This window comes from Clostridioides sp. GD02367, from assembly GCF_045900275.1.
Taxonomy (GTDB): Bacteria; Bacillota; Clostridia; order Peptostreptococcales; family Peptostreptococcaceae; genus Clostridioides; species Clostridioides difficile_A.
Map to the genome: position 1 here is coordinate 57,672 of NZ_JBJODK010000009.1, position 57,671 is coordinate 115,342.

General features: G+C 29.2%; 53 protein-coding genes and 2 pseudogenes (2 of these 55 cut by a window edge). 45 read left to right on the forward strand and 10 right to left on the reverse strand.

Annotated features, from left to right (window positions below; all coding sequences use genetic code 11):
- From dapA to Q3223_RS13085, 12 genes are all read left to right on the forward strand, one after another.
- A protein-coding gene (gene dapA, locus Q3223_RS13030; protein ID WP_219674282.1) for a 4-hydroxy-tetrahydrodipicolinate synthase crosses the window boundary here: on the forward strand, positions 1-692 show its 3' portion. Its footprint begins 205 nt before the window's first position; 692 of the gene's 897 nt are visible here — the last part of the coding sequence; its start codon lies off the left edge, out of view; it ends in the stop codon at positions 690-692.
- Between the two features lie 125 nt (positions 693-817).
- On the forward strand, positions 818-1,450 hold the full coding sequence (locus tag Q3223_RS13035; protein ID WP_219674266.1) for a ketohydroxyglutarate aldolase: 633 nt from the start codon (positions 818-820) through the stop codon (positions 1,448-1,450).
- Positions 1,451-1,633: 183 nt separating this feature from the next.
- Positions 1,634-2,068, forward strand: a complete 435-nt coding sequence (locus Q3223_RS13040; RefSeq protein ID WP_054272053.1) for a helix-turn-helix domain-containing protein — start codon at positions 1,634-1,636, stop codon at positions 2,066-2,068.
- Between the two features lie 215 nt (positions 2,069-2,283).
- A complete protein-coding gene (locus Q3223_RS13045) occupies positions 2,284-2,628 on the forward strand; it encodes a zinc ribbon domain-containing protein YjdM (protein WP_054272094.1) in 345 nt (114 codons plus the stop codon).
- A gap of 280 nt (positions 2,629-2,908) precedes the next feature.
- On the forward strand, positions 2,909-3,775 hold the full coding sequence (locus tag Q3223_RS13050) for a pentapeptide repeat-containing protein (RefSeq protein ID WP_074179489.1): 867 nt from the start codon (positions 2,909-2,911) through the stop codon (positions 3,773-3,775).
- 111 nt (positions 3,776-3,886) lie between these two features.
- Positions 3,887-4,291, forward strand: coding sequence for a YmaF family protein (locus tag Q3223_RS13055; protein WP_021386546.1), 405 nt, complete (start codon positions 3,887-3,889; stop codon positions 4,289-4,291).
- A gap of 175 nt (positions 4,292-4,466) precedes the next feature.
- On the forward strand, positions 4,467-4,916 hold the full coding sequence (locus Q3223_RS13060; protein ID WP_054272051.1) for a GNAT family N-acetyltransferase: 450 nt from the start codon (positions 4,467-4,469) through the stop codon (positions 4,914-4,916).
- A 146-nt stretch (positions 4,917-5,062) separates the two neighbouring features.
- Entirely contained in the window at positions 5,063-6,898 is a 1,836-nt protein-coding gene (locus Q3223_RS13065; protein ID WP_074179491.1) for a glycerophosphodiester phosphodiesterase, read from the forward strand.
- A gap of 70 nt (positions 6,899-6,968) precedes the next feature.
- Entirely contained in the window at positions 6,969-7,877 is a 909-nt protein-coding gene (locus Q3223_RS13070; protein ID WP_054272049.1) for a DUF2268 domain-containing protein, read from the forward strand.
- 484 nt (positions 7,878-8,361) lie between these two features.
- Positions 8,362-9,774, forward strand: coding sequence for a potassium/proton antiporter (locus tag Q3223_RS13075; RefSeq protein ID WP_219674261.1), 1,413 nt, complete (start codon positions 8,362-8,364; stop codon positions 9,772-9,774).
- A gap of 80 nt (positions 9,775-9,854) precedes the next feature.
- Entirely contained in the window at positions 9,855-10,667 is an 813-nt protein-coding gene (locus Q3223_RS13080) for a MerR family transcriptional regulator (RefSeq protein WP_223153282.1), read from the forward strand.
- A 204-nt stretch (positions 10,668-10,871) separates the two neighbouring features.
- Positions 10,872-11,489, forward strand: coding sequence for a DUF488 family protein (locus Q3223_RS13085; RefSeq protein ID WP_074179495.1), 618 nt, complete (start codon positions 10,872-10,874; stop codon positions 11,487-11,489).
- Positions 11,490-11,646: 157 nt separating this feature from the next.
- Here Q3223_RS13085 and Q3223_RS13090 read toward each other — a convergent pair whose 3' ends face one another.
- Positions 11,647-12,099, reverse strand: a complete 453-nt coding sequence (locus Q3223_RS13090) for a staygreen family protein (protein WP_074179496.1) — start codon at positions 12,097-12,099, stop codon at positions 11,647-11,649.
- Positions 12,100-12,463: 364 nt separating this feature from the next.
- Between Q3223_RS13090 and Q3223_RS13095 the strand changes: the two genes are divergently transcribed.
- The 10 genes from Q3223_RS13095 (at position 12,464) to Q3223_RS13140 (ending at position 20,996) form a co-directional block, all read left to right on the forward strand.
- Positions 12,464-13,822, forward strand: coding sequence for an MATE family efflux transporter (locus tag Q3223_RS13095; protein ID WP_054277810.1), 1,359 nt, complete (start codon positions 12,464-12,466; stop codon positions 13,820-13,822).
- Between the two features lie 270 nt (positions 13,823-14,092).
- Positions 14,093-14,473 carry a VOC family protein gene (locus Q3223_RS13100; protein ID WP_223153283.1) on the forward strand — a complete coding sequence of 127 codons (381 nt, stop codon included), beginning with the start codon at positions 14,093-14,095 and terminating at the stop codon, positions 14,471-14,473.
- A gap of 123 nt (positions 14,474-14,596) precedes the next feature.
- The gene (locus tag Q3223_RS13105; RefSeq protein ID WP_054272042.1) at positions 14,597-14,797 is read left to right on the forward strand and encodes a hypothetical protein; all 201 of its coding nucleotides are present in this window, start codon (positions 14,597-14,599) and stop codon (positions 14,795-14,797) included.
- 195 nt (positions 14,798-14,992) lie between these two features.
- Positions 14,993-15,721 (forward strand): ABC transporter ATP-binding protein, encoded by a 729-nt coding sequence (locus tag Q3223_RS13110; protein ID WP_407812078.1) that lies wholly within the window; start codon positions 14,993-14,995, stop codon positions 15,719-15,721.
- Positions 15,722-15,742: 21 nt separating this feature from the next.
- Positions 15,743-16,660 (forward strand): SufD family Fe-S cluster assembly protein, encoded by a 918-nt coding sequence (locus Q3223_RS13115; protein WP_054272040.1) that lies wholly within the window; start codon positions 15,743-15,745, stop codon positions 16,658-16,660.
- 140 nt (positions 16,661-16,800) lie between these two features.
- Complete coding sequence (locus Q3223_RS13120) at positions 16,801-17,985, forward strand: amidohydrolase family protein (protein WP_407812079.1); 1,185 nt, start codon at positions 16,801-16,803, stop codon at positions 17,983-17,985.
- Positions 17,986-18,091: 106 nt separating this feature from the next.
- Positions 18,092-18,280: a ferredoxin gene (locus tag Q3223_RS13125; RefSeq protein WP_003422320.1), complete on the forward strand. Its 189-nt coding sequence runs from the start codon at positions 18,092-18,094 to the stop codon at positions 18,278-18,280.
- A 147-nt stretch (positions 18,281-18,427) separates the two neighbouring features.
- Positions 18,428-19,078 (forward strand): HAD family hydrolase, encoded by a 651-nt coding sequence (locus Q3223_RS13130; RefSeq protein WP_054272038.1) that lies wholly within the window; start codon positions 18,428-18,430, stop codon positions 19,076-19,078.
- 102 nt (positions 19,079-19,180) lie between these two features.
- Positions 19,181-20,119 carry an SDR family oxidoreductase gene (locus tag Q3223_RS13135; protein ID WP_054272037.1) on the forward strand — a complete coding sequence of 313 codons (939 nt, stop codon included), beginning with the start codon at positions 19,181-19,183 and terminating at the stop codon, positions 20,117-20,119.
- A gap of 25 nt (positions 20,120-20,144) precedes the next feature.
- A complete protein-coding gene (locus Q3223_RS13140; RefSeq protein WP_167640872.1) occupies positions 20,145-20,996 on the forward strand; it encodes a metallophosphoesterase in 852 nt (283 codons plus the stop codon).
- A gap of 228 nt (positions 20,997-21,224) precedes the next feature.
- Here the strand turns inward: Q3223_RS13140 and Q3223_RS13145 are convergent, their stop codons facing one another.
- Positions 21,225-21,965 carry a tRNA 2-thiocytidine biosynthesis TtcA family protein gene (locus Q3223_RS13145; protein WP_407812080.1) on the reverse strand — a complete coding sequence of 247 codons (741 nt, stop codon included), beginning with the start codon at positions 21,963-21,965 and terminating at the stop codon, positions 21,225-21,227.
- Between the two features lie 125 nt (positions 21,966-22,090).
- Between Q3223_RS13145 and Q3223_RS13150 the strand changes: the two genes are divergently transcribed.
- The 8 genes and pseudogenes from Q3223_RS13150 to Q3223_RS13185 all read left to right on the forward strand — a co-directional run bounded on the left by Q3223_RS13150 (position 22,091) and on the right by Q3223_RS13185 (position 30,520).
- Positions 22,091-22,807 (forward strand): M15 family metallopeptidase, encoded by a 717-nt coding sequence (locus tag Q3223_RS13150; RefSeq protein WP_407812081.1) that lies wholly within the window; start codon positions 22,091-22,093, stop codon positions 22,805-22,807.
- 136 nt (positions 22,808-22,943) lie between these two features.
- Positions 22,944-23,432: pseudogene (locus Q3223_RS13155) on the forward strand (response regulator transcription factor); the annotation flags it as partial.
- Positions 23,433-24,106: 674 nt separating this feature from the next.
- Positions 24,107-25,216 (forward strand): IS200/IS605 family element RNA-guided endonuclease TnpB, encoded by a 1,110-nt coding sequence (gene tnpB / locus Q3223_RS13160; RefSeq protein ID WP_407812082.1) that lies wholly within the window; start codon positions 24,107-24,109, stop codon positions 25,214-25,216.
- Between the two features lie 117 nt (positions 25,217-25,333).
- Positions 25,334-25,546 (forward strand): annotated as a pseudogene (locus Q3223_RS13165) (helix-turn-helix domain-containing protein); the annotation flags it as partial.
- Complete coding sequence (locus Q3223_RS13170; protein WP_161803389.1) at positions 25,536-26,723, forward strand: cell wall metabolism sensor histidine kinase WalK; 1,188 nt, start codon at positions 25,536-25,538, stop codon at positions 26,721-26,723. The pseudogene Q3223_RS13165 and the gene Q3223_RS13170, both read left to right, overlap by 11 nt.
- A gap of 273 nt (positions 26,724-26,996) precedes the next feature.
- Positions 26,997-27,452 carry an S-ribosylhomocysteine lyase gene (locus tag Q3223_RS13175; RefSeq protein WP_021386558.1) on the forward strand — a complete coding sequence of 152 codons (456 nt, stop codon included), beginning with the start codon at positions 26,997-26,999 and terminating at the stop codon, positions 27,450-27,452.
- The gene (locus Q3223_RS13180; RefSeq protein ID WP_407812083.1) at positions 27,442-28,161 is read left to right on the forward strand and encodes a vitamin B12 dependent-methionine synthase activation domain-containing protein; all 720 of its coding nucleotides are present in this window, start codon (positions 27,442-27,444) and stop codon (positions 28,159-28,161) included. Before Q3223_RS13175 ends, Q3223_RS13180 begins: the two co-directional genes overlap by 11 nt.
- Positions 28,139-30,520, forward strand: coding sequence for a homocysteine S-methyltransferase family protein (locus tag Q3223_RS13185; RefSeq protein WP_054272027.1), 2,382 nt, complete (start codon positions 28,139-28,141; stop codon positions 30,518-30,520). The genes Q3223_RS13180 and Q3223_RS13185 overlap by 23 nt, the downstream gene beginning before the upstream one ends.
- Before the next feature lie 204 nt (positions 30,521-30,724).
- On the opposite strand, the gene Q3223_RS13190 is transcribed toward Q3223_RS13185, so the two are convergent.
- On the reverse strand, positions 30,725-31,954 hold the full coding sequence (locus tag Q3223_RS13190; protein ID WP_223153288.1) for an aminopeptidase: 1,230 nt from the start codon (positions 31,952-31,954) through the stop codon (positions 30,725-30,727).
- Positions 31,955-32,322: 368 nt separating this feature from the next.
- Here Q3223_RS13190 and Q3223_RS13195 point away from each other — a divergent pair, with 368 nt between their 5' ends.
- The 7 genes from Q3223_RS13195 (at position 32,323) to carB (Q3223_RS13225) (ending at position 44,010) form a co-directional block, all read left to right on the forward strand.
- The gene (locus Q3223_RS13195; RefSeq protein WP_054272025.1) at positions 32,323-33,237 is read left to right on the forward strand and encodes a nitroreductase family protein; all 915 of its coding nucleotides are present in this window, start codon (positions 32,323-32,325) and stop codon (positions 33,235-33,237) included.
- A 23-nt stretch (positions 33,238-33,260) separates the two neighbouring features.
- The gene (locus Q3223_RS13200; protein WP_054277798.1) at positions 33,261-33,896 is read left to right on the forward strand and encodes a DUF1847 domain-containing protein; all 636 of its coding nucleotides are present in this window, start codon (positions 33,261-33,263) and stop codon (positions 33,894-33,896) included.
- A 375-nt stretch (positions 33,897-34,271) separates the two neighbouring features.
- Complete coding sequence (gene pyrF, locus Q3223_RS13205; protein WP_054272023.1) at positions 34,272-34,988, forward strand: orotidine-5'-phosphate decarboxylase; 717 nt, start codon at positions 34,272-34,274, stop codon at positions 34,986-34,988.
- A 25-nt stretch (positions 34,989-35,013) separates the two neighbouring features.
- A complete protein-coding gene (carA, locus tag Q3223_RS13210) occupies positions 35,014-36,057 on the forward strand; it encodes a glutamine-hydrolyzing carbamoyl-phosphate synthase small subunit (protein WP_054277796.1) in 1,044 nt (347 codons plus the stop codon).
- 52 nt (positions 36,058-36,109) lie between these two features.
- A complete protein-coding gene (carB, locus tag Q3223_RS13215) occupies positions 36,110-39,316 on the forward strand; it encodes a carbamoyl-phosphate synthase large subunit (protein WP_074178769.1) in 3,207 nt (1,068 codons plus the stop codon).
- 257 nt (positions 39,317-39,573) lie between these two features.
- Positions 39,574-40,623, forward strand: a complete 1,050-nt coding sequence (gene carA, locus Q3223_RS13220; RefSeq protein WP_054272032.1) for a glutamine-hydrolyzing carbamoyl-phosphate synthase small subunit — start codon at positions 39,574-39,576, stop codon at positions 40,621-40,623.
- Positions 40,624-40,803: 180 nt separating this feature from the next.
- Complete coding sequence (gene carB / locus Q3223_RS13225; RefSeq protein ID WP_407812084.1) at positions 40,804-44,010, forward strand: carbamoyl-phosphate synthase large subunit; 3,207 nt, start codon at positions 40,804-40,806, stop codon at positions 44,008-44,010.
- Between the two features lie 57 nt (positions 44,011-44,067).
- Here carB (Q3223_RS13225) and Q3223_RS13230 read toward each other — a convergent pair whose 3' ends face one another.
- The 3 genes from Q3223_RS13230 to Q3223_RS13240 form a co-directional block, all read right to left on the reverse strand.
- The gene (locus tag Q3223_RS13230; RefSeq protein WP_074178771.1) at positions 44,068-44,445 is read right to left on the reverse strand and encodes a DNA polymerase III subunit delta; all 378 of its coding nucleotides are present in this window, start codon (positions 44,443-44,445) and stop codon (positions 44,068-44,070) included.
- 66 nt (positions 44,446-44,511) lie between these two features.
- Complete coding sequence (locus Q3223_RS13235; RefSeq protein WP_054272019.1) at positions 44,512-44,961, reverse strand: permease prefix domain 1-containing protein; 450 nt, start codon at positions 44,959-44,961, stop codon at positions 44,512-44,514.
- Between the two features lie 4 nt (positions 44,962-44,965).
- On the reverse strand, positions 44,966-45,295 hold the full coding sequence (locus Q3223_RS13240; protein WP_054272018.1) for a PadR family transcriptional regulator: 330 nt from the start codon (positions 45,293-45,295) through the stop codon (positions 44,966-44,968).
- A gap of 360 nt (positions 45,296-45,655) precedes the next feature.
- Here Q3223_RS13240 and Q3223_RS13245 point away from each other — a divergent pair, with 360 nt between their 5' ends.
- From Q3223_RS13245 to Q3223_RS13260, 4 genes are all read left to right on the forward strand, one after another.
- Positions 45,656-46,342, forward strand: a complete 687-nt coding sequence (locus Q3223_RS13245; protein WP_407812085.1) for a response regulator transcription factor — start codon at positions 45,656-45,658, stop codon at positions 46,340-46,342.
- Positions 46,329-47,318 carry a sensor histidine kinase gene (locus Q3223_RS13250; RefSeq protein WP_407812086.1) on the forward strand — a complete coding sequence of 330 codons (990 nt, stop codon included), beginning with the start codon at positions 46,329-46,331 and terminating at the stop codon, positions 47,316-47,318. Before Q3223_RS13245 ends, Q3223_RS13250 begins: the two co-directional genes overlap by 14 nt.
- Before the next feature lie 82 nt (positions 47,319-47,400).
- On the forward strand, positions 47,401-48,090 hold the full coding sequence (locus Q3223_RS13255; RefSeq protein ID WP_054272015.1) for an ABC transporter ATP-binding protein: 690 nt from the start codon (positions 47,401-47,403) through the stop codon (positions 48,088-48,090).
- The gene (locus Q3223_RS13260) at positions 48,087-50,636 is read left to right on the forward strand and encodes an FtsX-like permease family protein (protein WP_054277788.1); all 2,550 of its coding nucleotides are present in this window, start codon (positions 48,087-48,089) and stop codon (positions 50,634-50,636) included. The genes Q3223_RS13255 and Q3223_RS13260 overlap by 4 nt, the downstream gene beginning before the upstream one ends.
- Positions 50,637-50,782: 146 nt before the next feature.
- Here Q3223_RS13260 and Q3223_RS13265 read toward each other — a convergent pair whose 3' ends face one another.
- The 3 genes from Q3223_RS13265 to Q3223_RS13275 are packed head-to-tail and all read right to left on the reverse strand — an operon-like array spanning position 50,783 to position 53,198.
- Positions 50,783-51,640, reverse strand: coding sequence for a MerR family transcriptional regulator (locus Q3223_RS13265; protein WP_054272013.1), 858 nt, complete (start codon positions 51,638-51,640; stop codon positions 50,783-50,785).
- Positions 51,641-51,660: 20 nt separating this feature from the next.
- Positions 51,661-52,326 carry an RluA family pseudouridine synthase gene (locus Q3223_RS13270; protein WP_074178775.1) on the reverse strand — a complete coding sequence of 222 codons (666 nt, stop codon included), beginning with the start codon at positions 52,324-52,326 and terminating at the stop codon, positions 51,661-51,663.
- Positions 52,326-53,198, reverse strand: a complete 873-nt coding sequence (locus Q3223_RS13275; RefSeq protein ID WP_054272011.1) for a class I SAM-dependent methyltransferase — start codon at positions 53,196-53,198, stop codon at positions 52,326-52,328. Before Q3223_RS13275 ends, Q3223_RS13270 begins: the two co-directional genes overlap by 1 nt.
- 168 nt (positions 53,199-53,366) lie before the next feature.
- Here Q3223_RS13275 and Q3223_RS13280 point away from each other — a divergent pair, with 168 nt between their 5' ends.
- Complete coding sequence (locus tag Q3223_RS13280; RefSeq protein WP_074178776.1) at positions 53,367-54,110, forward strand: DUF3298 and DUF4163 domain-containing protein; 744 nt, start codon at positions 53,367-53,369, stop codon at positions 54,108-54,110.
- A gap of 219 nt (positions 54,111-54,329) precedes the next feature.
- Here Q3223_RS13280 and Q3223_RS13285 read toward each other — a convergent pair whose 3' ends face one another.
- Positions 54,330-54,557 (reverse strand): single-stranded DNA-binding protein, encoded by a 228-nt coding sequence (locus Q3223_RS13285; RefSeq protein WP_054272009.1) that lies wholly within the window; start codon positions 54,555-54,557, stop codon positions 54,330-54,332.
- 202 nt (positions 54,558-54,759) lie between these two features.
- Here Q3223_RS13285 and Q3223_RS13290 point away from each other — a divergent pair, with 202 nt between their 5' ends.
- From Q3223_RS13290 to Q3223_RS13300, 3 genes are all read left to right on the forward strand, one after another.
- A complete protein-coding gene (locus Q3223_RS13290; protein ID WP_074178786.1) occupies positions 54,760-55,329 on the forward strand; it encodes a recombinase family protein in 570 nt (189 codons plus the stop codon).
- Positions 55,330-55,893: 564 nt separating this feature from the next.
- Entirely contained in the window at positions 55,894-57,048 is a 1,155-nt protein-coding gene (locus Q3223_RS13295) for a PLP-dependent aspartate aminotransferase family protein (protein WP_054277785.1), read from the forward strand.
- A gap of 49 nt (positions 57,049-57,097) precedes the next feature.
- Positions 57,098-57,671 carry the 5' end (the start) of a nitrate/nitrite transporter gene (locus tag Q3223_RS13300; protein WP_054272007.1) on the forward strand. It continues 680 nt past the right edge of the window, so 574 of the gene's 1,254 nt are visible here — the first part of the coding sequence; it begins with the start codon at positions 57,098-57,100; its stop codon lies off the right edge, out of view.

Consider the following 57,671-nt stretch of genomic DNA (forward strand, 5'->3'; position numbering starts at 1 on the left):
ATAATCGTGTACCTGTTTTTGTTGGGACAGGTGGTAACTCAACCCGTGAAGTTATAACTTTGTCCAAAAGAATGGAAGAAATAGGTGCAAGTGCATTATCAATTATCACTCCATATTTTGTGACACCAACACAACAGGAATTAATTTTACATTATAAGTCTATTGCTGATTCAGTTAATTTGCCTATTATGATGTATAATATGCCAGGTAAGACAGGGATTAATATTGAACCTGACTCAGTGCGTGAATTATCAAAGATAAAGAATATTGTTGGCATTAAGGATAGTAGTGGTAGACTTGACAACATGAAAGCTTATATTGAAGCAACTGAGGGTGAGGATTTTAGTATATTTTCAGGTTCAGATTCACTTATTCTTGATAGTTTGAAGGCTGGTGGGAAAGGTGCTGTTGCTGCAACAGCAAATTTCCTCACAGAGATTGATATTGCTATTTATGAAAACTTTATGAATGGGGATTTAGAAAAAGCTCAAGAAGCTCAAAATAGTATTGAAGAACTTCGCCGTATTCTAAAGCTTGGAACAATTCCATCTGTTATAAAAAAAACTGTTGTCTTGAATGGAATTAATGTTGGAACTGCACGACTTCCTGTAACTGAACCAACTGGAGAATCTCTTGAAGAAATTAAGCAAGTGGTCGAAAATTATAGAGAAATGCTTAATAAACATAGTTAGAATAGACAATATAACGAGAAGAATCAGATTTGTATGTGAATAATATATGCTTTATTAAAAGCAATTTAACTTAATGGAGGCTTAATGGAGAAGTAAAATGTTTTGATGAATATAGAGGTGATGATATGAAAAAGATGAATATAATCAAAAGAATGGCAGAATGTGGGGCTCTTGCGATTGTAAGAGAAGAAACACTTAATCGTGCATGTGAAATTGCTGAAGGGTGTATAAAAGGTGGAATAACAAATATAGAAATGAGCTATACTTTAAATAATGCTGGAGAAATAATTCAAGGGCTTAATAAAAAATATGGTGAATCTCTTTGTGTTGGGGCAGGAACCGTTTTGGATAGTGAAACAGCTCGTCATGCTATCTTACATGGAGCTCAATTTATCATTGCACCAAATTATAATGAAGATGTAGCAAAAACTTGTAATAGGTATCAGATTCCTTATGCTCCAGGATGTACATCATTGACTGAGGCAGTAGAGGCTCTGAGTTTAGGAGCAGCTTTTATCAAGGCCTTTCCAATATCAGATTTTTATGGACCTAAGCTAGTAAAGGTATTTAAGACACCAATACCTGATATGCCAGTTTTAGCGAGTGGTGGAATTAATCTGGATAATTTACATGTATGGTTGGAAAATGGTGTTGATGTATGCGGTTTTGGTAGTCTATTAACTAAAGGTAATATTGGGGATATTGCTAAAAACGCTAAAAAGATTCGTGAAATAATTAAAAATATAAGAGAAGTTTAATGTTGTGGCTGTATCATAGTAGTTTATAATTATTATGATACAGCTTATTTAGTATTTTTTATATTTTAATCCAAATTATAAATAAAATCAGTAATGCAACTATTAGTTAACAAAGTGCAACTATAGGAGGATTGTGAATTAGCCAATATATAAATATAATTAAGTTGAGATGAGGTGATAATATTGAACTTTGGAGAAAATTTAAAGAGACTAAGAAAAGAAAGAAATTTATCACAAGAACAACTTTCTGAAATGCTAAATGTATCTAGGCAAGCTATATCAAAATGGGAATCTAATAAAACATATCCAGATATAGAGAATTTAATTTTGTTAAGAAATATATTTAATATAGCTTTAGATGATTTGTTATTTGATGAAAATAAAGATAAAATTGAAGATGTTATTAAATCAAGTAAATTACCTACAAATAGTACAAATTATGATGAAGATGAGTTAGAAGATGAACTGTCAGATAATTTCATGATAGGTGGTTTTATAATAGGAATATCAATAGGATTTATTACAGATAATTTTATGTGGGGGATAGCGGGTAGTTTTATAGGTATGGGAGTTGGTTATTTATTGAGATATATAAATAAAAGGGATACGACAAACTAAATTTAGAATAAAGTGTATTATGGTGAGTGCAAGATATACATAAGTATGTATCCAATTATAATCAGTAATCAAATTAAAAATAATAGTAAGATTAAGAATTTAAATCATAAGCAAAAGAGTTGTTTGTAAATATAAGTATAATATGATATCATATAGGCTCAAAAGAAATTTTATATAGGAAAAAATTAAAAATAACAAGTGGAGGACATATGAATATGGAAAATTTACCAAATTGCCCGAAATGTAATTCAGAATATACTTATGAAGATGGAACTCTTTTAGTGTGTCCAGAATGCTCTCATGAATGGGCTTTAAAATTAGGAGAAGAAGAAGGTTCAAACATTATTAAAGATATAAATGGAAATGTATTAAATGATGGAGATTCTGTTACAGTAATCAGAGACCTTAAAGTAAAAGGGAGTTCATCATCTATAAAGATTGGAACAAAAGTAAAAAATATACGTTTAGTACACGACCCATCAGATGGGCATGATATAGAATGTAAAATAGATGGATTTGGAGCTATGAAGCTGAAGTCTTCTGTAGTTAAAAAAGCGTAAAATCATAAAAAATCACTTTATTATATAATTTTATAGTACATTATAAACCATAAGAATTTATTGAGGAATTAAAGTTTATTTATCCTTATATTTTCTTGTGGTTTTATTAATATGTAATTTTAACAAGTTTATTTAGACAAATAAGAAACCTATGTATACTATTGGAATAACTGACACATTAAATTATAATTAAGAATAAGAAATGTTACATAAGAGGCTTAAGTGTAATTTATTTACAATATTAGCTTATTAAAAAACTATACTGAGAAGGAGAAGTGATATGATAAATATACATAAAAATATATATAATAATAAATTATTTGATGAGTTAAAAATTGATTGTGAGAAGTGTTTTGGACTTTGTTGTTTAGCTCTCTATTTTTCTGCCTCAGATGGATTTCCCACTGATAAGGAATCAGGAAAGCCATGTATTAATTTGCAATCAGATTTTAAATGTTCTGTACATAATAATCTTATAAAGCGAGGTTTTAGAGGTTGTACTGCATATGATTGTTTTGGTTCAGGTCAGAAAGTAGCGCAAATAACATATAAAGGTAGAGACTGGATGCAATCATCAGAATTAGCAAATCAAATGTCTGAAGTGTTTTTAATCATGCGACAATTACATGAAATGCTATGGTATCTTAAAGAAGCATCTGTATTAGACATATCAGATAAAATAAAAACAAAAATTGATTCAATAATTGAAGAAACTGAAAAGATAACCATTATGACTCCAGAACAGCTAATTGATTTAGATATAACATCACATAGAGTAAAGGTCAATTCATTATTATCTCAAGCTGGTGAGTCTGTAATGGAAAAAGTCAAATCTTTTCTTAAAACATCTAATCTTAAAAGCAAGAAAAAATTGAGTAAAAGTATAGACTTAATAGGAGCAGACCTTAGAAAAACAAATTTAATTGGAGCAGATTTAAAAGGAAGATTAATGATAGCAGCAAACTTAAAATATACAGATTTAAGTGGAGCAAATTTAATAGGAGCAGACTTAAGAGATTGCGATATTAGAGGAGCTAATCTTAAAAATAGTGTGTTTTTAACACAATTGCAAGTTAATACTGCAAAAGGCGATTCTAATACAAAATTACCAGCTTCACTAGTACATCCTAAACACTGGAACAAATAATTAAATTAATACATGATTTTACAAAATATGAACTTTTTTGACTCTACTTCATACTATATATTAGAGATTCTTTAGAAGAATTTCTTAATATATAATAGGAGAGATATAAAAATGAGTTATCAAAATTATAAATGTGAAAGAGATTATGTATATGATGATTATAAATATAATGAATGTAATAAGTGTTATAATGATTATGAAGAAATGACACATGTTCATGAATATTCACAGAGTGTTAAGTTAGCAGAAGAGTGTGATGATAGACATAATCATCGTGCAGCAGGAGTTACTGGTGAAGTTATACCAATAAATGGTGGAACAAATCATGTTCATAAAATAAATGATAATGTAGACTTCCTTGACCATTTTCATAAAATATGTGTTACAACAGGTCCAGCTATTAAGATACCAGGAACTAATAAACACGTTCATTTAGTATGTGGAAATACTACTGTTAATGATGGTCACTGTCATAAATTTCTTTTTACTACTCAAATAGAAGCCCCTTTAGTATAACTAATGGAAATTATTGTAGTAAACTTGTTAGGTTTTAGTATATAAATGATAAAAATGTAATGGGTAATATTTAAATTTAATTAGGGCTATGATATTAATATTCATAGCTCTTTCTAAATTTATATAAATAAACTAGACAAAATTAAAAATTATATAGAATAGAAAGGAAGTATTTATGAACTCTGAAATGATTTTTGAAATGAAGAAAATAAATTCAAGTGAATATAAGGAAATATTGCAAGTCTGGGAATCGTCAGTAAGAGCAACACATGATTTTTTAAAGGAGAAAGATATTGAATCTCTAATACCATTAGTTAAAATAGGACTTAGAGAAGTAGAAAATATAGTTGTTGTGAAAGATAATGATATGATAAAAGCCTTCATGGGAATAGAAAAAGACAAAATCGAGATGCTATTTATAAAAGATGAATATAGAGGATATGGTATTGGAAAAAAGCTAATGACATATGCTATAGATAAATATAATATAAAATATGTTGATGTAAATGAGCAAAATAAAAAAGCAGTAGGATTTTATACTCATTTAGGATTTAAGGAATTTGATAGGTCTGAAATAGATGGGCAGGGTAATCCATTTCCAATATTACATATGAAATTAATTTAATATATATATGTTTAAATGAAGAATAAAACATATAGGAAATATAATTTTTCTATTATCAGCTTACATAAAATTATTAATTTTAAAAAAATAATATATATTTATAAGATTTACAGGATAAAATACAATAAAAAGACTAAGGGGACACCATGAATAAGAAGATTTTAGATACTTTTGTAAAATTAATAAAATATAACTGGAGTACATTAATTACATTTGAACTACTTCACAAAGGGCTGGCTCTGATAATTATATTACCATCAATTAAATTTGTATTGAGTAGTTCTATGAAAAGTGCAAATATAGTCTATTTAAGTACTGATAATATAGGAGAAATATTAACCAATCCTATATCAATATTACTAGCTATACTTTCAGTTGTGATATTAACATTTTACATGTTTTTTGAATTTACTTCAGTAATTATATGTTTTGAGAAATCAAGAATTTCTGAAAAAATTACGTTATATAAACTTGTTGAAATGTCTTTAAAAAAATCTATAAAAATATTGTATCCTAAAAATCTATTGTTATTTATATTTGTGCTATTAATAGTTCCACTTACAAACATAGCCTTAACTTCAGGATTTATTGGAAAGATAAAGCTCCCAGAGTATATATTAGAGTATATAAATTCTAATATAGTTCTAAATATAATTTATATGTTTTTAATATTAATATTATATATATCAGTTATTAGATGGATTTTTAGTATACATGAAATAACTTTAAACACAGATAGTTTTAAAGAAGCGAGGGATAAAAGTATTAGCCTTACAAAAGGAAAATCAATAAGACTAATTCTTTATTCATTAGGGATATCCATAATAGTCAGTATTATAGGATATATAATATACCATAGTATTGTTATATTGATAGGAATATGGACAAAAAATTATACTGAGGCAACTTTTTTGAAAGATATATTTATTAATAGGTGTATATTGTTCAATGACTATGCTACATTTATTTCATCAATAGCTATATTTATAATTAGTACAGGATTTATTTCTGCATTTTATTATGAATATAATGATATTAGAATTTATAAAAAGAAATCTGATAAACAAAAAAAATCAGTAACTCAGCTATTAAAAATAACTCTAAAAGTATCCATAATTTTATTTATCCTACATAGTGAATCTATAGCATACTCTTTAAATAATGATATTTTATTTAACTCTTCATTTTTTTATAATACAACAGCAACTGCTCATAGAGTTTCTTCATTAATTGCTCCAGAAAATACACTGGCTGCGTTTAAAGAAACTTTTGTAACTCAAGCTGAGTATGCTGAAATTGATGTGCAAGAAACTAAGGATGGAGAACTGATTTTATTTCATGATTCTAACTTTGAGAGAGTAACTGGTATAAATAAAAATGTTTGGGAAGTAAATTATGATGAAGTTAAGAACTATGATGCTGGTAGTCACTTTAGTTCAAACTTTGCAGGTGAAAAAATACCAACTCTTGATGATGCGATGAAATATTCGAAAGGAAAAATAAAACTTCTAATAGAAATAAAACTTAATGGTCATGAAAAAACCAATGTAGAAAAAAGGGTTTTGGAATTGATTAAATCAAATAGATTAGAGAATCAATGTGTTGTAGCATCTATGGATAAAGATGTATTAAAAAATATAAAAAAATTAAATCCAGATATAATAACATGTTACTTGACAGCAGTTGCATACGGAAATTTTTATAACTGGGATTATGTTGATATATATGGAATAGAATCTACATTTATAACTGAAAATGTTGTGGATAATATACACCAAAACGGAAAGCAAGTTTTTGTGTGGACTATTAATAATAGTAAACTAATGAAAAAAATGATTAATTTAAATGTAGATAGCATAATTACTGATAATCCATTTTTATTGGATGATGTAATTTATTGGCAACAAAATGGATTTGTCAATAGGGTGGCTTATTACTTGTTTGGTGATGATTCTGATGAGACTATAATTGAAGAAGGTTAGATTATAAAAAAATATATTGACATTGACGCTACGTAATTCTATATACTCTATTTTGAAGGAGATGATAAAGATGAATATCATAGAAATTCGCTCAGATAAAGTATATAAGAAGATAATGAATGCACCAGTAAACAAAAAAGAAGATATATATAGATATGAACTTATGAAGCCTTTTGAATTCAAATGGAAATGTATAGATGTTCCAATGGTTGCCAAACAAGAAGGTGGATATGATGTAATTATGGCAAGTGAAATGATGGGGGTTTTATCACCTAAGAATATTAATGAAAATCAAATAAATAATATAAATGCAATATCTGATGATAAACTTTGGAACACTTGTAAAGAAACTATAGAAAATTCTATGAACTCATTTATAAGAGAAGGATACGATTTAAATATTAAGGACTATAAATATTCAATATTGTTGGCTAATCCAAATAGTCCTTATACAATTTTAAGTGATGGATGTTGGGGTGATGGTGGGATACCTGGATATATGTTCATATCACTGGTTCCTAATGAATACACGATTGATAGATTACAAGTAGCACTAGCACATGAATGTAATCACAATATTAGATTCCAGTTTATAGACTGGAGTAATAATATAACACTAGAAGAGATGATGATAAATGAGGGTCTTGCAGAGAATTTTGCAACATGGATGTTTGGTGAGGATATGGTGGGGCCTTGGGTTAGTAAAACGGATATCCAAACATTAGACACATATATAAAACCAATAATAAAAAATGCTTTAAAAGAGACTGGATTTCAAAACATCACATCCTATCTATATGGTGATGATATAGCCAAAATGCAAGGATACTTTCCAGTTGGTTTACCTTACTGTGCAGGATATGCTTGTGGATATTATATGATTAAATATTATTTAGAGAAAACAAATAAATCAATAGTCGAAGCTACTTTGTTGCCTTATACTGAGATAATAGAAGGGATGAAAGAGTTTTGGAAATAAATATTATAGTTGCATAATTTGAAAAAAATTATGCAATTTTTCTATTTTTGAGAAAAAAATAAATTGACAATAATTTGTAACAAATATAAAATAATATATATAAAGAAATATTTCAATGTATGAAGTTTTTGAAGATTTCATATCTAAAGTACCTAACATTGTATGTTAGTTTCTTATTACTTATCTAAATATTATATATTTCATAGTATCTATAAAACTACTATAAGAGTATGAAATGTATTAAATAATCAACTGAAAAATGAAATGTTAATAAAAAATAATTCAAATTTTGAATGTTAAATGAATATAATTAAAATAAATATATAAACTTGAGTGCAATACTCATATTTTAGTGTATTATCGAATTTTAATTGTACTTTTATGCACCATAACTTATAAACTTATGTCATGTTATATTTGAACAAGTAACAAAATTGTAGATATAATTTAATCTGCAAAATTTATATGAAATGGAGTTGATGCTATGACAGAATTGATGATTATAAGTGGATTAGTGCTATTGATTTGTATAACCTCGAGTAAGGTCTTATATAAATTTGGAGTACCAATATTACTAATTTTTATCCTATTAGGGATGTTATTTGGGTCTGATGGAATGGTAGGAATTTATTTTGACAACTATGAATTAACAAAACAATTATGTTCTATTGGACTAATATTTATAATGTTCTTTGGAGGATTTGGAACAAACTGGAATATGGCTAAACCTGTTGCAGTACCATCTATACTAATGTCATCGCTGGGTGTAATAATTACAGCTGGAGTTACAGGAATATTTTGTCATATGGTAGTAGGAACTAATTTACTTGAAGGCTTATTAATTGGAGCAATTGCAGCTTCAACAGATGCTGCATCTGTGTTTGCTGTGTTGCGTTCTCGAAAACTAAATTTAAAAGGTTCCCTTGCTTCATTATTGGAAGTCGAAAGTGGGAGTAATGACCCCATAGCGTATATGTTGACACTAATTCTTTTGACACTGATGAATAATTCTGGGGTAGAACTTATTATACCAATGGTAATAAAACAAATAGTTTTTGGGCTAGCTATAGGATTTATACTAGCAAAGTTGTCTGTTTATATTTTAAGAAATTCAAACTTCGAGATAGAAGGATTCTATACTATATTTATAACAGCTATTGCAATACTTTCTTATGCACTTAGTGAGTATGTTGGAGGAAATGGATATTTAAGTGTGTATATTTCAGGTATTATTATAGGAAATAGTAAAATACCTCATAAAAAAAGTTTGGTTCATTTCTTTGATGGAATCTCATGGATTATGCAAATAATGTTATTCTTTATGTTAGGATTGTTATCTTTCCCTTCCAAGCTACCAAATATATTTGGTATAGCGATGGCCATATCTATATTCATGATAGTTATTGCAAGGCCATTAGCGACATTTATAGTTCTAGCAAAATTTAAATTTTCAAATAAGGAAAAATTGTTCATATCATGGGTAGGTCTTAGAGGTGCAGCTTCAGTAGTTTTTGCAATTTATGCAGTTACTCAAGGAGTAATTATAGAGAATGACATATTCCATATAATATTTTTTATAGCTTTACTTTCAGTAGGGGTGCAAGGTACATTGATACCAACAGTAGCTAGAAAGCTAGATTTAGTCGATGATAATACACCTGTATTAAAAACATTTAATGATTATGATGGAGAAATTAGCTCTAAACTTATAGAGGTAAATGTTGATGATAGTAGTAAATGGGCAAATAAGAGTATAATGGATTCTAATATACCAGAAGATATATTAATAGTTATGATAAAACGAAAGGAACAGGTTTTAGTGCCCAAAGGCTCAACTGTTATAAAAACAGGGGATACATTGGTACTAAGTGGAGATAGAATTGAAGAATTAATATAATTATAATTTATTTGCATTGACTTTAACCTAAGGGGAAGGTATAAACTTAAATTAATCAAATCTAATGCGCAGGTGATGAGATGTTTTCTATAGGAATGTTTTCTAAAATAAATAAAATAACTACAAAGACATTAAGGTATTATGAAGATATCGGATTGTTAAAGCCAGAATATGTAGATGAGTTTACAAAATATAGGTACTATACGACAGAGCAATTACCTAAATTACATCAGATAATAACTTTAAAACAAATGGGTTTGTCACTAGCTGAGATAAAAGAAGCTATAGAAAATCCTAAAACGGTCGAAAATATTTTAAAAAATAAAGAAAAAGAAATGCTGGATGTAATTAAAAGTGAAGAATATAAACTCATTAAACTGCGTAATTACCTTGTGAATTTGAAAGGAGAAGTCAATATGAATGATGTAATTATTAAGTCTTTACCAAAAGTTAAAATTGCTTCTATGAGAAAGGTATTAAAGGGGTATGATGAACTTTTCAGTCTATTTCCAAATGTAATGGCTGAAGAAATGAGGAAGGCTGAGTGTACATGTGCAGTTCCAGATTATTGTTTCAATATATATCATGATGGTGAATATAGAGAGACTAATATGGATGTTGAGATGTGTCAAGCTATAAATGACTTAAAAGAAGATACAGACATATTAAAATTTAAAGAACTAGATGAAGTTGAAAGTGCTGTTTGTATATTACACAATGGTTCATATTCAACATTAGGAAAAACTTACGCAGATGCATTTAAATGGATAGAGGACAATAAATATGATGTGATTGGAAATCCTAGAGAGTCTTATATAGATGGCATATGGAATAAAGAGAATGAGGAAGATTGGCTAACAGAAGTTCAGATACCAGTGAAACGAATTTTATAATAGGTTAAAACAATAAAGATAAAGTTATTAAATGAGGTCTATCTAAATAAAAGATATGCCTCATTTTTGATATTTATAGATATTATAGATTTATATATGAAAAATATATTGATGTTTTATATATAAAGTAGTATATTTTCGTTGAGGTGATAAAGTGGAAAAACATGAGACATTAATTCGTTTTTAAGAATAGGAGGTATTTATATGGAGATATTCACAATAGGACATTCAAATTATCCATATGATAAACTTATTGATATGATAAAAAAGTACAATATAAACTGTATAGTTGACATTAGAGAAACTCCATATTCTAAATATAATATTCAGTATAATAGAGAGTCCTTCAATGAATCATTGAAAAAATCTGGATTTATATATATATACATGGGCAAGGAGTTTGGAGCAAAGAGAACCAACAAAGATGTATATACAGAGGAAGGATATGCAGATTTTGAAAAGGTAATTAAGGAAGATATTTTCTTAAAAGGAATAGAAAGACTAAAAAATGGATGTCAGATGGGATATAAGATAGTTTTATTGGGAGCAATGCAAGAACCTATACGATGTCATAGAAGTATTTTATTGGGTAGGGTATTGAATAAAGAAGGTTTTGATGTAAAATATATAATGCATGAGGGTCATTTAGAGACTCAAGAAGACATAGAAGAATCATTATTAGATAAGTACTTTAGTGATAGAAAACAACTGAGTATTGATAATTTATTGGGGAATGCATTGACAAGAGAAGAGATGATACAAGAAGGTTATATATTAGCCAATAAAGAGATAGGATTTAGAACAGAGAAAATCAGTAAATAGAAATATTAATTACTAAAAATCTAAAAGTTATCTTAAATAAGAAAATATGCTAAAGTTGTAACAAATAAACATGATGTACTGATTAATAATATTACTATAATTTAATAATACTATTTAGATTATGACATTACTTTAAATAGTACATCATGTTGTAATGTTACAAAACGAAAGTTCTAATACTGCCATAATCAACAGTTCTATTAAGCGTAGGATGACTAGATATAAATCTAACTGTAATTTTTGAGTTTAATAAACAAGAGTTAGAAACTAAGAACAACCTATCACCATTTATAATGGAAGTAATCGCAATTGGAAGAACTCTAACAAAGGCATCATATCTATTTCTAGCAATTTCATAAGGATAGTTTCCAACAAAAACGAATAGATTTAAATCGTATATGTCACCAACAACCCAAGCCCATTGACCATAAACTTTATCAATACTTACTGTTCCTAAGCTAAGTGTATCGAAGTAGGTAGCTATAGTTAAATAAATATCGTTTGTATTCTCTGAGTATGAAACAGTGTATCTTCTAAAACGTATAGGTTCTGTAGCAGAAACGGGATAAACCATGTTTACGTTTAAATTAGTTGCATTCAAATTAATCAAAGTATCACATCCTAAAAATAGTCTATAAAATACAATATTTAAATTAAGGCAATTTTGTTACATTTATGTTGTAAGATTTTATATTTTAATTTCCTGTAATATGTAGTAATAAATAAATTCTGGTGGGTGCTAAGTGGTTAATTTAAATATACAAATATTTAAATTATAGTATCCATAAAAAATAATAAACATAAAATAATTATAAAGATGTACTGTGTTAAAATGATATTAAACAAGAATAATATTATTTGAATACAGTATATTATGAGTTGGGAATATAAATTTAAACTTTAAAAGATTAACTAACAATTTGCTAAACTAACTAAAAATTAAATTTATATAAAGAGGGAAAAGAGGAAGAGAGATGTTTATAAGGAAAAATGTTATAAAATTAGCAATTCCTATAATGATAGAGCAGACATTTGTCATGCTTCTAGGGGTATTTAATACAATGATGGCAGGTCATATTGGGGAAGAAGCTGTATCTGCAGTTGGGATGGTTGATTCAATAAACAATATATTTATATCTGTATTTGCTGCATTATCTGTAGGAGCCACTGTTGTTGTAGCTCAACAAATAGGCAAAAGAGATAGTGAAAATGCGAACGAAACTATCAAGCAAGCTCTAGTATCAGGAGTAATACTATCTTTTACAATAACAATCTTAATGTGGGTTTTTAGGACTGGTGTAATTAACTTATTTTATGGTTCAGCAGAAGAATTGGTAAAATCAAATGCAAAATTATACATAGAGTTTACATTATTCACATATCCATTTATTGCTACACAGCAAATAGCAAATGGTATTCTAAGAGGTTGTGGAGATGTAAAGAAACCCATGTATGTAACTATGTTTATGAATATAATAAATGTGACATTGGGATATATACTTATATATGGTATTGATTTAAATTCTTTAGGTATAAATCTACAAATACCATCTTATGGGATAACAGGTGCAGCTATGTCTATTGCTATAGCCAGAATAATTGGATGTATAGTTATTGTAAGAGCTTTATTCAAAGGAAATGAATTTATATCTATAGGTAAAATATTTCCAATTAAGATTGATGTTGAAACTCAAAAATCTATATTTAATATAGGAATACCAGCTGGTGTTGAACAACTACTTTTTAATGCAGGAAAATTAATTGTTCAGGTATTTATAGTTACTATGGGGACCTCAGCAATTGCATCCAATGCAATAGGAATGTCAATTGCATCTATCATAAATGTAATTGGGAATGCTTTAGCATTATCTGCAACAACATTGGTAGGTCAGTATATAGGACGTGGAGATATTAAAGGAGCTAAAAGTACTCTCCTATACTTAACTAAATTTGCAACAGTTTGTTTATTTGCAGTAGGGGCTATATTTATACCAATTGCTCCTTGGATTTCAAGTATGTATACTCAAAACACTAGTGTAATTGATGTATCAACACAACTGATTAGAAGTGATTGTCTAGCCATGGTAATATGGCCTATATCCTTTGTATTGTCAGCAGGATTAAAAGGGGCAGGCGATACAAGATATACAATGATGACAGCTATAATAGGGATGTGGATTTTTAGAATTTTTACAGGTTATGTGTTGGGGGTTGTATTAAAATTTGGTGTACTTGGAATTTGGATAGGTATGTACACAGATTGGCTTGTCAGAGGAACTTTATATTGTTTAAGATTAAGAGGAACAAAGTGGCTAAAACACAAAATTGCATAGGACATATATAATCACTTTTGGATAGAAAACTCTATCTGGAGGTGATTTTTAGCGTATATATTTTCATAATTATAAGTAGGATATAGAATGATTAAATCATATGAATAAAGTCTATAATAATATTGAATATATAAATTACATTATAGTTTAGGATTATATAATATTGGATAAATATTAGATATATATATCTATAGAAAATAATATATATGGGTATATTATTAAATATAAAAAATATTAGATATTTATTTAATAATAAAGGTGGGTATTGTTATGATAAATAAAATAGGAAAGATAAGTCTATATGTAAACAATCAAGAGGATGCAAAACTTTTTTGGACAGAGAAATTAAACTTTGTAGTAACTTATGAAAAGGAAATGGGACCAAATATGAAATGGGTAGAAATAGCACCAAGTAAAAATGAATTTACAACATTTGTACTGTACGATAAAAATCTAATAATGAAGCAAAATAAAGAGATAGAGGTATCTCATCCATCAATAATTTTGAGTACAAGAGATATTAATGGAACTTATGAACAAATGGCTAATAATAAAGTTGAAGTTGGCGAATTAATGGAAATGCCTTATGGAAGGATGTTTTCCTTTAAAGACCAAGATGGAAATGATTATTTGGTTAGAGAAGATAAATGATTTTACAAAGTATTAAATTTACTCAATATCTGATATAATTAGAGACAATAATTATTATAATTTAGTCTAAGACTAGGATTATACAATTAAAATCAATTGTAAATTTTGAGTAGAGGTGATAAAATGTTTAAGAAAATGGCAGTATTAAAAGATATAGCAACTAAAATAGGACGTAAAAAAGCTTATGAGTTATTAGAAATGGTTGAAGGCAATGATGCTTTTATAGCTGAGGTAAAGATAAAAAAGAATGGAATAGAATCTAAAAAAGAAGAGATTATGTTAAAAGATAATCAAAAAATAATACTAGAGTATATAGAAGGTTAAAATTTAAATACATATAAGTTTATAATAAGAATTTTTTAAGATGAGTTAGTATAAGACTCATCTTTTTTATTTTTTATAAGATTGTTTTATTATTTAATACATATTTTGTCTCTTTGGAGTTGCTGGTATATAAAAATTACTGATATAATAAAAGAATGGATATCAATGTAATATTTTACAGAAAAGAGGGGTATTATGCTTGAAATAAAAAATCTTTCCTTTAATGTTGAGTCTAACAATGAGGAACTAGGAATAATAAATGATGTTAGCCTTTCGTTTGAGAGAGGAAAACTTATTGTTATCACAGGACCAAATGGTGGAGGAAAATCCACAATTGCTAAGCTAATAATGGGGATTGAAAAAGCCACTAGTGGTCAGATAATTTTAGATGGAGAAGATATAACAAATCTTAGTATTACAGAAAGAGCAAAGAGGGGGATAGGATATGCATTTCAACAGCCACCAAGAATAAAAGGCATGACTGTTGAAAATCTACTTACACTTGCTCATGGAGAACCATTGTCTACAGATGTATGTTGCCAATATCTTACAGATGTTGGATTGTGTTCAAAAGACTATTTAAATCGTGAAGTTGATAACTCGCTTTCTGGAGGAGAAATGAAAAGAATAGAGATAGCAACTCTTTTTGCCAGAGATTTAAAGGTTTCTATATTTGATGAACCTGAGGCAGGGATAGACCTTTGGAGTTTTGGAAAGCTTAATGAAAGTTTTAAGAAAATACATGAGGAGTCTGACCAAACTATAATTATAATTTCTCATCAAGAAAGAATATTAGAGTTAGCTGATGAAATAATTGTTTTACAAGATGGTTCAGTAAAAAGCCATGGAACAAAAGATGCTATATTACCTGAAATCATGTGCCAAGTTAATTCAAGTTGTGAATTAATGAAAGATATGAATTAATTAGAAAGGAAGGCAAATTAAATGAACAAAACAGATTTAAATCTTTTAGAAAAAGTTGCTGAACTTCGTGGAACTCCATTAGGAGCATACAATATACGTAAAAATGGGCAAGGAATAGAAAGACATTCAACTGAAAATGTAACTATAGTTCCTAAAAATGATAAACCTGGAATTGATATTATAGTAAAACCAAACACAAAAGGCGAAAATGTCCATATACCAGTAATAGTAACAGAAGCTGGTGTGCAGGATATGGTTTATAATGATTTTGAAATTGGAGAAAATGCAGATGTTGTTATAATTGCTGGATGTGGAATACATAACTGTGGTTGTGATGATAGTGAACATAATGGAATACATAGATTTTTCTTACGTAAAGGAGCTCGCTTAAAATATGTAGAAAAACATTATGGTGAAGGTGACGGAGAAGGAAAGAAAATCTTAAATCCAGTTACTATTGTTAATATGGATGAAGATTCATATTGTGAGATGGAAACAATTCAAATTAAGGGTGTAGATTCAACTAAAAGGGAAATGGATGCAAACCTAGGTAAAGGGGCTAAAATAGTTGTATTTGAGAAATTATTAACTCATGGAAATCAAGTTGCAGAATCTAATATGAAGGTTGTTTTAGAGGGAGAAAATTCGTCTGCTCAAGTAATTTCTCGTACAGTTGGGCAAGATAATTCTAAGCAAAAGTTTAATCCTTGCGTTATTGGGGATTCTCTTTGTTCTGCACATGTTCAATGTGATTCAATAATCATGGGAAATTCTCAAATTAGTGCTATACCTGAGATTGCAGCAAATCATCCAGATGCTCTCTTAGTGCATGAGGCAGCAATTGGAAAGATTGCAGGAGACCAAATACTAAAGATGATGACATTGGGTCTTACTGAGGAAGAGGCTGAGCAACAAATACTTAATTGCTTCTTAAAGTAAATTGAAGTTTTTATTTAATTTAATATAATGAATATAGTATAATATAATGAATAAGTCTAAAATATTTTTATTTTTAGACTTATTTTCTTTATGTAAGAAAACTATTAGAGAAATTATACTGTAATTAGGATGTGGAATAGATGAAAAATTTACTTATAAGAAATGGGACAATAATATCTCCAAAAGATGGTATCAAGTTTGAAAAAAAAGATATCCTGGTTTTGCATGGGAAAATATATGATATTGGATTGAATCTCAAAGAAAAAATAAGAAAAGAGAAATTGCTTAAAAACAAAGAGTTTGAGATAATAAATGCTGATAATATGTATATTTCTCCAGGATTTATAGATGTTCACATCCATTGTTATAAGAGAAAATTACCTACAGGTATGGACTCTGATTCAATTGGAATTGAAAAAGGTTCAACAGTTATATTTGATGCGGGTACAGCTGGCCCTTTAAATTACTATGATTTTAAGAAAAAATATATGGATGAGTGTAAAACTGAAGTATATTCATTTTTAAATGTAACAAATGAGGGATTAAATATACTGAATGAGTCGACATCTTTAGATGTTATAAATTTTGATGATGTTGAGTCTGTTGTGGAAAAAAATATGGACAAAATAAAGGGTATAAAGGTAAAAGCAAGCAAATTTCAATCTAATGAAAATGGTATAGATATAGTTAAAAAATCAAAACAAGTTGCTAAGAAATTAAATTTACCATTAGTGGTATATATAGGTGAGCATCCATCATATATAGATGAAGTAATGAATATTTTGGGTAAAGGAGATGTAGTTACACCTGTATATGGAAACAGTGCAAATGGAATATTTAATGAATTTGGCACGCTAAGAGAATCAGTAATAAATGCAAAGAATAGAGGAGTATTATTTGATGTGTGTTATGGATTAGACCAGTTTGATTTTAAAGTTTTTAAAAAAGCAATAAATCAAGGATTAGAACCAGATTTAATAAGCACAGATATGCATATAAAAAATATGAAAGACATAAACTATTCTCTTTTAACTGTTATAAATAAAATTATGGAGCTTGGAATATCTTTAGAAAAATGTATAGAAAAAGTAACTGAATATCCAACAAAAATTTTCGATTTACATTCAAATAAGGGCGGAATAAAGGTTGGTGGAGAAGGTGATTTTACTATATTTACAATGGAGAAGAGTAACGATATTATAAAAGACTACAATGATAATGAATTAGTTTTAGATAGAAAATTAAGTTTACAATATACTGTAAAATCATGGATGAAAAGTAGCGAAGTTTATAGACATGGATATGAATATACTATAATAAATTAAGCAATCGTGATAAAATAATAAATATATGTTTAAATTGGCATATATTGGATAAATATCTAAGGAAACAATAATTAAAAAAAGATAATTTTAGGGGAGGTATTTTAGTATGAAAGCATTTGTTGATAAGGATGTATGTGTAGCTTGTGGGGCATGTATAGGAACATGTCCAGACGTTTTTAGTATGAGTGATGAAGGACATTCAGTTGCAATTGAAGGGGAAATACCAGCAGATTTACAAGATTTATGTAAAGAAGCAGAAGAAGGATGTCCAGTTTCAGCTATAACAGTTAAATAGAACGATTTAGATTTATTTTAACACCAAACATATAAGATTTAATTATTACTTAAGCTATAGTATAGAAACTTCTATTACTATAGCTTTTTAAAATAGATAAATATAAAATAGGAGATATTATTTTTTATAAATATGGAGGATTTAAACATGAAGAAAAACTATGAAATAGTGTTGTTTGATTTGGATGGAACGCTTACAGACCCTAAAGAAGGAATAACAAAGTCTATTCAATATTCATTAGATAGTTTTGGTATAAAAGAAGATTTAGATAACTTAGAACAATTTATAGGACCACCATTACATGATACTTTTAAAGAATACTATAAATTTGATGATGAAAAAGCTAAAAGAGCTGTTGAGAAGTATAGAGAATATTTTTCAGATAAAGGGATATTTGAAAATAAAATTTATAAGAATATAAAAGAGATATTAGAAATGCTCTATACAAATGATAAAATATTATTATTAGCTACTTCTAAGCCAACAGTTTTTGCAGAAACTATACTTAAATACTTTGATATAGATAGATATTTTAAGTATATAGTAGGTAGTAATCTTGATGGTACGAGGGTAAATAAAAATGAAGTTATACAATATGTACTAGATTTGTGTAATGTGAAAGATAAAGATAAAGTTATTATGGTTGGAGATAGAAAGTATGACATAATTGGTGCTAAGAAAATAGGAGTAGATTCTATTGGAGTGTTGTATGGATATGGTTCATTTGAAGAGATTAGTGAAAGTGAACCTACTTATATTGTCGAAAGTGTAGATTCTATAAAAGATATTTTGCTATAAATATCTTTTATAAACAAAAATAATACAAAATACTGTAGCATATTTAAAAATATGATATTATAATTAAGGAAGTCATTTAAAAAAGAGGAGGATGCACTTAAAATGAAATCTATTTTAATTATGGGTGGAAGCGACTTCATAGGTTCTGCACTTGCTAAGCGTTTAATTAAATGTGGGTATCAAATTGATATACTTACAAATGGTAAAAAGGAAATAGATTATACAGGTTTTAAAGAACATCTAATTTGTGATAGAAAAGTTCGCAAAGACATGGAAAACATTATCAGAGGAAGAAAGTATGATTACATATATGATATGACAGCATACACAAAAGACGATGTAAGTAATCTTATTGATTTTGTAAACCCAGATAGCCTAAAGAAATATATAGTGTTGTCAGCAGGAGCAGTATACAAAGATAGTGGGAGAAATGTTAAAGAAGAAAATGAGAAGGGCGAAAATGAAAACTGGGGAAAATATGGCCTAAATAAAAAAGAAGCAGAGGATTTTGTTATAAGTAGCTCTATACCATATATAATTATCAGACCAACTTATATATATGGGGAAAATAATAATTTATATAGAGAATATTATTTCTTCGAAAAAATAGAAAAAAATGAAAAGATACCAGTGCCAAAAGGAAAACAAGTAAGTAATCAATTTATATATATTGGTGATTTGGTAAAGGTATTAGAAAGTATAATGAAAAATCCTCATGTAAGAGAGGCATATAATGTAACAAATCCACAGTTAATTTCTTGGGACGAACTTATACATACATGTGGAGAAGTTATTGGTAAAGAACCTATTATAAAGTATGTAGATATGGAAAAAGTAGAGTTTAGAGAAAGAACATATTTCCCATTTAGAAACATAGACTTCAATCTGGATATAAATAAGCTTATTGAACATGGGCTTTATATACCAAATGTATTATTAAAAGAAGGGCTTACAGCTACATATAAATGGTTTTTAGCTAATAAACCAAAAATGCATGACAGAAAAATGGACAAAGTTGAATCTGTGATGCAAATAGTCTAAGAAAGTAAATAAGTAGGTAGATGCTTTGAATTTAAGAGTTAAATCTTTTTTAAAAATTTTTATGCTGATATTTATTCTGATTTTTATATACTCAGTTGCGATAGAACCGAGTCTATTAATCGTGAAAAAATATAGTATAAATGAAAGTGGAAATTTAGTAAAAAATGATATAGTAAAGACTGAATCCGAAAGTATAAAAGTAGTTCAAATTTCAGATACTCAGATAGGTAGTTTTTACTCAACTAAGAACCTTAAAAAAGTGGCTAATAAGGTTAATGCTTTGAATCCAGATATAATAGTATTTACTGGTGATTTAATTGATTATTCCAATAAAAATCCAGATATAGATGAAATTACAGCTATTTTATCAAGTATGAATGCTAGGTTGGGAAAATTTTCAGTATTCGGCAATCATGATTATATGTATAAACTTCCTAGGTATTATAGACAAATTATGAAAAATTCCAACTTCAATCTTTTGATAAATGAAAATAAAAAGATAAAGTTAGCTGATGATAAGTATATTAATATATTAGGTGTTGATGAAATATTAAATGGAAATCCTGATATAAAATATCTAGAGAATAAGACTGATAAAAATAATTTTAATTTATTATTAGCACATGAACCAGATTTAGTCGATATGTTTAGTAAAGATTCAATGAATTTAGTTTTATCTGGGCATAGTCATGGTGGTCAAATAAGAATACCTTTTAAAGGCGCCTTAGTTACTCCTCCATATGGAAGGAAATATACTAAAGGATTTTATGAGGTAAATGGAAATCACTTATATGTGAGTTCAGGTCTTGGAAGTACAAAGTTACCCTTTAGATTTTTTAATATACCAGAAATAGTAGAATTTAACATTCTAATTTAGTATGAAATACTATTTTATTTATTAGAATGGGTAGAAATTGCAAAAGTAGATTGAATTAAGTAAGATACAAATGTTCAAGTTATAATTAGTATATTAGATAATAGAAACATTATTAATAACTATTAAGATATAGATTAAAACAATATAAGATAAAAAAATATAGCAAGATTGTGTAGGTTATTTATGGTTTATTTATAATTAATACAATCTTGCTTTTTTGTAAAAGTATTAATTACTATTTAAATTTTTTATCTTTTCTTTATCCCATACAAACAGTTTTTCTGAATTATTTAAAGCACCAAATACATTTCTTTTAAAATCTGGCATCTCTTTATTTAAATCAGCAATAAGATTTTTTATGTATTCTCTTCTGGTATGACCATTTGCAGGGCATGGATTTGTTATAATAGGATAGTTAGAATCTTTTGAAATCTTCTTAGTCATATACTCTTCTATGTAAATCATAGGTCTTATGACAGTTAAATTTTGTCTATCTAAGTATGTTTTTGGAGAAAAACAATTTACTCTGCCTTCATAAAACATAGACATTAAAAATGTTTCAATTGCATCATCTTTATGATGTCCAAGAGCCACTTTATTACATCCCAGTTTTTTAGCATTATCATTTAAGGCACCTCTTCTTAAATTAGCACATAATGCACAAGGATTTTTTTCTTGTCTTATATCAAACACAATTTCCTTTATATCAGTTTGAAATTCATAAAAGGGTACATCTATTTCCTGACACAATTTATTTAGTGGAGAATTATCAATACCACCAGTATTTAAAGTTATAGCTATCAATTCAAATTTTTGAGGAGAAAATCTCTGATAGCTTTTAAGTATATGAAGTAGTGTTAAACTATCTTTTCCACCAGAGAGTCCAACAGCAATTTTATCATTTTCTTGTATCATATCAAAGTCTTGTATAGCCTTGCGAGCTTTACTAAGAAGTTTTTGTATAGACATTTTTAGCACCACCTTTCAAAAATATTAAATTTAAGATTTACTTAAGATTTACTTATAAAATACTTAAAACTTATACTCTAAAATTAACATTATAGACAAACATACAAAAAGGAGAAGATGTAACCATGAAAAAATTTAAATTAATATTAGCTATTATTATAGTAGTATTTATAAGTGTATTTATATCTAAAAATAAATTTCTTATAAAAGATAAAACACCAACAGGAACTGCCCAATTTGCTTCAGAAGAAGATGTTGAATCAAATTCCCAAAATAAAAATCACTCAAATAGTATAGCAAATATATTACTGGTAAACAAGACAAATGGAATTAGTAAAGATTATGCTCCCGAAAATATTACTAAAGTAAATATACCTTTTGTTGAAGAAGCGACAGAAGAAGAAAAACAAATGGCAGGAGAACCTGCAAAAGCAGTGGAAGATTTAGTTAAGCAAGCTAATGAAGAAGGAATACAGTTTTTAGGGTCTTCAGCATATAGGTCTTACAATACTCAGCAAGATACTTATACAAAAAGAGTAAAATCTCAAGGGCAGGAAAAAGCAGATGAATATGTGGCAAAACCTGGTCATAGTGAGCATCAGACTGGGCTTTGTATTGACTTAACAAATCCAGAGAGATGGTTTGTTGGTAGTACAAAAGAAGCTATATGGCTTGCAGAAAATGCTCATAAGTTTGGGTTTATAATAAGATATCCTAAAGGCAAAGAAGATATAACTGGTACAGCATATGAACCATGGCATATTAGATATGTTGGTAAAGATATTGCCGAGGAAATTTATTCAAGAGGATTAACTTTAGAAGAATATCTACAAAGCAAATAATATAAATGTTTAAGATGAATTGTATTATATTGGAAGTGGGTAGTTGAAGAAATTTAATGGATTACTTTAACTAAAGTATAGTATAATTTTATTTGAATAAAAACTATGTACAAAGGTTAAGTTGGGATGTGTAAAAGTGGAAAATACAATTCTTGTTGTTGATGATGAAAAAGAAATAAGAGATCTTATAGAGATATATCTTTTAAATAGTGGATATAGTGTAATTAAAGCTGAAGATGGAGAAGAAGCTATAGAAATTTTAAAAAAAGAGAATATTCATTTAATGGTGTTGGATATAATGATGCCCAAAATGGATGGTATAGAAGTTTGCAGAAGAGTTAGAGAAAGTTTAAATATACCAATACTTATGTTGAGTGCAAAATCAGAAGATATGGATAAAATACAAGGAATAATGACTGGCGCAGATGATTATTTGACAAAACCATTTAATCCACTTGAGCTTACTGTGAGAGTCAAATCTTTGATTAGAAGAGCATATTATTTTAGTGGTGCTAATAATGAAAATAAGAATACCATAGAAGTTGGAGCGTTATTAATAGATAAGGAAAAGCATAGTGTAACAGTAGCTGGGAAGGACATAACTTTAACATCAAGAGAATTTGATTAAAAAATAGCTATGCACACTCATGACTTTAGTCGTGAGTTAGTAGCTAAAGTAGTCAGCATATAGGGAAACTTATATGTAGAGATAGGATGGAACCTATCCAATACTACTTGAATTGCTGGAAACCCCTAAAGCTAACCAAACTAAAACATAAGGATGAAATAAACCTAAGTGTGAAAGTTACGAAAGTAGAAAAAATTGGTTAGATGGTATAAGGTTAAACCCTAAGTACTTTAAAATGGGCAATCAGCAGGTAAGCTCCGAATAGGAGAAACTTCAACGACTATTCCTCTTGAGGGAAGTACACTACAAGCTATTGGTAGTGGAAGTGGGTAGACCTTAACGGATAACGCCGAAGGATAAGATATAGTCTGTGCTTACATGAAAGTGTAAGAAGTTCATAAGAGAACTGCATAGGTAGTAGCGAACCTATGTGAACGACAACCTCAAAAATGATAAAAGTTAGGACTTACGGTTCTTACATATGTTATTTAAAAATAAATATAAAAACCTTTAAAATACTTGTTTAAAAAAATTTACCTTGTTAATATTAGGATGGGTGAGTAAAAATTGAAGTAGCTCAGATATGTATATTTAGTACAATACCATATAGTATGGTGTGTAAAATATGAACATCTAGTATTAACATAATCATAAAAAACAAGTAAAGTGAGGTGATAGTAGTGGAAAAAGCTTATAAGTTTAGAATGTATCCAAATAAAAAACAGCAAGAGTTAATTAACAAAACTTTTGGATGTTGTAGATTTGTATATAATAAATATCTTGCTAAAAAAATAGAAGTTTATGAAAGCGATAAAGAAACTTTTACTTATAAACAGTGCAGTTCTGATTTGACCAATTTAAAAAGAGAATTAGAGTGGCTTAAAGAACCTGACAAATTTTCACTACAAAACATCTTAAAAGATTTAGAAAACGCATATAAAAAATTCTTTAAAGAAAACACAGGATTTCCTAAACTTAAATCAAAGAAAACTAATAGATTTTCATATAGAACTAACTTTACAAATGGAAATATTATGTACTGTGGTCAATATATAAAATTACCTAAACTTGGTATGGTTAAAGTAAGGGATAAACAAGTACCTCAAGGGAGAATACTTAATGCTACTATATCCAAAGAACCAAGTGGTAAATATTATGTATCATTATGTTGTACTGATATAGATATTAAAGCATTTGAAAATACTAATAATCAGATAGGTTTAGATTTAGGAATTAAAGAATTTTGTATCTCAAGTTGTGGAGACTTTATAGAAAATCCTAAGTATCTTCTAAAGTCATTAAACAAACTTGCTAAATTACAAAGAGAACTATCGAGAAAAACAATTGGTAGTTTAAATAGAAATAAAGCAAGATTAAAAGTTGCAAGACTTCAAGAACATATAGCTAATCAAAGGAAGGATTTTCTACAAAAACTATCTACTAAATTAATACGAGAGAATGATATTATTTGCATAGAGGATTTACAAGTAAAGAATATGACTAGAAATAGTAAACTATCTCGCTTAATTTCTGATGTGTCATGGTCAGAATTTATTCGTCAATTAGAATACAAGGCTAATTGGTATGGTAGACAAGTTGTAAAGGTAGGTAAATTCTTTGCAAGTTCACAAATATGCAATAAATGTGGATATAAAAACGAGGAAGTTAAGAATTTAAATATAAGAGAATGGATTTGTCCTTGTTGTAATGTAACTCACGATAGAGATATAAATGCAAGTATAAATATACTAAAAGAAGGATTAAGACTAATAACAGTTTAAAATAAATAACTTATGTAAGAACCGTAGGAACTATGGGGATAGCCTGTGGAGAATTAGTAAGACATATTTTAGTATGCAAAATTCTATGAAGCAGGAACCCTGTGACTTTAGTCATGGGAGGTTCAGATATTGTACTTACTAGCAAATAATAAGGGAAGAGTATATAGTACAGAAGAAATATTTGAAAAGGTATGGAAAGAGAAATATTATCAATCTAATAATACTGTAATGGTCCATATGAGTAGAATAAGAGATAAAATTGAAAAATATACAGATGGAGAAAAAATAATTCATACTGTATGGGGAGTAGGATATAAAATTGAAAAATAAAAGCTTATTAAATCATATGTTTCGTCCTATAATAGATTTTGCAATAAGTTGCATTATTACTTTAATAATTATGTTAACAAGCATTTATATAATAAAATTGTTATATGTTAATACTCATTTATCTACAATTAATTATCTTGTATATAATTTAAGAGATTTAAGAGCATCTATGGGAGAGGGATTGTTTTATCCATCTTTATTTCTAATTTCATCGTTAGCAATTTACTCTTTAATATCATACAAGAGAAATAAGCAAGTTGTAGATTTTATAAAAAAAGCTAATAAAAAGAATCAGAAGTTAGAAGTTATTTTAGATGCTGTAAATTCAATGGATGAAAGTGATTTACAAAAGAATATAGATATCGAGTATGATTTAGAAGAATTAAAGGATAAAGAAGTTGATGATATTGATGAACTAGCACATAAAATTAATAGTATTATTCATCAACTTAGAAACATAACTGTTGAAGAGAGACAAGCTCAGCAAACCAAAACAGATTTAATAACAAATGTGTCACATGATTTAAGAACACCTTTGACATCAATAATGGGTTATTTAGGATTGATAGAAGAAGGTAAGTATAAAGATGAAGTACAGATGATGTATTATGTTAATATTGCATATGAAAAATCGAAAAATTTAAATGTACTCATAAATGATTTGTTTGAACTTACTAAAATGCAAAACAATACAATGAGATTAAATAAGATAGAAATAAATTTAGTAGAGTTATTAAGTCAGATAGTATCTCAATTTGAAATTTATTTTAGGCAGGAATTTATGGTTAGTAGAGTTAATTTTAATGAAGAAAAATTAATTGTAAAAGCTGACCCAAATAAATTAGTAAGAGTATTTGAGAATCTTATGACTAATGCTATGAAGTATGGAAAAGATGGACTCTATGTAGATATAGTCACAGAGAAAAAAGAAGATATGGCGATTGTAAAGGTCATAAATTATGGAGAACCAATTCCAGTATTAGATTTACCAAATATATTTGACAGATTTTATAGAGTTGAAAAGTCAAGAAATAGAAATGCTGGAGGGTCTGGATTGGGTCTTGCAATCACAAAGAACATTGTAAACTTACATGGTGGAGAAATCACTGTTTCAAGCAATAAACATCAAACTGTATTTGAGGTACAACTGCCAATAATACAATCAGTTGAGTTATAAAACAAAAGTATAATTAGATGTATAAATAATATAGCGATAAAGTGTTTACAAAAATAAAAAAGTAATATATAATTTAAGTCAGTTTAATAAGATACTTATCAAGAGTTAGGGGAGAGAGTTAGCTCAGTGATCCTATACCAACCTTTTATTAGGTGGTCCTGCTAACGACGATGAGACGATTTGAAATAATATACTCTTCTTATCAATAATGGATAGGGGGAGTTTTTTTTAGAATTAATGTAATGAATTTAAAAGATAATGGAGGATTAAATAATGGAAAAAGTGGAAAGTTTTAAGTTAGACCATACAAAAGTAAAAGCTCCTTTTGTAAGAAAATGTAGCGTACTTGATGGAGTAAAGGGAGATAAGGTAAGTAAATTTGACCTAAGATTTTTACAACCAAATGTAGAGAGTTTTGGAACTGCTGCTATGCATGGTTTAGAGCATCTGTTAGCAACTTATTTAAGAGATACATTAGAGGGAGTAATAGACTTATCTCCAATGGGATGTAGAACAGGATTTTATTTAATACTATGGGGAGATGTAGATGCCAATACAGTTAAGGTTGGTTTAGAAGAAGCATTAAAAAAAGTGGTTGAATCAGATGAAATGCCGGCAGCTACAGCAATAGAATGTGGGAACTACAGAGATTTATCTTTATTTGGAGCAAAAGAATACGCAAAAGATGTTTTGGACAAAGGATTTTCTTTAAACATATATGGAGAATAATTTAATTGAAAAAGGAAATATAAACATAAATCAAAGTGAAGTTTTAAGATACTTACAATACAGAGGTCAAGAGATAGATAAAGACCTTAAAGATACTATTGATGAATGTGTAGATATAACTAAAAATAAAATAAATCCTAGATATTTATCTAGGATTTATCCTATTAAAATAAATAAAGATAATGTTGTAGAGTTAGAGGGGACAAATTTAACATTAGAAAGTAAAGATATATATGAACTTTTAAAAGAATGTAATGAATGTGTAATTATGGCAGCTACATTAGGATTAGAGATAGAAAAAGAAATAAAAAGACATTCTTATTCAGATTTAACAAAAGGACTAATAATAGATTCATGTGGAACAACAGCAATAGAAGAAGTATGTGATATCATTCAAGATAGTGTAGAAAAGGTTTTTTTAGAACAAAATAAATTTATAACTATGCGATATAGTCCAGGATATGGAGATTTACCAATAGAAAAAAATATAGATATATTAAATGTGTTAAATGCTCAAAAACAAATAGGTTTAACAATTACTTCCAATGGGATTATGATACCTAGAAAGTCAGTAGTGGCTATCATAGGTATTTCTAATATAAAAATAGATGAATCTAAAAAAGAAAAATCGTGTGAAAATTGTAAAAACTATAGAAACTGTACATATAGAAAAGGAGAGAATTCTTGTGGAAATAAGACAATATCTTAAGAATAATATACTAATATTTGATGGTGCAATGGGAACAATGCTTCAACAAAAAGGTTTAAAGTTAGGTGAAAACCCAGAAGTGTTTGGTATTCAAAATCCAGACAAACTTATAGAAATACATACCTCATATTTAGAGGCAGGTTCAAACGTAATTCTTACAAATACTTTTGGATGTAATGAGCTAAAATTAGATAGTAACTATACAGTAGAAGAAGTGATTGATAATGCTGTTTTAGTGGCTAGGAAAGCTATAGAAAATGTAGATAAAACTAAACCTAGATATGTAGCATTAGATATTGGGCCTATAGGAGAGATGTTAGAGCCTATGGGGACTTTAAGTTTTGATAGAGCATATGAAATATTTAAAAGACAAGTATTACAGGGCGCAAAATCTGGTGTTGATGTGATAGTAATAGAGACTATGATGGATTTATATGAAGCTAAAGCAGCTGTATTAGCTGCAAAGGAAAATTCTGATTTACCTGTTTTCTGTACTATGACATTTGATGAAGGAGGAAGAAGTTTTACTGGATGTATGCCAGAGAGTATGGTGGCTACTATAGAAGGATTGGGTGTTGATGCAATAGGAGTAAACTGTTCATTAGGACCGAAACAACTTTTACCAATAGTAAAAAAAATAGTATCAAGAGCTACAATACCTGTGATGGTTCAAGCAAATGCTGGTTTACCAAATATAGTTGATGGAGAGGCTATATATGATGTTGATGCAAAAGAGTTTTTTGAAGGTGTTAAGAAATTCGTTGAGGTTGGTGCTACTATAATAGGTGGATGCTGTGGTACAAATCCAAGTTTTATAAAAGAAATATCTGATAATATAAATTCTGTTGTAAAGGGAAATATAGAGAAAATTGACAAATGTGTAGTTTGTTCACCATCAAAATTTGTAGAAGTAGAATCACCTATAGTTGTTGGAGAAAGATTGAATCCTACAGGAAGAAAATCTCTTCAAGAAGCATTGAAAAATGAAAATTTAGATTATGCAATAAACTTAGGACTAGAACAAGTAAATGCTGGGGCACAAATATTAGGAGTAAATGTTGGTTTACCAGAGGTAGATGAGAAAAAATTAATGCCAAAATTAATAAGAGAAATACAGGCAGTAGTAGATACACCTTTACAAGTCGATTCTTCCAATGTAGAGGCATTAGAACAAGGGCTTAGATATTATAATGGTAGAACAATAGTAAACTCTGTAAATGGCAAAGAGGAGTCTTTAGAAAGTATATTACCAATAGTCAAAAAGTATGGTTCATGTGTAGTTGGACTTACTCTTGATGAAAAAGGTATACCTAAAAAAGCTGAAGAAAGATTTGAAATAGCAAAAAGAATAGTAGATAGAGCAGTTTCTTATGGAATAAAGCCAAAAGATATATTTATAGATTGTTTATCATTAACTGTGTCAGCACAACAAGAGGAAGCAATAGAGACGATAAAGGCTATAACAATGGTAAAGACATTGGGAGTAAAAACTATTTTAGGTGTTTCAAATATTTCATTCGGACTTCCAAATAGAAAAGCACTTAATGCTTCTTTTCTAACATTAGCTTTAGGAGCAGGTCTTGATTTAGCAATTATAAATCCAAATGAATATAGTATGATGGAGGCTATTAACTCTTTTAGAATCTTAAATAATACAGATAAAGGGTGTATCAAATATATAAATCAATATAGCAATATAAATAATTCAAAAAAATCAGACTCTTCTACGAAAACGGACAAAGATTTGTCTCTAGATGTTTTAGTTGAAAGAGGATTAAAAGACGAAGCAAAAAATGTAACACTGAATCTTTTGAAGGAAAAGGATGAAAATTATATATTAGATGAGATTTTAATTCCTGCCCTTGATAAAGTAGGAAAGAGATATGATAGTGGAGATATATTCTTACCGCAATTGATTCAATCAGCAGAGACAGTTAAAGCTTCATTAAATACAATAAAGGAAACTTTACTAATTAAAAGTAGTGATAATGTATCTAAAGGAAAAATAATAGTTGCCACAGTAAAAGGCGATATCCATGATATTGGAAAAAATATAGTAAAAATAATGCTAGAAAATTATGGATATGAAGTTATAGATTTAGGTAAAGATGTTCCAATTGAAGAAGTAGTAGAAGTAGCCAAAAAAAGAAATATAAAATTAGTAGGATTAAGTGCACTTATGACTACAACTGTCCAAAGCATGAAAGATACGATTCAAGCATTAAGAGATAATGATATAAATGCGAAAGTATTTGTAGGAGGTGCAGTTTTGACAGAAGAATATGCAGAAGAAATGGGTGCTGACTATTATTCAAAGGATGCAAAATCTGCTGTTGAAATAGCAAAGTTAAATTTTTAGCATGTAAATTAAAATAAAGGTTTTACTAAATAGGATATTTTATATATAATATAGATATAAGTTTTAGATACTTATGTTTGAAACAATAGGAATTAATCTATAAAAATGAGATTAATTAATATAAAAAAATATTTATCATCAACATTAAAAAGGGCTGGGAAGTCTGGTATAACTTCCATCAGCCCTTTTTAGTTAAAGCATAGATTAAAAAGCCCAGTTGCCATTTTTAAAAATTTGTATTTGCTTTCCATCATAAGTTTCTCCTATAATATCCATATCATCAGACCCAATCATAAAGTCTACATGTGTTAAGCTATCATTTACACCATATTCATCCAATTCTTCATCTTTTAAATTGTTTCCACCATCTAGACAAGTTCTGTAAGCAGAACCAATTGCAAAATGGCAAGAAGCATTCTCATCATATAGAGTATTATAAAAAATTATATCTGTATTGGATATTGGTGAGTTGTATGGAACAAGAGCAACTTCTCCTAAATATTGAGAACCTTCATCTGTTTCAATAAGTTTCTTTAAAGTTTCAAGTCCTTTTTCAGCAGAAAAATCTATTATTTTTCCATCTTTAAAAGTTAAGAAGAAATTATCAATTATATTTCCACCATAAACAAGAGGTTTAGTACTATAAACAGTTCCATTCACTTTAAACTTATGTGGCATTCCAAAGATTTCTTCTGTTGGGATGTTAGGATTAAAGCTTATTCCATTAGGGTCTTTAGATGCTCCACTTAACCAAATATGACCTTTTGGCAAATCTAAAGTCAAATCAGTTTTTGAAGATTTATATTTTAAAGTTTTAAAATTATTTTTATTTAAGAAATCCATTTTAGACTTAAGATTTTTATTATGTTCCTCCCATGCTTTTATAGGGTCCTGACCATCTACTCTTGAACACTTAAATATAGCATCCCATAATTCTTCTATTGCTTTTTCTTCTGATAAATTTGGAAATACTTTTTTTGCCCATGCTTTTGTTGGCACAGAAACTATGCTCCATTTACATTTATCAGTTAGAGTATAAGAACGCCATTCTTTTAAAGCCTTACCAGATGCTTTTTGAAAATTTGCCACTCTTTCAGGGTCAACATCTTTTAGTAAGTCAGGATTTTGAGCATATACTGATAAAAATGCTCCACCTTCTTTTGCTATATCTACATATTGTTCTGCTGTCCATTTTGGGAACTCATGAAATGCTTCATCTGGAGCATATAAATACTTAATAAGAGCACTTTCTTCATCAGACCATTCTATATATACATTTTTAGCACCACATTTATATGCTTCTTTAAGTGCATTTCTTGCAAAATCAGCACATTCTATTGGTGATTTTATAAGTAAAGTTTGACCTGGCTGTATGTTAATCCCGACCTTGATTGCCAATTCAGCATATTTCTCTAAATTTCTATTTAAATCCATGTTTATCCTCCTATATTTTTAATATTGAATAACCTATAAAGTATTATAACATTACTTAGATTTTGGGTCATATTTAAAATATTTATACTCTATAAACTAAGAAATAAAAAATATCTATTTTAATTAAAACAGATTGTTTAGAAGCACAAACTTAATTGGAAGAATATTTTTTGTTGATATTAGTATTAAAGTAGAAATAAAAATACTTTTTTAGTGAAAAGCTATACAAGAATACTGAAAAAAACTTATAATATAATAATGAGATAAATATAAATAATGAAATAAAAAATTTTCTGGCAAAGCTTATATATGTTTAAATATAGTAGTTTATATATTATGAACAGAAGATTTCAGTTAGGAGGGCATAAATGGAGCTTTATGAAGCCATTTTTTATAGAAAATCTGTAAGAAATTTTTCCAGTAATAAGATAAAAAAGCCATTAATGGAAGAAATAAAGAGAAGTTGTAAAAATTTAGAATATTTAAATGAAGATTTAAATATTAAAGCGCATGTTGTTGATAGAGGTCATATAATACATTTCTTAATGGGTAAGGAATGTAAAGTAAAAGCACCTCATTATATAGTAATCACATCAAATAAAGGAGAAGATTATCTACAAAATATAGGTTTTGCTACAGAAGGTGTAGTTTTACGTCTTACAACATTGGGTGTAGCTACCTGTTGGCTGGAGGGAAACTTAAAGAGAGAAGATATTTTGGAATTTGTAGATATAGGAAATAAAAACTCTGAAGAAGATGAAGAAGACGATTTAGATTATTTAGCTGGAATAAAAACAGAAGAAGATAAGGAAGAAGAAATAGAGTATCCTTATATAATAATAGCTTTTGGATATCCAGCGAGAAATGAGGATTTATTTAGAACAAGATATGCTAGACCTGATAGAAAACCAGTAAAAGATATGATAAATAAAATAAACAGAAATAAAAAGTGGAAAGAAGTATTAGAATTTACAAGAAGAGCTCCATCTGTAAAGAATTCTCAACCGTGGTATTTCCATAAGGATGAACGAGGTCTTCATTTATTTGAAAAAAAACCTAAGAAACATTGTGAAGATATGAATAAAGTTAGCTTAGGCGTAGGATTAAGACATTTTGACATAGCATGTATAAAAAATAAAATAGATGTTTCATATGAAAAACTTCCAATAAGAAATAAAATAGGAAAATCATATTTTATAACTGTAGTTGAGCATGTGAAACCAGAAGAAGAGATACCAGAAGAAAGTGTAAGTCCAGAGAAAGAAGAATCACAAGAAGAATAAAATTTTGGAAGGGGATATTGGATATGTACAAGTGTGGAAAGTGTAATCTTAGGGGTTGTTCTGATGGAAATATGGATAAGCTAATGAAGATATGTCCTACTAGAGAAGTTGAGCTACAACAAAAAGCAAAACAACTTTATGAGGAAGAGGAAAATAGAAAAATAGCTTATAATGCTGGATTAGTTGAGTCAGAAGGGTATTGTCAATATACTAGACTAAAAGAGATAATAGAGTTTGCTAAGAAATGTGATTATAAAAAAATAGGTATAGCATTTTGTATTGGATTAAAAAGAGAAATGCAAACAGTACAAAAAATATTTGAACACCATGGATTTGAAGTATTTTCGGTTATATGTAAAAATGGAGCAATATCTAAGAGCACAGTTGGCTTAGAAGCATCTCAAACAATATCAAAGTGTGCAGATGAAATAATGTGTAATCCAATAGGACAGGCTTTGTTTTTAAATGAAGCTAAAGTTGACCTTAATGTAATTCTTGGATTATGTGTTGGACATGATACATTAGCCATGAAATATATGGAAGCTCCTATAACAACTCTAATTGTCAAAGATAGAGTAACTGGGCATAATCCAGCTGCTGCGATATATAATGCAGAGTCATATTTTGAAAAAAAATTGTTTGATAAAGATGAAGAATAATTCAAAGACTTATTGACATAAAAAGCAATTAGTGGTTTAATTATAAAAAAAGATAAAACTTTAAATTATCTTAGAGATACATAAAGTTATATTAATAAAGAAAAATATTACAGCTAAATTCCTTAAATTAGTCCAGAGAGACTAAAGGGTTATAGATAGTGTTAATATATAACCTCTAGTAAATCTTCTAGAGGTTTTTGATGAGTATAAAATAAAAATTTAAATATAATAAAGTCTTTTAAACTAGTCCAGAGAGACTGGGAAAGATATCTCATAGCTAAGAATTGAGTTATGTATAGATAAAATCCTTGTGCCTCTTTTGGTGTGAGGATTTTTTTATGAAGATTTAGGCTTTATTAAAAAGGAGATGTAAAAATGATAAATGGTAAAGAAAAATTAATAGTTGCAATTGATACTGACGAATTTGATAAAGCTAAAGAATTAATAGACAAATTAGAGGATAGTGTAGATATATTTAAAGTAGGATTAGAACAATATGTTGCTACAAAAGGAAAAACAATAGATTATCTTAAAGAAAAAGGGAAAAAAATATTTTTAGACCTTAAATTCCATGATATTCCAAATACTATGAAAAGTGCAGTAAGAGCTGCAGTAAGAGATAATGTTTGGTTAATGACAATACATGTATCAGATATGGAAGGAATGAGACAATGTGCACTAGTTGCTAAAGAAGAAGCAGAAAGATTAAATATAGAAAAGCCTTTAGTAGTTGGAGTAACAGTTCTAACTTCATTAAGCAATCAAGACTTACAAGATATAGGATGCAATATGACAACAGAAGAGTTAGCTATAAAGAGAGCTAAACTGGCAAAAGAATCAGGAATAGATGGGGTTGTTTGTTCAGCACAAGAAGTAGATAAGATAGTAGAAGCATGTGGAACTGATTTTATAACAGTTTGTCCAGGCATAAGACCTAAATCAGCAGAGGTTGGAGACCAAAAAAGAGTTGTAACTCCATTAGATGCAATAAAAAGAGGAGCTCATTATTTAGTTGTTGGAAGACCTATAACAAAAGCAGAAAATCCAAGAGAATCAGCGATTAATATTGTAAAAGAAATAGAAAATGCTTAGATAAAATATTTGGGAGGTAGCTTATATGAAGGGGAAATTAATTTTAGAAGATGGAACAGTATTTGAAGGAAAAGCATTTGGATATCTAAAAGAAACTGTTGGAGAAGTTGTATTTAACACTTCAATGGCTGGATATGGAGAGCTATTAACAGATGCAACTTATTATGGACAAATAGTTACTATGACTTATCCACTTATAGGTAACTATGGGATAAATCTAGAAGATGTAGAATCAAATAAAGTACAAGTAAAAGGATTTATTGTAAGAGAAAAAAGTGATAACCCAAATAATTTTAGATGTGAGATGGATATAGACACATACCTAAAGCAAAATAAGGTAATAGGGCTTGAAGGGATAGATACAAGAGCATTAACTAAAATTATTAGAAATAATGGAACAAAGAGAGGTATCATAACTTTAGAAAATGCATCATTACAAGATGTTGAATCTAAGTTAGCAGAGCATTGTAACAAGGATTCAGTAAAAAATGTTACAAGAAAAGAAATTGAAAATATTAAAGGGACTGGTGCAAAAGTTGTAGTTATAGATTTTGGTGTTAAAAATAGTATACTAGAGTCTCTTAAAGCTTGTAACTGTGATATAACTATAGTACCAGCGATGACTACATCAGAAGAAATTTTAAATATAAATCCTGACTTAATATTATTATCTAATGGACCAGGGAATCCAGAAGATGTAAATGATATAGTTGAAAATATAAAAAATTTAGTAGGTAAAAAGCCACTGACAGGAATCGGTTTAGGACATCAAATTTTAGCCTTGGCATTAGGAGGAAAAACTTCAAAGCTTACATTTGGACATAGAGGAGGAAATCATCCAGTTAAATGTTTAGAAACTGGAAAAGTGTTTATAACTTCTCAAAATCATGGATATAATGTTTCAGAAATGCCAGAAAATACAGAGATAACTCATATAAATTTAAATGACAATACTATAGAAGGAATGAAACATAAAGAATTACCAATATATAGTGTTCAGTACATTCCAGAATACACAACAATAGAAGATTTAGATTGTATATTTAACAAATTCTTAGCATTAATATAGATTTAGTATTATTTACAGATAGTAAAAACCATTTAGATAAGGAGAAAAATTTATGCCTAAATTAGATAGTATAAAGAAAACTTTAGTATTAGGGTCAGGACCAATAATAATAGGTCAAGCAGCGGAATTTGACTATTCAGGGACACAAGCTTGCCAATCTTTAAAAGAAGAGGGAATTGAAGTTGTATTAATAAACAGTAATCCAGCTACGATAATGACTGATAAAGAAGTGGCAGATAAAATATATATAGAACCATTAACAATAGAATTTATAGAAAAAATAATAGAAAAAGAAAGACCAGATAGTTTACTTGCAGGTATGGGTGGGCAAACAGGGCTAAACTTAGCAGTTGAGCTTTATGAAAAAGGGATACTAGATAAATATGGAGTAAAGATAATAGGAACTTCAGTAGAATCTATTAAAAAAGGTGAAGATAGAGATATATTTAGAGATGTAATGAAAGAAATAAATCAGCCAGTAATAGTTAGTGATATAGTTACGGATTTACAAGCAGGTCTTGACTATGCACTTACAATAGGTTATCCAGTAGTTGTAAGACCAGCGTATACATTAGGTGGAACTGGTGGAGGTATAGCCGATAATGAAGAAGAATTAAGAGAAATACTTTCACATGGATTACAATTAAGTCCAGTAGGTCAAGTTCTTCTTGAAAAGAGTATAAAAGGTTGGAAAGAAATAGAATATGAAGTAATAAGAGATTCAAAAGGTAACTGTATTGTTGTATGTAATATGGAGAATATAGACCCAGTTGGAGTTCATACAGGAGATAGTATAGTTGTTGCCCCAACTCAAACTCTAAGCAATAAAGAATGTGCGATGCTTAAAAAAGCATCTTTAGATATATTAAATGCAGTAGAAGTTCAAGGTGGATGTAATGTTCAATTTGCACTTAATCCACATAGTTTTGAATATGCAGTTATAGAGATAAATCCAAGAGTTAGTAGATCATCAGCTTTAGCATCAAAAGCTACAGGGTATCCAATAGCTAAAGTTTCATCAAAAATAGCTCTAGGATACACTTTAGATGAGATAGAAAATGCAGTAACTAAAAAAACTTATGCTTGTTTTGAGCCAACTATAGATTATGTAGTAGCAAAAATACCAAAATGGCCATTTGATAAATTTAAAAAAGCAAATAGAAAATTAGGAACTAAGATGATGGCAACTGGTGAAATAATGAGTATAGGAAGTAACTTTGAAGCGGCTATTCTTAAAGGAATAAGATCACTTGAAACAGGAAAATATTCATTGGTTCACACACCATCTGAAGAAAGAAGTATTGAGGAACTAAAGAAAAGAGTTGTAGTACCTGATGATGAGAGACTATTTGACTTAGCTGAAATGATAAGAAGAGGCTATAAAGTAGAAATGATAGAGCAAATTACAGGTATAGACAAATGGTTTATAAATAAATTTAAATGGATAGTAGAGCAAGAAGAAAAATTAAAAGTTATGAAAATTGAAGATTTAACTAAAGATTATCTTCTTGAATTAAAGAAAAAAGGATTTTCTGATAAAGGTATATCTGACTTAATGAAAATAAGTCCAGAAAAATTATATGAATTGAGAAGTCTATATAATATAAAACCAGCATATAAGATGGTTGATACTTGTGCAGGTGAGATAGATGCTATATCTCCTTACTATTATTCAACTTATGAACAATATGATGAGGTAGTTGTTAGTGATAAGAAAAAGGTAATAGTGTTGGGTTCTGGGCCAATAAGAATAGGCCAAGGTATAGAGTTTGACTATTGTTCAGTTCACTGTGTAAAATCTTTAAGAAAAATGGACATAGAAACTATAATTATAAACAATAATCCTGAGACAGTAAGTACAGATTTTGATACATCAGACAAGTTGTATTTTGAACCATTAACAGAAGAAGAAGTTCTAAGTATAATCGAAAAGGAAAAGCCAGAAGGTGTAATATTACAGTTTGGTGGGCAAACAGCTATAAAATTAGCTAAGTTCTTACACGAAAAAAATATACCTATATTAGGTACTGATTTTGATGATATAGATGCAGCAGAAGATAGAGAGAAGTTTGATGACTTATTAGAAAAACTAGATATAAATAGACCAAAAGGAAAAGGCGTATGGTCACTTAGTGAAGGTATTGAAATTGCTAATGAATTGGGTTATCCAGTATTAGTTAGACCATCTTATGTACTTGGTGGTCAAGGCATGGAAATAACTTATAATGAAGAAAAATTATCTCAATACTTACAGGATGCATTTGATAGAGACCACAAAAACCCAGTACTTATAGATAAATATCTAACTGGTAGAGAAATAGAAGTAGATGCGATATGTGATAGAGAAGATATATTAATACCTGGTATAATGGAGCATTTAGAAAGAGCTGGAGTTCACTCTGGAGACAGTACAACAATGTATCCAAGTCAAAATATATCTGATGAAATAAAAGAAAAGATAGTAGAATACACTAAAAAAATAGCTTTAGAACTTAATGTAATTGGTATGGTTAATATACAATTTATAGAATTCCAAAATGAATTATATATAATTGAGGTTAATCCTAGAGCTAGTAGAACAGTTCCATATATAAGTAAAGTTAGTGGAGTACCAATAGTTGACTTAGCAACTAAATGTATGTTAGGAGCAAAATTAAAAGATTTAGGATATGGTACAGGAGTTTACAAAGAGCCAAAATTAGTATCAGTAAAAGTGCCAGTATTCTCAATGTCTAAATTATCTAAAGTTGAAGTAAGTCTAGGACCTGAGATGAAGTCTACAGGAGAGGTTCTAGGTGTAGGAGAAAACTTAGAAGAAGCTTTATACAAAGGATTTTTAGCAGCAGGTAGACATATGTCTGATGAAAGAGGAGTAGTACTTGCTACTGTTAATAATCTTGATAAAGATGAGTTTATAGAGATAGCAAAAGATATGAAAGAGTTAGGATACACTTTTGTCGCTACAGAAGGAACAGCTAAGAGTCTAAGAGAAAATGGAATAGAGGCTGATACAGTAAATAGAGTAGAAGAATCTAGACCAAATATATTAGATGCTATAAGAAATAAACAAGTTGATATAGTAATAAATACACCAACTAAAGGAAATGATTCTACAAGAGATGGATTTAAGATAAGAAGAACAGCGATTGAGTTCTCTACTGAGATAATGACATCTTTAGATACATTAAAAGCTTTAGTAGAAGTTAAGAAGAAACATCTAAACAAAGATAAGTTAAAAGTTTACAATATAGCTGAATAGACATTAATTTGATTTTATAGTTTAAGAATTTAATTATTAAATTAAAAATAAGAAGTTATTTTTTCTATGAGTTTTTACTTTTGAGATAACTTCTTTTTTTTAAGAAATTTGTAGTATAATAGAAAAAGATAAAAAATAAGTGTAAATAAGTATAAAACTAGAATGTAAAAGTGAAAAATATATATAGATATTTAAAAGCTTATATTTAGTTAATGTTCTTTAGTTTACCTAAAGAGAATTATAGGAGGTACTGTAATATGAAAGCAAGGTTAATATTAGAAGATGGCACAATTTTTATAGGAAAGGCATTTGGATATTTAGAAGAAAGTGTAGGAGAAGTAGTATTTAACACTTCTATGATAGGATATGGTGAAGTTCTAACAGACCCTTCTTACTATGGTCAAATAGTTACTATGACTTATCCTCTTGTAGGGAATTATGGTATAAATTTATCATCAGCAGAATCTGAAAAAGTACAAGTAAAGGGATTTATAGTAAGAGAGAAAAGTGATTCTCCAAGTAATTTTAGATGTGAAATTGATATAGACCAATATCTAAAGCAAAATAAAGTTATTGGGCTTGAGGGAATAGATACAAGAGCTTTGACTAAGATACTTAGAAATAATGGAACAATGAAAGGGATAATTACATTAGAAGACAGTAAGTTAGAAGATGTTAAACATAAATTGGATAAGTTTTCAAATACAGAAGCAGTTAGAACAGTTACAAGAAAAGAAGTAGAGCATATAAAAGGAAATGGCCCAAAAGTGGCTGTTATGGATTTTGGAGTTAAGAGAAACATATTAAGATCATTTGCAGCTCGTGGATGTGATATAACAATATTTCCAGCCACAACATCTCCAGAAGATGTATTAAGTATAAATCCTGACTTAATATTCTTGTCAAATGGACCTGGAGATCCAGAAGACCTAGAAGATGTTATAGCAAATATAAAAGCTCTTATTGGTAAAAAACCTATAGTTGGAATATGCCTAGGACATCAACTTTTAGCTTTAGCTCTTGGAGGAAAGACTGCTAAACTTAAATTTGGACATAGAGGTGGTAATCACCCAGTTAAAGATTTAGAAGAGGGAAAAGTATTTATAACTTCTCAAAATCATGGATATTATGTTTCAGAAGTTCCTGAACAAATGAAAATGACACATATAAATTTAAATGATAATACTGTTGAAGGAATGAGACATGAGAGTCTAGATGTATACAGTGTTCAGTACCATCCTGAAGCTTGCCCAGGACCAAAAGATAATGATTATATTTTCGACAAGTTTTTAGAGTTAGTAAAATAAATAGTACTAAGATATAATTAAAAAATAAGAATAATTTAAATCAAAAAATCATTGGTTTAATTAACATAGATATGTATAATAAGGAAATCTAAATTTAAGATGAAATAAAGTAATTAAAATTGATTATATAGATGATAAAGATAAGAACCGTGAAAATTGTTTAGATAAGGAGAAAGAGTTATGCCTAAATTAGATAGTATAAAGAAAACTTTAGTATTAGGGTCAGGGCCAATAATAATAGGTCAAGCGGCAGAATTTGACTATTCAGGAACACAGGCGTGCCAAGCATTAAAAGAAGAGGGAATAGAAGTCGTATTAGTTAATAGTAATCCAGCTACTATAATGACTGATAAAGAGATTGCAGATAAAATATATATAGAACCATTAACAATAGAATTTATAGAAAAAATAATAGAAAAAGAAAGACCAGATAGTTTACTTGCAGGTATGGGAGGTCAAACAGGGCTTAACTTAGCTGTAGAACTACATGATGCTGGGATATTAGAAAAATACAATGTAAAAGTTATAGGAACATCTATAAACTCTATAAAAAAGGGCGAAGACAGAGACTTATTTAGAGAGGTAATGAAAGAAATAAATCAGCCAGTAATAGTTAGTGATATAGTTACAAATTTAGAAGCAGGGCTTGAATTTGCTGATAAAATAGGCTATCCAGTAGTTGTAAGACCAGCATATACATTAGGTGGAACTGGTGGAGGTATAGCCGATACTGAGGAAGAATTAAGAGAAACTCTTACACATGGATTACAATTAAGTCCAGTAGGTCAAGTTCTTCTTGAAAAGAGTATAAAAGGTTGGAAAGAAATAGAATATGAAGTAATGAGAGATGGAAATGGTAACTGTATAACTGTATGTAATATGGAAAATGTAGACCCAGTTGGAGTTCATACAGGAGATAGTATAGTTGTTGCTCCAAGTCAAACTTTAAGTGATGAGGAGTATCAACTACTTAGAAAAGCATCAATAGATATAATAAATGCAATAGAAGTTCAAGGTGGTTGCAATGTTCAAATAGCTTTAAATCCACATAGTTTAGAATATGCGATAATAGAAATAAATCCAAGAGTTAGTAGGTCATCAGCTTTAGCATCAAAAGCTACAGGCTATCCAATCGCAAAAGTAGCAGCTAAGATAGCTCTAGGATACACTTTAGATGAGATAGAAAATGCAGTAACTAAAAAAACATATGCTTGCTTTGAGCCAACATTAGATTATGTAGTAGTAAAAATACCAAAGTGGCCATTTGATAAATTTAGACATGCCAATAGAAAATTGGGAACTAAGATGATGGCAACTGGTGAAATAATGAGTATAGGAAGTAACTTTGAAGCAGCTATTCTTAAAGGAATAAGATCGCTTGAGACAGGAAAATATTCATTAGTTCATGCTCCATCAGAAGGTAGAACATTAGAAGAATTAAAGGCTAGAGTAGTAGTACCTGATGATGAGAGACTATTTGACTTAGCTGAAATGATAAGAAGAGGCTATAAAGTAGAAATGATTTCAGAAATAACTGGTGTTGATAAGTGGTTTATAAATAAATTTAAATGGATAGTAGAGCAAGAAGAAAAATTAAAAGTTCTAAAAATAGAAAACTTAGACAAAGAGTATTTACACGAATTAAAGAAAAAAGGATTCTCTGATAAAGGTATATCTGACTTAATGAAAATAAGTCCAGAAAAATTATACGAGTTGAGAAGTCTATATAATATACAGCCAGTTTATAAAATGGTTGATACATGTGGGGGAGAATTTGAAGCTTTATCACCTTACTATTATTCAACTTATGAGCAATATGATGAAGTAGTTGTTAGTGATAAGAGAAAGGTAATAGTGTTGGGCTCTGGGCCAATAAGAATAGGCCAAGGTATAGAGTTTGACTATTGTTCAGTTCACTGTGTAAAATCTTTAAGAAAAATGGGTATTGAGACTATAATTGTAAATAATAACCCAGAGACAGTAAGTACAGATTTTGATACCTCAGACAAGTTATATTTTGAACCATTAACAGAAGAAGAAGTTTTAAATATAATTGAAAAAGAAAAACCAGAAGGTGTGATATTACAGTTTGGTGGGCAAACAGCTATAAAATTAGCTAAGTTCTTACATGAGAAAAATATACCTATATTAGGAACAGATTTTAGAGATATAGATGCAGCAGAGGATAGAGAGAAGTTTGATGATTTATTAGAAAAACTAGACATAAATAGACCAAAAGGAAAAGGTGTATGGACAACTAACGAGGGTGTTGGGATTGCTAAGGAGTTAGGTTATCCAGTATTAGTTAGACCATCTTATGTACTTGGTGGTCAAGGTATGGAAATAACTTATAATGAAGAAAAATTAATTCAGTATTTGGATGATGCGTTTGATAGAGACCACAAAAATCCAGTACTAATAGATAAATATCTAACTGGTAGAGAAATAGAAGTAGATGCGATATGTGATAAAGAAGATATATTAATACCTGGTATAATGGAGCATTTAGAAAGAGCTGGAGTTCACTCTGGAGACAGTACAACAATGTATCCAAGTCAAAATATATCTGATAAAATAAAAGAAAAGATAGTAGAATATACTAAGAAAATGGCTTTAGAGCTTAACGTACTTGGTATGGTTAATATACAATTTATAGAATTCCAAAATGAGTTATATATAATTGAGGTTAATCCTAGAGCTAGTAGAACAGTTCCATATATAAGTAAAGTTAGTGGAGTACCAATAGTTGACTTAGCAACTAAATGTATGTTAGGGGCCAAATTAAAAGATTTAGGATACGGTACAGGAGTTTACAAAGAGCCAAAATTAGTATCAGTAAAAGTGCCAGTATTCTCAATGTCTAAATTATCTAAAGTTGAAGTAAGTCTAGGACCTGAGATGAAGTCTACAGGAGAGGTTCTAGGTGTAGGAGAAAACTTAGAAGAAGCTTTATACAAAGGATTTTTAGCAGCAGGTAGACATATGTCTGATGAAAGAGGAGTAGTACTTGCTACTGTTAATAATCTTGATAAAGATGAGTTTATAGAGATAGCAAAAGATATGAAAGAGTTAGGATACACTTTTGTCGCTACAGAAGGAACAGCTAAAAGCTTAAGAGAAAATGGAATAGAGGCTGATACAGTAAATAGAATTGAAGAGCCTAGACCAAACATATTAGATGCTATAAGAAATAAACAAGTTGATATAGTAATAAATACACCAACTAAAGGAAATGATTCTACAAGAGATGGATTTAAAATGAGAAGAACAGCGATTGAGTTCTCTACTGAGATAATGACATCTTTAGATACATTAAAAGCTTTAGTAGAAGTTAAGAAGAAGCACCTAAATAAAGACAAGTTAAAAGTTTATAATATAGCTGAGTAGAGTAAGTTTATTAAAATATTTTAAAGGCGTTAGCCATAGAGGCTTTCGCCTTTTATTTTAATCAATAAATAGAGGATAAAGATGATAATCATGAATTTCTTCATGTATAAGATTTTCATATTTATCATAAGAATATTTAATTGTAACAACTATCTTATCTCCCTTAGATACATTTTTATAAAGTTTTTTACTCTTGATAGAATATATATCATTTTTGTATGAAGCATTAACTATAAAAATCTCTGATTCGTAATCAAATGTACCCATTATTGGATTATAGTGTTTTGAATCTTCTCTATAGCAAAAACTATCAACAGTCATTATATAAGTGCCAAATGAAATCCATTTAGTATCTTTAAATAGATTTACTTTTTCATTGATATATGAAACTCCTGGAGTATCAAGAAATTTTTCCAATAGCATTTTTTTATCCATATAAAAAGCCCCCTTCATAATCTTTATTTATAGGAATAAGTAAGAATTTAAAATACAGTTATTTAGCTACATTTTGTAATCCTTTTTTATCTCTTTTTTTAATTTCTTAATTAAAATACTTAGCATTATTAATACAATTATTGATATTATTAAAGCTATAATCAACCATGGTGGAGCTACATGACCAAAACTTCTATTGATTGTAAGTGCAGTAGCAGCAAGAAGCCATCCAAATAAGTTCAAAAATACAATTCTTAAATTTGATGATTTTCGTAATAAAACCTTTTTAGGTTCTATTTTTTGTTTAAATATTGAACGTAATTCTACTGATACTTCGTTACTGCCATCAAATCTTTCTATTGCCTTATTTTGTGCCTCATTTATATCATATCCATTCTCAATAAACTCGTTTGTAGAATCCATTAGATGTTCTCTTAATTCTTCTTTTAAGTCTTGAATTTCTTTGCTAGTATCATTTTTATATAGTGTTCCTAAATACTCTTCTATTATTTTCATAAATCTATTCACCTCTCTTTAGAAATTTGTTCATAACATTTTGTATAAAGTTCCACTCTTGAATTTTTACTTCTAAATTTTCTTTTCCATAATCAGTTATATTATAATATTTTCTTCTACTTCCAAGACCTTGGTCGTTTCCCCAATATGATTTTATTAGACCTTTGGATTCTAATCTTTTAAGAGATACATAGAGAGTACTTTCCTTTAATTCAAAGCTTGTTTCGTCTCTAACCACTTTTGCTATTTCATATCCATATGAATCACCTTTGTTTAGTATTGATAATATTAAAGTATCAATATGACCTTTAAGTACTTCTTTGTTCAAGTCCATAAATTCACCTACTTTGTTTTATCATATACCTTATATTATGAGGTATATATAATTATATAATAAGACTTTCAATTTAATTTTTCAAGTATAAATTATAAAAGACACACTAATTTTAGGAATAATAGAAAGAATATACTTTTTCATTATAGAGACTAGGGTGTATGATTATAGACTAATTATGCGAAAATTATTGTACTTATATCGTGTTTTATGACCCAACTTGTATCTTTATGATAAAAGAAATATAATAAATCAATAAAGGGTTATTTATTATTATATAACAACAAAATAGATTGATAAAATTTGGAAAGCTACAGATAGAGAGTATAAAATCAGTAAAATAAAGGGGGATGAAAATAAATGAAGAGGATATTTTTGGTTGAGGATGACAAGGCAATTGCTAAGAACCTTATTCTTTTGCTAAATGCAGAAGGATTTACAGTAATCCATGCTTCCACAAGAAGTGAAGCACTTGATGAGATTGCTAGCAATAAATTTGACTTGGCACTGATTGATATTTCCTTGCCTGATGGAAATGGATTTACAGTTTGTACAGAAATTAAAGAAACACAAGACATCCCAGTTATCTTTCTGACAGCTTCTGGTGATGAATCGAGTGTTGTTACTGGGCTGAACATGGGTGCGGATGACTATATCACTAAACCTTTTCGTCCACGTGAATTGATTGCACGAATTAAAACAGCACTGAGAAAAAGTGAGCGTTTTGGGGCAACTTTTGAAATCTGTGGTCTTTATATTGATACAGCAAGTGGTGTCGTGAAAAAAAATGGTAATGAAGTTTTTCTTTCAGCTCTAGAATATCGATTGTTGCTGGTATTTATTAGTAATACCAAAAGTATTATTACGAGGGGTAAATTGCTTGATGAATTGTGGGATGCAGCAGGTGAGTTTGTAAATGACAATACATTGACTGTGTACATTAAACGCCTGAGGGAGAAGATAGAGGATGACCCTTCAAGTCCACAGATAATTTTGACTGTTCGTGGAACAGGGTATAGATTAGGGGGAGGACATGTTTCGGAATAGAGAGTTTCGTAGGTTTGCTATTTTGTTCTTATTAATAACTGTTGTCACTGTAACTCTAGGATTTGCAATCAATATGATGGCTGGAATCCTTGTAATTGTATCTGACACTACTTTTGGTACATTATTTCTTATATTTACTAGGGCCAGATACAAAAGTATTGCACATATTTCAGAACAAATTGATATTGTGCTTCATAATACTGACCATATGTATATTGCTGAAATAGATGAGGGAGAACTTTCTATTCTTCAAAGTGAGATAACTAAAATGACATTGCGTATTCGGGAACAAAATGAAGCACTAAAAAGAGAAAAAAGACATCTTGCTGATTCTTTAGCTGATATAGCGCACCAGCTTCGAACTCCTCTTACATCAGTAACTCTTATTATGTCATTATTAGAGACTAATACTGATGAAGATGAACGGAAAGGTCTAATACGAGAGACAGAGGAACTGCTCTTGCAGGTGGATTGGTTACTTACCTCTCTATTAAAATTATCTCGATTGGATGCTGGCATTGTGGAGTTTCAAAGTGAACAGATAGACATAAATGACTTGATATATGCTTCTCTTAGACCATTTATGATTTCAATGGAGCTACATAATATCGATTTACAAATAGATATTCCTAAAAGGATTATTATTAATGGTGATTCAAGTTGGCTTTCGGAAGCAATTCAAAACATCCTCAAAAACTGCATAGAAAAGGTAGGAGATAGTGGTAAGATTGAGATTGTTTGTGAGGATAACACACTGTTTACTGAGATTACCATTCATGATAGCGGGATGGGAATTGGAAAAGAAGATTTGCCATTTATTTTTGACAGGTTTTATCGTGGGAAAAACACAAACATGGCAGGGTATGGGATTGGATTGTTTCTATGCAAGATGATTATAACACGTCAAGGAGGAACAATTAACGCGAAAAATCATCCAGAGGGTGGCGCGATATTTACTATACGTTTTCCAAAGTGACTAATCTCTCATCTTAAAGTCACAGAGATGTAAGCTGAAAGTTCTATTATATGGGTAAACCATAAGAAAGGAGACTCACATAATGGAGTTTTTAAAAATTGAAAATTTATGCAAGGTATATGGAAAAGGTGAAAATCAGGTTACTGCACTTGACAATATTTCACTTACTATCCAAAAAGGAGAATTTACTGCTATTATAGGCTCCTCTGGGTCTGGTAAATCTACATTGCTACATGCCATTGCAGGTGTAGATGTGCCAACAAGTGGAAAGATATACCTAGATGGGCAAGATGTATATGGCCAAAGTAATGAAAAACTTGCTATTTTTCGTAGACGTCAAGTTGGATTGATTTATCAGTTTCACAATCTGATACCAACACTAAATGTAGTGGAAAATATTACTTTGCCTATACTTATGGATAAGCGTAGGGTTAACAAGGAACGACTAAATGACCTGTTGGAGTTACTTGGCTTAAAAGAGCGAAGAATGCATTTGCCAAATCAACTTTCTGGAGGTCAGCAACAACGTGTAGCAATCGGTCGTGCTTTAATGAATGCACCAGCAGTTATGCTTGCTGATGAACCTACTGGTAGCTTAGACAGTAAAAATGGACAGGATATTATCCAGCTATTGAAAGAAAGCCATAATAAATATCATCAGACCCTTATAATTGTCACACATGATGAAAATATTGCATTACAGGCAGATAGAATTATCTGTATTGCAGATGGAAAAGTAGTGCGTGATGAAAGGCTGGTGAATCGTTCATGAACATTTTCAACAAAGTTGCACTGCAAGGTATGAAAAAAAATCGTACACGAACTCTTGTAACAATTATAGGGGTCGTACTATCTGCTGCCATGATTACGGCAGTTACAACATTTGGAGTTTCTTTGATAGACTATTTGACAAAAGGTGCTATTTCTAAGTATGGTGATTGGCATGTTGAGTTTTTAGATGTTGATTCATCTTTCATCCAGAAACAGGCAGGTAATGATGAAGTTACAAATACCACAGTATTTGAAAATATCGGCTATGCAACACTTAGTGGCAACAGAAATCCAGATAAGCCATATCTTTTTATAGCTGGATTCAACAAAGAAACCTTTGATACTGTGCCTATAGATTTGATTTCAGGAAGATTGCCTAAAAACAGTGGAGAGATTCTTGTTTCCAGTAAAGTTGCAACAGATGGTGGTGTCAAATTCGCAGTAGGCGACACTGTTTCATTAGATATAGGTAGACGTATAAATGATGTAAATGAGAGGCTTGGTCAAGGTGATTTATACACTGCTGGAGGGGAAACTCTTGTATCACAAGATAAGAGGACATATAAAGTTGTTGGTATATGTCGAAAGCCTATCTTTGAGGAATCTTCTGCACCAGGATATACCTTGATAACTAAAGCTGATGCACAATTCAAAGGGGATAGTTTTAGCTTGTTTGCCACATTGAAAAATCCTCGTAAAGCTCATTCTTATGTAAGTAGCACTGGAGAACGTGCTTATGTTTTCAATGATAACGTGTTACGTTTCATGGGAGCTTCTGACAACAAGCTATTCAATGTGTTTTTATATTCGGTTGGTGGGATTGTGCTTGCTATCATAATGATTGGCTCGATTTTTCTAATCTATAATTCGTTTAATATGTCGTTGAATGAACGAACACAACAGTTTGGAATCCTTTCATCTGTTGGAGCTACAGCAAAGCAGTTACGGAATTCAGTGTTGTTTGAGGGATTTTGTATTGGTACTGTTGGGATACCAATTGGTGTCGCAGTTGGAATACTCAGTATTAAGCTTGTGATTTCTGTTATTTCCAAAAACTTTGCAAATGTTCTATATACTAACGTCCCTCTGACCTTGACTTTATCTATTCTCGCAATTATTGTTGCAGTAGTGGTTAGTATGGTTACTATCTTAATCTCAGCTTATATTCCGGCCAGAAAGGCAGCTAATACACCAGTGATGGAGTGTATACGCCAGACTAATGAAGTAAAAGTCGAATCTAAAGCTGTGAAGACATCAAATCTTTCACAACGCATTTATGGTTTGGAGGGAACTCTCGCTCTGAAAAATTTTAAAAGAAATAAGAAACGCTATCGCAGTATAGTTTTATCATTAGCTCTCAGTATAGTGTTATTTATATCGACTAGTGCTTTAGTAGGAGATTTAAAACAGATGTCAAGCCAGAAATCAGAGGTTACTGACCATGACATTATCTTTTCCACACAAGGCATGAGTGACAGTGAAATGCTAAAGCTATATGATAAGATGAAGAGTGCTAATGGTGTTTACGAAGGTTTGTATCAAGAAATGATTACTTATTCATGTATCGTTAAAGGAAGTAAGCTTACAGAAAATTACTTACAACATGAAAATATGCATGCAACAAATGAAACAGTCAATTTACCAGTAGATATGCAATTTCTTGATGACAGTACTTATCTGAATATTATCAAAGGTCTTGGCTTAAACACAAAAGAATATACTGGAGAAAATGCAAAGATGCTTGCTGTTTCTATGGCTGTTGAGGATGACCATACTATTGATATTTTTACAAACTCCTCTATGAATGTTAATCTTACCTCTGAAACTGATGGTAATTTGGATAATGTTGAAAAGCAAAATGTAAACATTACATTTGTAAAAATAGTGCCACCTGATTCTCCTCCAAGTGCAAGAAATTCTAAGAATAAGCAAGTAAACTTCAGAATACTAGCTCCTTATTCAGTCAAATATAAGTTTGAGGCTCTTGATGTTTCTACAGGAATCAAGAGTATGGGATTTCAATCAAAAAATCCAACTCAGTCAGTTGCAGAAATGGAAAAGATTATTGAGAGTGAGGGCGTTACAGTTGAGCATAATCTCTACAATATGTATGGAATGATGGACGATAATCGTAATTACATCTTCATTGTCAACGTATTCGCCTATACTTTCATCATTATGATTTCACTTATTTCTGTTGCTAATGTTTTCAATACAATTTCTACGAATATCAAGTTGCGTCGTAGAGAGCTTGCCATGCTTCGTTCTATTGGAATGTCTGAGCGTGATTTCCAAAAAATGATGAATTTTGAGTGTATATTTTATGGTATGAGGGCTCTTCTATTTGGGCTACCTATAGCAGTAATTTCTTCCTGGTTAATTCATAAAGGAATGGTAGCAGATGATATTAACTTTATGTTTCCATGGGTAAGTATCGGAATAAGTGTGTTTGGCGTTCTCTTTATCATATTCATTACAATGTTGTATACTACTAATAAGATAAAAAAAGAAAATATTATCGATGCACTGCGAGATGATATGGCTTAATTTAAGATATATGTTAATTTTATAGAAAAATAATTTTAAGAGATGGCACATAATAAAAGAATAGTAATTTATACTAAAAATAGGAGGGAATTTGCGTTAGCTACATCCCCTCCTATTTTCTTAAAAAATTTACTGAGAAAAGTCAATTAAACTAAACATCTTAAGTCAATTTCTCTCTTTTTAACTTGTATCTGAATTTCAGTTAGAAGTTCTTCTTCATTGTTTGTAGATAAAGGGTCTATTATAGGTATTTCATATATATAATTTTCAATAGGTATTCTTTTATACTCAACATAATCAACTAATTTTTTAAAAGCAGTATAATTTTCTTTGTAAGGTCCCTTATAGGTCATACAGATGAAATCGCCAGCTGAAATTTCTGTTATATATTTTTGCGATTTTGTATCAAATAAATCTCTTTCAACTGTAACAAAGCTATTGTCATAAATGACTTTATCTTCCTTTAAAAATTTATCTATAGATACAAGCCCACTTACGCCACCATAAAATACAGATATATTATCTTCTAATATATTCGCTATTTGTCTTCTTGAAAGTTCCATAGTTTCTTCACTACTTAACCCTTCTTCATATTCTATAGATAATATACTTCTTCTTGGAATATGTTTTCTAACTATTTTATTAACATCATCTACTTTCATACCTTTTTCCATTGTTTCTTTCTTAGTACTTAGCACTTTTTTTATAAGTTCTAATTCTTTAATTTTCTCGTCCACTATATTAATTTTATTAGTTAGCAGTTTTAGAATTTCTTCATTATTTTCATCAAGTTTTGATTTAATTTCCTTTAAAGGCATACCTAGATATTTTAAGTATTTTATAATATCTAATTGTGAAAATTGGTCAATTGAGTAATATCTGTAATTGCTTTCTTGATCAACATGAACAGGTTTAAATAAGTCTATTTGGTCATAGTATCTTAGTGTCTGTATACTTATTTTATGAAGCTTTGACATCTCTCCTATTGAAAACTTTTTACTCATACAATCACCTCATTTGAGATTTAAAATATATTCCATGGATATTTATCAGGTGTATTACATGTAAATTCCATTTTTTCTTTTGTAGTAGGATGGTAGAGTTCTATTTTATTAGACCAAAGAGCTATTTGTTGTCCAACTTTATTTATTTCTTTACCATACCTTTGGTCTCCATATAATGGATGTTTTCTGCTTGAAAATTGAACTCTTATTTGATGAGAACGACCAGTTTTCAAGTTTACTTGAACCAAGCTTAGGTTTTCTTTAAAGTTTAATATCTTATAGTCAAGTTCAGCTTCTTTGGCATCTTTATGATTTTTTTTCACTACAGTTACCATATTAGTCTTTTTATTCTTATATAAAAAATCTTTTAATGTATCTTTACCAGATTTCATATTGCCATGTATAATAGCTAGATAAGTTTTATTAAAGGTCTTATTTCTTACTTGTTCAGACAATCTTGATGCTGCTTTTGATGTCTTTGCAAAAACCATAACTCCACCTACTGGTCTATCTAATCTATGTATTAAACCAATATATACATTTCCAGGTTTGTTATACTTTTTTTTTACATAGTCTTTTAAAAGATTTACCATATCTTTATCATTAGTATCATCTCCTTGAGATAATATATTAACTGGTTTTTCTACAACGAGTAAATGGTTATCTTCATATATGACTCTTATCATTACTTTTTCTCCCATCTTCCAAATATACCACAAGGAAGTATCTTACCATCTCTAGAAGCTGGTATTCCTAATTCTCCACCATATATATCTCCTGCATTTGCTTTTTTGCCTATTGTTGTAGATAGTACATTTTCAAGAACTATTGAAGAAAAGCCTGTTGTATAAGAATTAATCAAGAAAAATAATGGGTCATCTGATAAAACTCCCATACATAAGTCTACAAAACTATATAATTTTTCTTCTATTTGCCATACTTCTCCTTTAGGACCTCTTCCATAAGAAGGTGGGTCCATTATTATCGCATCATATTTTTTCCCTCTTCTTATTTCTCTTTCAACAAACTTTACAACATCATCCACTATAAATCTTACTGTTTGATTTTTAAGACCAGATAACTCTATGTTTTCTTTTGCCCAATTAACCATACCTTTTGCTGCGTCAACATGGCATACTTCTGCACCAGCAGATGCACAAGCTACTGTAGCCCCACCTGTATATGCAAATAGATTTAATACTTTTATAGGTCTGTCAGCTTTCTTTATTTTGTCTATCATCCAATCCCAATTGGCTGCTTGTTCTGGAAATAATCCAGTATGTTTAAATCCAGTTGGTTTAATGTGAAACTTTAAATTTTTATAATTTATAGTCCATTGTTCAGGGTATCTTTTTTTGTGTTCCCATTGCCCCCCACCTTTATTACTTCTATGATAATGTCCATGAGGGTTTTTCCATAATGCCCATTCAGATTCCATTGGCCATACAACTTGTGGGTCTGGCCTTCTAAGTACATAATTACCCCAACGTTCTAATTTTTCTCCATTTCCCATATCTATAAGTTCATAATCTTTCCATTTATCTGCTAATAATAACATATCTTTCCTCCTATAAAATAACTCTCAATCCTATGTATTATACCACAAAATTAGTCATTTTTTGCTGTTTTAGATACTTTCTATTCTTTACATTTACTATTAACATTATTACTGTTTTAAGCATATTATATTGTATCTGATTTTTTTAATAAAAGGGGGAGGATTTTAATGGAAAATAATCAATCTACAAATACTTGTACATATAATATATTATATGTGCAATTTAATGAAGACTTTGAAAGAAGTAAGTATTTTTCTTATGATGTAAAGTATCCGATTATATACAATATCAGAAATCAATCTACTTTCGTAAATCCAGCTATTTTAAATAATATAAACAACGCTGTAAGAATGACTGTAAACAATTTTAAAAATGGCTTAAAGGAAGAAGAACAAGAGTATAATAATGCAGCTTCTCAAAATTCACTTCCAAAACAAAGTTACTGGGTATCAACTAGTTATGCAGTTACTTTTAATAAAAATTATGTACTAAGTATGATATTAAGCCTTATGGGATTTGCTAATAATGCTGGACCTAAATATAATACATTGAATAATTACAACATAGATTTGACAACTGGAAAAGAACTTTTAATTGGTGATATTTTTAGAGATGGGACTGATTATATAAATATAATAACTGACTATATAAAGTCTCAAATAAATGAAAATAGAAATATGTATTATTCTAATGTAGAATTGGTTATACCTGAAGACCAAGCTTTTTATCTTACAGATGATGGAATCGTTATCTATTTTGGAGTCGATGAAATAGCACCTGAAAGCTTCGGGATACCTAAGTTTGAGATGAAATTTTCTGATTTCGGCAATTTTATAAATTCACGTTTCTATTGTATTTCTCCAGATATATATGTTCAATCAAGAGGAAAATCGAAACATTTTATAGTATAAAAATATAGATAATTCTGAGCCCTATTTTAGTATTTATACTGGAGTAGGGTTAAGATTTATCTATCTTAAATAATGTGATTTAAACTGTACTATTTATATGTGTTAATTATATAAATTTAGACATATTGATAAATATTTAAAATATCACGATTGTTTTGTATTAAAAGTTTTAACTTTTGAATCCACAAGAGGTTTATATTATTATATACATTTAAGTCACTATTTTTTTTTATACATTTGCTGATAAGCAGAGTTTTTATTGATGACCTCTACATCCAAATTGGGATTACTTACCACCTCATATAAAAAGAGCTTTCCTAATTTTAATCTGATATTCATCTCCAACCTGTTCCATTCATAGCCTTTGAACAATTCTTTTAATAAAAAAACTTCTCCACAATTGATGTTTTTTAATTCATCTATTGCTTCTTTTAACAGACTATTCATATTATTTCCTCCAATTTGTATAAACTCATTAATTTCATTATATTGGTAAATTTTGACAGAGTCAAACAAATTATAAAGGAATTATTATGGTGTCAAAAGTTAACAGTATTGACACCAAAAAACCATTTTAGTAAAATGGATAAAGATGATTAGATACAAGCCTCTAGGCAACTTCTGTACTAAATCTTTATGTTAGGAAGTGATTATTATTATATATGGATATTGTCGTGTAAGCACAAAAAATCAAACAGATAACAATAGTCTGTATCAGCAACAACAGGAAATATTGAGTAAATATAATGATGCTAAGATAATAAAAGAAACTTATACAGGTACTACTACAAATAGACCTAAGTTTGAAAAAGTTATATCATCTTTAAAAAAGGGCGATTTACTTGTTGCAACTAAATTAGATAGACTAGCTAGGAGTACATCAGAAGGAATACAATTAATAGAGGGATTGTTTGCTAAAGAAGTGAGTGTTCACATTTTAAACATAGGACTCTTAGAAAATACTTCAATGGGAAAATTCTTTCTAACTACGTTGCTTGCAGTTGCAGAGCTTGAAAGAAATATGATAATAGAGCGTACTCAATTAGGTAAAGAATTTGCTAGAAAGAAAAAGGATTTTAAAGATGGTAGACCAAAGAAATACAGTAATCAACAGATACAATATGCATTAGGTTTATTAAACTCTAAGCCATATAGAGAGGTTGTGAAGATGACTGGCATCTCTAAAAGTACACTTATTCGTGCAAAGAAATCAATATAATAGAGGTGTAATTTATGAAAAATTAGAGGTATAAATAAACTAAAGATATTTATACTTCTAACTAATCTTATTTTCAGCTGTAATGCATAAAAGATTCTTAAAGTTTTTGTAAGTTATTTTTTATATTATATAATTTTATTATCAGGGTATGACTGATTAAAAATATTAAGTAATATTAAAATATTTAACTGTAGTATATCTATAAAGAGGTAATAAATCTTTAAAAATTTATGTGTTACATAAAAAATTAATGATTTATGTAATTATTTAAAATACAATATAAAAATAGGTATATCTTAGAGTGACATTAGTTATTCTAAGGTATACCTATTTTTGTGCTAAATATTTTAAACATTGTAAAAAAAATATCAAAAACATATTGACTCTATAGTTACTATAGAGTTTATAATTAGAACTGTAAAAAGACAAAATAAATGTCAGATTTTTAGAAATTATAACAAATATAAAAGTATACTTAAAAAATTTGTATTAAGATTAAGTCAAATTGGTGAAATTTGGCAGGGAAAACGTTGTATAAATAAGTCAAACCAGGAGGGAATTAAAATGAGCAATAATATTAATCAAGATTTGGAGACAAAAATAATACATTGGGGACATAGTGCAGACCCAACGACAGGGGCATTAGCTACACCAATATGTCAAACAGCAACATTTGCAGCAAAAACAGTAGAGCATTTTGAAGAGTTATGCATGACATGGGGATATGTATATACGAGAGAATGTAATCCTACACTTACAGAGTTAGAGACTAAATTAGCTATGCTTGAAAATGCAGAAAGTGCTATATCTAGTACATCAGGCATGGGAGCAATAACATCTACTATCTTAGCATTAGTAAAAAGTGGAGACCATATAGTTAGTTCAGATGGTATATTTTCACACACTAAATTATTTATGTCTGAATTATTATCTAAATTTGGAGTGGAAGTTACATTTGTAGATGCAGTAAATCCACAAAATATAAAAGATGCAATGAAACCAAACACTAAGATAGTTTATATAGAAAGTCCTTTAAATCCATCTTTAGATTTAGTAGATATAAAAGCAATAGCAGAAATTGCTCATGAAAATAAGAGTTTAGCTATAGTTGACAGTACTTTTGGTACACCAATTATACAAAGACCAATAGATCTAGGTGCAGACTTAGTAATACATAGTCTTACTAAATTTATAAATGGACATGGAGATACTTTAGGAGGATCAGTAGCAGGTTCAAAAGAATTAATAGATTTAGTTAGATGGCCAAGTTTATGTTGTTTTACAGGAGCATCTTTACCACCAATGAGTGCATGGATGATTCTAAGAGGTATGAAAACGTTAGATATGAGAATGAAAAAGCACTGTGAAAATGGATTAGCAGTAGCAGAGTTTTTAGAGCAGGAAGAAAGTGTAGAATTAGTAAAATATCCAGCACTAAAATCTCATCCTCAATATGAACTTTGTAAAACTCAGATGAACGGTTTAGGTGGAGGAGTAGTCTCATTTAAACTAAAAGATGGTATCAATGGTTTGACAAGAGACCAAGCTAGTAGAAGATTAATGAACTCTTTAGAACTTGCAACAATAGCAACAAGTTTAGGAGAAGAGCATACATTAGTTCAAATGAATGGAGAGAATCTAATAAGAATAGCTGTAGGATTAGAATCTTCAAATGACATAATAAATGATTTTAAACAAGCAATCGAAAAATTAAAATAAAATTACATGCATAAATTTATAAATAAAAAATTTTAAGGAGAGAAAATCAATGGAGAACAAAAGTAATGTTAAAAGATTTCTAATAATATTCATATTGGCATTTGGAACAACAGCTATGTATAGTTTACCATATATGAAATCATCATTTTATGACCCAATGCAACAAGCTTTAGCATTGAGTCATACACAAATAGGGAACTTATTGAGTTTATACGGATTAGTAGGAATGGTATCTTATTTTATAGGAGGATGGTTTGCGGATAGATTCTCAGTTAGAAAGCTGATAACTTTTTCTTTAATCACTTCAGGGTTATTAGGGTTTTATTTTTCAACATTCCCATCATATAGTATGATACTTTTAATATTTGTATTATGGGGATTCACAACAATATTAACTTTCTTCTCAGCATCTGTTAAAATTGTTAGAATGCAAGGAAGTGAATCAGAGCAAGGTAGAATATTTGGTTTTTATGAAGGATTATCAGGTGTATCAGGTACATTAATTTCTTTTATAGGTCTTTACTTCTTTGGTAAATTTGCCGAAATAACAATAGGATTCAAATATGTAGTATGGTTATATTCTGCAGCATCTATAATATGTGGTATACTTTTATTTTTCTTAG

Coding starts and splice junctions, on each gene's coding strand:
- Q3223_RS13245 (WP_407812085.1), top strand. CDS start 45,656: ATGAAGAGGATATTTTTGGTTGAGGATGACAAGGCAATTGCTAAGAAC.
- Q3223_RS13230 (WP_074178771.1), bottom strand. CDS start 44,445: ATGGATAAAAAAATGCTATTGGAAAAATTTCTTGATACTCCAGGAGTT.
- Q3223_RS13255 (WP_054272015.1), top strand. CDS start 47,401: ATGGAGTTTTTAAAAATTGAAAATTTATGCAAGGTATATGGAAAAGGT.
- Q3223_RS13265 (WP_054272013.1), bottom strand. CDS start 51,640: ATGAGTAAAAAGTTTTCAATAGGAGAGATGTCAAAGCTTCATAAAATA.
- Q3223_RS13095 (WP_054277810.1), top strand. CDS start 12,464: ATGTTTATAAGGAAAAATGTTATAAAATTAGCAATTCCTATAATGATA.
- Q3223_RS13085 (WP_074179495.1), top strand. CDS start 10,872: ATGGAGATATTCACAATAGGACATTCAAATTATCCATATGATAAACTT.
- Q3223_RS13060 (WP_054272051.1), top strand. CDS start 4,467: ATGAACTCTGAAATGATTTTTGAAATGAAGAAAATAAATTCAAGTGAA.
- Q3223_RS13070 (WP_054272049.1), top strand. CDS start 6,969: ATGAATATCATAGAAATTCGCTCAGATAAAGTATATAAGAAGATAATG.
- carB (WP_074178769.1), top strand. CDS start 36,110: ATGCCTAAATTAGATAGTATAAAGAAAACTTTAGTATTAGGGTCAGGA.
- Q3223_RS13235 (WP_054272019.1), bottom strand. CDS start 44,961: ATGAAAATAATAGAAGAGTATTTAGGAACACTATATAAAAATGATACT.
- Q3223_RS13035 (WP_219674266.1), top strand. CDS start 818: ATGAAAAAGATGAATATAATCAAAAGAATGGCAGAATGTGGGGCTCTT.
- Q3223_RS13135 (WP_054272037.1), top strand. CDS start 19,181: ATGAAATCTATTTTAATTATGGGTGGAAGCGACTTCATAGGTTCTGCA.
- Q3223_RS13145 (WP_407812080.1), bottom strand. CDS start 21,965: ATGTCTATACAAAAACTTCTTAGTAAAGCTCGCAAGGCTATACAAGAC.
- Q3223_RS13105 (WP_054272042.1), top strand. CDS start 14,597: ATGTTTAAGAAAATGGCAGTATTAAAAGATATAGCAACTAAAATAGGA.
- Q3223_RS13115 (WP_054272040.1), top strand. CDS start 15,743: ATGAACAAAACAGATTTAAATCTTTTAGAAAAAGTTGCTGAACTTCGT.
- carA (WP_054272032.1), top strand. CDS start 39,574: ATGAAAGCAAGGTTAATATTAGAAGATGGCACAATTTTTATAGGAAAG.
- Q3223_RS13150 (WP_407812081.1), top strand. CDS start 22,091: ATGAAAAAATTTAAATTAATATTAGCTATTATTATAGTAGTATTTATA.
- Q3223_RS13180 (WP_407812083.1), top strand. CDS start 27,442: ATGGAGAATAATTTAATTGAAAAAGGAAATATAAACATAAATCAAAGT.
- Q3223_RS13120 (WP_407812079.1), top strand. CDS start 16,801: ATGAAAAATTTACTTATAAGAAATGGGACAATAATATCTCCAAAAGAT.
- Q3223_RS13065 (WP_074179491.1), top strand. CDS start 5,063: ATGAATAAGAAGATTTTAGATACTTTTGTAAAATTAATAAAATATAAC.
- Q3223_RS13250 (WP_407812086.1), top strand. CDS start 46,329: ATGTTTCGGAATAGAGAGTTTCGTAGGTTTGCTATTTTGTTCTTATTA.
- pyrF (WP_054272023.1), top strand. CDS start 34,272: ATGATAAATGGTAAAGAAAAATTAATAGTTGCAATTGATACTGACGAA.
- Q3223_RS13125 (WP_003422320.1), top strand. CDS start 18,092: ATGAAAGCATTTGTTGATAAGGATGTATGTGTAGCTTGTGGGGCATGT.
- Q3223_RS13280 (WP_074178776.1), top strand. CDS start 53,367: ATGGAAAATAATCAATCTACAAATACTTGTACATATAATATATTATAT.
- Q3223_RS13270 (WP_074178775.1), bottom strand. CDS start 52,326: ATGATAAGAGTCATATATGAAGATAACCATTTACTCGTTGTAGAAAAA.
- Q3223_RS13100 (WP_223153283.1), top strand. CDS start 14,093: ATGATAAATAAAATAGGAAAGATAAGTCTATATGTAAACAATCAAGAG.
- Q3223_RS13260 (WP_054277788.1), top strand. CDS start 48,087: ATGAACATTTTCAACAAAGTTGCACTGCAAGGTATGAAAAAAAATCGT.
- Q3223_RS13200 (WP_054277798.1), top strand. CDS start 33,261: ATGTACAAGTGTGGAAAGTGTAATCTTAGGGGTTGTTCTGATGGAAAT.
- carA (WP_054277796.1), top strand. CDS start 35,014: ATGAAGGGGAAATTAATTTTAGAAGATGGAACAGTATTTGAAGGAAAA.
- Q3223_RS13050 (WP_074179489.1), top strand. CDS start 2,909: ATGATAAATATACATAAAAATATATATAATAATAAATTATTTGATGAG.
- Q3223_RS13175 (WP_021386558.1), top strand. CDS start 26,997: ATGGAAAAAGTGGAAAGTTTTAAGTTAGACCATACAAAAGTAAAAGCT.
- Q3223_RS13190 (WP_223153288.1), bottom strand. CDS start 31,954: ATGGATTTAAATAGAAATTTAGAGAAATATGCTGAATTGGCAATCAAG.
- Q3223_RS13045 (WP_054272094.1), top strand. CDS start 2,284: ATGGAAAATTTACCAAATTGCCCGAAATGTAATTCAGAATATACTTAT.
- carB (WP_407812084.1), top strand. CDS start 40,804: ATGCCTAAATTAGATAGTATAAAGAAAACTTTAGTATTAGGGTCAGGG.
- Q3223_RS13080 (WP_223153282.1), top strand. CDS start 9,855: ATGTTTTCTATAGGAATGTTTTCTAAAATAAATAAAATAACTACAAAG.
- Q3223_RS13240 (WP_054272018.1), bottom strand. CDS start 45,295: ATGGACTTGAACAAAGAAGTACTTAAAGGTCATATTGATACTTTAATA.
- Q3223_RS13110 (WP_407812078.1), top strand. CDS start 14,993: ATGCTTGAAATAAAAAATCTTTCCTTTAATGTTGAGTCTAACAATGAG.
- Q3223_RS13055 (WP_021386546.1), top strand. CDS start 3,887: ATGAGTTATCAAAATTATAAATGTGAAAGAGATTATGTATATGATGAT.
- Q3223_RS13295 (WP_054277785.1), top strand. CDS start 55,894: ATGAGCAATAATATTAATCAAGATTTGGAGACAAAAATAATACATTGG.
- Q3223_RS13130 (WP_054272038.1), top strand. CDS start 18,428: ATGAAGAAAAACTATGAAATAGTGTTGTTTGATTTGGATGGAACGCTT.
- Q3223_RS13075 (WP_219674261.1), top strand. CDS start 8,362: ATGACAGAATTGATGATTATAAGTGGATTAGTGCTATTGATTTGTATA.
- Q3223_RS13275 (WP_054272011.1), bottom strand. CDS start 53,198: ATGTTATTATTAGCAGATAAATGGAAAGATTATGAACTTATAGATATG.
- Q3223_RS13285 (WP_054272009.1), bottom strand. CDS start 54,557: ATGAATAGTCTGTTAAAAGAAGCAATAGATGAATTAAAAAACATCAAT.
- Q3223_RS13195 (WP_054272025.1), top strand. CDS start 32,323: ATGGAGCTTTATGAAGCCATTTTTTATAGAAAATCTGTAAGAAATTTT.